Here is a 57,671-nt window from a genome sequence, read left to right as displayed (position 1 = left end):
ATGCCCCGATAATCAATACATCAACCAATGCTTCGGGCTCGTAAGTTCGGACTTCCTTACGTAAAGCACCGGCATAACGCCCTGCACTAACCGCTTTCCATTGCTGCCCGCGTTTTGCCATAAACTCAAGCACTTGTTCATAATGCAGCATTTCTTCACGTACCAGTTGTGCCAGTTTGACCTGCAAGTCGGTAAAAAAGCTGTAACGAAACATCAGATTCATGGCCGTGCCTGCGGCTTTTTTTTCACAGTTGGCATGATCCTGCATGAGTAATTCCAGATTATCCGCTGCCGCCTGCAACCATGTCTCTGGGGTTCGGCAACCTAAAAACGCATAAACCGGTTGCATCAATTCGGTTAAATCATCACGCATGGTTCTACTCAAAAATTTCTTTTATTATGCTAATTTCATTCATGCAAATTATCGGGCTGCCTGAATGACTGCTTTCATTTGCTGTACAGCTTGTGCCAAACCAATAAAGATACTATCGGCAATAATGGAGTGACCAATATTTAATTCATGGATTTGCTTTAATGCGGCAATTGAAGTGATATTATCCAGATTTAGACCATGTCCTGCATTCACGATCAACCGTCCCTCAGCATATTCTGCCGCATCAATAATACGCTGTAACTCGCGTTGTTGTGCTGCACCTTCTGCATCGGCAAAAGCCCCGGTATGAATCTCAATGGTCGGCGCACCACAAGCAATTGCCGCATCAATTTGGGCCGCATCAGGATCGATAAATAGTGACACATCAATCCCTGCCTTGAGCAAAGTCTGGGTGGCAGCTTTGACTTTTTCAAATTGACTGACCACATCCAGACCACCTTCCGTAGTCACTTCCTGACGACGCTCTGGCACAAAACAGACATAATCCGGTTTGACATCAAGTGCGATTCCGATCATTTCTTCAGTCACGGCCATTTCAAGATTCATGCGGGTTTGCAATAACGGACGCATACGGTAGACATCGGCATCCTGAATATGACGACGATCCTCACGCAAATGCAAGGTAATGCCATCAGCACCTGCCTGCTCACAGATTAATGCCGCATTCACCGGATCGGGATAACATGTACCACGCGCCTGTCTTAATGTTGCGACATGATCGATATTCACACCAAGTAATGCTGACATAATGATCCCTTATGAATATTGCTGCTGGCTCACCCAAAGCTGTCTGCTTTTTAAGGGTTTATTGCCCAGTAGTTCGGTTAAAATCGTTCGATATAGTTTAGCAAGTAATGCGACATTTTCCGAACGTATTTGTTGATCCTGTCCGAGCAATAATAATTCTTTGCCCGAAAAGCCGCGCGGCTGAATGTTGGGGATAAAACCTTCCTGCGGAATAAACAGATAAAATTGTGCCGGATCAATTTCATTACCTAGACTATCTGCAAAATAATCAATAGCGTAGCCCAATTCTTCTAGAAATATCTGCTCAAATTGTCGCAGGATAATTTTGAGCTGGAGATCTTTGGGATCATTTTTTGGGAGTTGTTTTAATTGTTCCAAAGTAAAAATATAGGCGTGATACGTTGCCGGCATAGCCTCTTCTAAAGGCAATAATCGCAATAAAACTTCATTTAAATAAAATCCTGCAAAGAGTGCCTTTTGTTGCAGATAAAACGGTTGTCCTTGTACATCAAGCTGGCTAAAGTTTTTAAGCTCAGCTTTTCCCGTCGCTTGAAGCGTCGATAGATGATAAAGCGAAGGTGGCGTCTGACGGATTACGCCATCAACCCGCCCAAATTCCTGACTAAAAAAATGTAAAATATAGCTACGTTCACGGTACTTACGCTGATGTAAAGCAAAACCAGTTAAGGATTGATTACGCATTAAATCCATTTAGTCGTCTTTATCTTTATGCTTGTCATCATCGCCATCGGGAATCACGGCATCGACCACCGCAGCGGTGCCTTTAACCACACCTTTAGTCGTTTTATAAGCCACTTTTACCGGCACAGTCACCACTTTGGTGATACAGCCCTGTAACAGCAATGCCACAACGCAAAGCAATACAACTGAACCTTTCATACGCATTCCTTAAATATCACTATAACCCAGACTTTTTAAGGCACGCTCATCATCAGACCAGCCACCTTTGACTTTCACCCAAAGGGTTAACATGATTTTTTGCTCAAACATTTTTTCCATGTCCATCCGTGCATCTATACCAATCTGTTTGAGCTTACGCCCTTTATCACCGATCACAATGGCTTTTTGCCCCTGACGATCAACAAAAATGGTTGCATCAATATAGGTACAGGCCGGTTTAAGTTTTCCTGTTTTTTCATTCAGTACTGGCTCTTCCACCTTAAAACTTTCAATTTGCACCGTTAAATCATAAGGTAATTCTTCACCGAGTTGGCGCATAATTTTTTCACGAATGATTTCACTGGCCAAAAAGCGTTCGGAACGGTCTGTGACCTGATCAAATGAATATAGTGGTGGAGCAAATGGCAGATATTTGGCAATAGTCTCGCTTAAGTGCTCCAGATTTGCGCCACGTAATGCAGAGACCGGCACAATCTCGGCAAAATTCATGAGTTTGGTGCGCTCTTCAATCAATGGTAATAATTTTTTCTTATCTTCTAAGGTATCAACCTTATTAATCACCAGCAAAACAGGCATCTCGGCATTTTTGAGCTTTTCTAGCACAAGATCATCGTTCTGCGTCCATTTTTGCGCATCAATCACGAATAACACCAGATTGACATCACGTAATGCAGAATGTGCTGCCTTATTCATCATTTTATTAATGGCACGCACTTCTTTTTTGTGCATTCCCGGTGTATCCACATACACCGCCTGCATATTTTCACGACTATCAATACCGATGATTTTATGTCGTGTAGTTTGTGGCTTACGTGAAGTGATGGAAAGTTTTTGTCCCAGTAAATGGTTCATCAAGGTCGATTTGCCGACATTGGGCCGGCCAACAATGGCCACAAAACCACTTCGGAAATCACTAGGAATTTCTCGCTGCTCGTTGCTAAAGAACTGCGCAATAACGTCTTGTTCGGATTGCGGTTGATCTTGATCTTGTGAACTCACAGGGAATGCTCCAAAAATTTTAAAATATCGGCTGCTGCCGCTTGTTCGGCAAAACGTCGGCTGGCGCCTTCACCTTTAAATACTGAGAAACCCTCAACCTGACAATGAATGGTAAAATGTTGATTGGGGGCATCCCCTTCAATATTAACGACTTCATAAATCGGTAAAGGCATTTTTTTTGATTGCAATAATTCCTGCAATAAAGATTTTGGATCTTTTAACTGATCGCCCGGATGAATTTCAATCAAATAAGGTTCATACCATTTTAGTACAATCGGCTCGAGTATATCCAGTCGATTACAGTCAAGATAGATTGCCGCAATAATGGCTTCAACCACATCGGCCAGTATAGACTCACGATGATGACCGCCTGATTTCAATTCACCTACACTTAAGATTAACGATTGTCCCAATTGTAAATCTTTTGCGATTTTTGCTAAGGACTCCTGCCGTACCAACGTCGCCCGCATTCGGGTCAGACGTCCTTCTTTCTCTTTTGGAAAATGGCAATACAGATACTTGGCAATGATCATTCCAAGCAAGGAATCCCCTAAAAACTCCAGACGCTCATAATTATCACGCTGACTTACCGAACGGTGAGTCAGCGCCTGTTGCAATAAATCTATTCGTTGAAATTGATAACCCAATTTCGTCATTAATCGTTGAACTTTCACCTGCTGTTATTTACCGTCCGTTGTCAAATTACTTTGATTAAAGTCTTGCTTAAAGGTCATGACCAATTCAATATTTGAAAAAAAAGGCGCACGCACTTCATAGGATTTATTGACTGCAAGCCCAGCACGATTGTTGCTTACCTGCACGATGTCATCGACTTTGAGATTACGAATATTATTCATCTCCAGTCGTTTTGATAAATCTTCCTTAAATTGACGCTGGGTTGCCTCTTTAGGCAAAGCAGTTAATGCTTCGCTGATTGCCGTATTCACAATGCGGTCATCCCAGAATGGAGGAAACAAGGCCACAGCAAGTTTTACTGCAAATGCTGCCAGTACAATCACAAAAAAGATTCCCAGATATGATGCACCACGTTGTCTATGTTTCATGCAACCTCCTCGTCAATCTCATTTCTTATGGAATACGCCCATTACGCTCAAAGCTTGGTAAGTTCAAGCCAGGTTTTTTATGCATCCAGATAAACATGGCCTTACCTGTTAAATTCTCTTCAGGCACAAATCCCCAGAATCGACTATCATCACTTTGATCACGGTTATCGCCCATGGCAAAATATTGTCCTTGCGGTACCGTCACTTCCCAGCTTTGTTGTAGAGAAAGTGGAATACCCGCCTCATAATTCTTTAAAAATTGCTGGGCGGTAGGATTTTGTTGCTCGGTTTTAATATACTGTGAAATGAAACGATGTTCACCCAGATTCACCACCCATTGTGTGGCCTGAACAGGAATGGTTTGTTCTTGTCCATTTTGATCTCTATATTTTACAGGCAATGGCACTTCATTACCAACCTGATGCGGTTGTATTTTTCCATTGACATAGAGTTCCCCATTTTGAAAAACAATATGATCACCGGGTAAACCAATAATCCGTTTAATAAAACTAATACTTGGATTTTTAGGGAAACGAAATACCGCCACATCACCATGCTGCGGCTCGCCACTATCAATAATTTTCGTATTGATTAATGGTAAACGCACACCAAAAGCATATTTATTCACCAGAATAAAATCACCCGTCTCCAACGTTGGATTCATGGATTCAGAGGGGATATTAAACGGCTCATAGAAGAATGAACGAACCACCAATACCACTGCAAGCACTGGCCAGAAATCATAAGCCCAGTTAATCACCGGACTAGTTTTATGTTCATTGAGTGCATTATGCGCACGCACAGCATCAACTTTTACCTGACTCAAGCGATCTCTAGCTTGAGTAATCTCGATAGGCTCCTCCGCCTGATTGACCGTTTCGGAGATCAGTAATTGTGGATATTTGGATTTTAATTGCTCAAAACCCTGTTGTGCCTGTTGCACTTTATGATCTGCTTGTAATGCGGCTTCTTTTTTTTGCTTTAAACCACTACGCTGTTTAAAAAGCAATTTATCCAGTAACCAGATCACAAAGAAGATCAGTGTTGCAGGCACCAGAATCCAGTTAAAATCAAAATCCATAATGCAGCACCTTATCTTTTATCTACTTGTAGCACAGCTAAAAACGCTTCTTGAGGAATTTCCACACTGCCCACCTGCTTCATACGCTTCTTACCTTCTTTTTGTTTGGACAGTAATTTTTTCTTACGACTTACATCACCGCCATAACATTTGGCAAGTACGTTTTTACGCATCGCTTTAACCGTTGAACGGGCAATGATCTGAGCACCAATAGCAGCCTGAATAGCCACATCAAACATTTGACGAGGAATCAGATCCTTCATTTTCTCAACCAGTGCAATTCCGCGGTGACGTGCATCATCACGATGACAAATCATCGCCAAGGCATCTACTTTTTCACCATTAATCAGCACATCTACTTTAACTAAACTGGAACTTTCAAAACGTACAAAATTGTAATCCAGTGATGCAAAACCTCTTGAACATGATTTCAGACGATCAAAGAAATCCATCACCACTTCGGCCATTGGAATTTCAAAACTGATCGACACCTGATTACCCAAAAACTTCATGTCTTGCTGCACACCACGGCGCTCAATACACAATGTCATGACATTACCCAAATACTCTTGTGGCACCAGAATATGACATTCGGCAATCGGCTCACGCAAATCTTCCATGGTACTGCCATCCGGCATTTTTGATGGACTATCAATATAGATGGTTTCACCTTTTTTGGTGACTGCTTCATAAATGACCGTCGGTGCCGAGGTAATCAGATCAAGATCATACTCACGTTCCAGACGTTCTTGTACAATCTCCATATGCAGCATACCAAGGAAACCGCAGCGGAAGCCGAAACCTAATGCATCAGAGCTTTCCGGTTCAAAGAACAATGCAGAATCGTTAATTTGCAATTTCTGCAAAGCTTCACGGAAAGGTTCAAAATCGCTGGAATCGATCGGGAACAAACCTGCATAAACCTGCGGCTTGACCTTTTTAAAGCCCGGTAAAGATTGTACTTGTGGCGTTGCAGACAATGTGATGGTGTCACCTACTGGCGCACCAAAAATATCCTTGATCCCGGCAATGACAAATCCAACCTCACCCGCTTCCAGTATGTCTGTTTCGGTATGTTTTGGATTAAACACACCCACAGAAGTCACCGGATGAGTCTGCCCGGTGGATTTAACCAGCATCTTGTCGCCTTTACGAATACGACCCTGCTTAATTCTGACCAAAGACACGACGCCCAGATAATTATCAAACCATGAATCGACAATCAATGCTTGTAAAGGTGCTTCACGATCACCTTGGGGTGCAGGAATCACATCAACCAAACGTTCCAATACACCTTCCACGCCTAGGCCTGTTTTGGCAGAACAGGTCGGTGCATTGGTGGCTTCAATCCCAATGATTTCTTCAATCTCGTGAATCACACGCTCAGGTTCAGCTTGTGGTAAATCAATTTTGTTTAAAATAGGTAAAACTTCAAGATTCTGTTCAATTGCAGTATAGCAATTCGCCACCGATTGCGCCTCAACGCCCTGTGCAGCATCAACAACCAGCAATGCCCCTTCACACGCAGCCAAAGAACGGGAAACTTCATAGGAAAAATCGACGTGTCCTGGCGTATCAATAAAATTCAACTGATATTCTTGACCATTGGGATGAGTATAGTACAAGGTGACGGACGCAGCTTTAATCGTGATACCACGCTCACGTTCTAATTCCATTGAATCCAGTACTTGCTCTTGCATTTCACGATCCTGCAAGCCACCACACATCTGAATAAAACGATCGGCAAGTGTTGATTTGCCATGATCAATGTGCGCAATAATGGAAAAGTTACGAATATTACTAATCGGCGTAGATTTTTTAGCTGCTGCCATGAACGACCTTAATAGACTAAATATGCTGACAACGTGTCAATTTATGGATAAAAATTTGTCAGCAGTATAATCAAAATCCCTTGCAATTGATACTCTCGTCAAGCAACTATTCTGACGCAAAATGTGTCGGATCAATTTCAGAATCTAAGGGTTGATAGGCTTGCACAAATGTAGGGGATAAACGTTTTAATTTTCCGGTTGAAATTTCAACACACACCCAAACGGTATATCCCTGAAAGACAATGGACTGATCTGTGGGACGATAAAAAAAATAGTGTCGAACCGAAGAAAATGGACCGAGCTCACCAAGCCAGGTTCGCAAAATCAATTGCTCACCCAGCAAACAGGCTTTACGGTATTTGACATGGTGTTCACTTGCCACCATGGCATGATTCATCTGCAAATAATCGTCCAGACTCAAGCCTAGTGCTGTGGTATGCGCCAATGCAACGTCCTGCATCCAACTCACATAGGTCACATTATTGACATGTCCTAATGCATCCAGATGTTCAGGTTGAACCATCAAGACCTGCTCAAACAATTGACTCATATTCCAACGTTCTCCTAGATTAGGGCAAGTCTTCCTTCATCAGACATAAATACCCCAATCTCCGCATCATTTACAGACTAATCAAATGCTTTTAATAAACCTTTGGTCGAGCTATCAAGCGTGTCATCCACCTCGTCACTGGCAATATAAGGCAATAACGCCTGTGCAATGGCTTTGCCCATTTCTACGCCCCACTGATCAAATGGGTTGATATCCCAAAGCACCGACTGTACAAATACCTTATGCTCATACAAGGCAATCAATGCCCCCAGATAGAACGGATCAAGTTGCGGAATAATGATGGTTGAACTGGGTTTGTTGCCATAATATTGACGATATGAAGGCATGGATTCACTGTTTTTTACCGCATGGCTACCAAAAGCCAATAGTCTGGACTGCGCCAGACAGTTCGAGATCGACAAAAGATGCTGTTTCTGTAAGGCCTCAAACGGTTTATCACGCTTACTTAACTGTTTATTACGATATCGGGTCTTGGCAATAATAAAATCTGTTGACACCGTTAGCGTGCCTTGATGTAGTAATTGATAAAAAGCATGCTGCGCATTGGGTCCCACCTCACCCCAGATAATTGGGCAGGTTGGGTAATCAACCTGTGAATCATCTCGTCTGATGGATTTACCATTCGACTCCATTTCTAGTTGTTGGAGATAAGAGGTAAAAAATTCCAGCCGTCCATCATAAGGTAAGATCGCATGGGTATGGATATCCAGATAATTATTATTCCAAATGCCAATCAATGCCAGAAGTACTGGTAAATTTTCATGCCAATCGGCCTGACGAAAATGTTGATCAATAAAGTATGCACCTTGCAAAAACTCTTTAAATCTCTCCATGCCAATCAAGATGGCGATCGGCAAACCAATCGCAGACCATAAAGAATAACGACCACCGACCCAGTCCCATAAATTAAGTTGTAAATCAGGGGCAATTCCCCAGTTTTGCATTTTTTCGGTACTGGTTGATACGCCAATAAAATGACAACGCATCACCGATTCATGATCACCCAGACTTTCTACCAGCCATTGTCTTGCAGTATCCGCATTGGACAATGTATCTACTGTAGTAAATGATTTTGACGAGATAATAAATAAAGTCGATGCTGGACGCAGATTTTCAACAATCTGACTTAACTGACTACCATCCATGGTTGAGGCAAAATGAACATTGATCTGATCAGTCGCTTTTTGATAAGGGGCAAGCGCACGACACACCATCAATGGTCCAAGATCTGATCCACCCACCCCAATATTCACAACATCAGTAATTTTTTCGCCTGTTGTCCCTCTAAACTGACCAGATTGAATTTTATGTACAATCTCTGCCATTTTATCAAGTTGCTCATGAACCAATTGATTGACATCAAAATTCGGATCATTTTCATCATTTGACCGAGGCGTTCGTAATGCCCAGTGCATCGCACTCCGCTGTTCGGTATGATTAATATGTTCTTTGGAAAATAATTTATCAATCCAGTGCCCAAGCTGTTTTTCGTGAGCAAGTGCAATTAACTGGTCTAAAACATTTTGATCCAATCGCTCTTTGCTATAGTCAAAAAGTAAGCCATTATTTTCGATATGAAGATGTTCAAAACGCTCAGGATCGGATTGGAATAAATCATTTAAATGAATATTCTTAAATTTTTTTGCAAGGGTTTGCAATTGTTGTTCTGCATCCAGCATAAGTCTACTCGTCATCTTGTTTAACGACCTATTCCTAAATAATGAAAACCTTGTTGTTTAACATATTGCGGATTATAAATATTGCGCCCATCAATCAGATTCAAACGCTTCATTTTTTGCCGCAATTCAATATAATCCGGACTCCAATATTGCTTCCATTCCGTGACTAGACACAAAGCATCAGCATTTTCCACAGCCTGATATTGATGATCGCACAATACCAGTAATGGCTGATCCGGATAATGTTGTCTTAAATTTTCCAGCGCTCTTGGATCATGCACCTGAGTAATAGCACCTTGGGCCCAACAGGCCTCAAGAATATTAAGAATGGGGGCTTGCGCCAGACTATTGGTATTCGGTTTAAATGCAGCGCCCCAAAAAGCAATCACCTTGTCTTTGAGTTGACAGTCAAACAAGGTCCATAACTTTCTAAAAATAATTTCTTTTTGATATTCATTAATATCCCAGATCTTATCCAGCAAACCATTGACACTTCCGGTTTCTTGTACCACTTCTTTTAGCGTCAGCACATCACGGGTAAGATTACCCCCTCCAAAACCACATCCCGGATATAGATATTGTTTACCGATACGCGTATCCGTAGACATGGCCACACGCACTTCTTCAATATCCACACCCAATGCTTCTGCCGCATTTGACAAATCATTCATAAAACTGACTTTGGTCGCCAGAAAACCAGATATGGAAAGCTTGGTGAATTCTGCTGCACGTACTGACATAAAATTATATTGCGTCAGCAAAGGAAAAATAGGTCTAAAAATTTCTTGTACCAGCAACTTAATCTGAATACCACTTTCGCAACCAATAATTAAATTTGGGGTGAGAAAACTACGTAACAGATTACCTTCTTGTAAAAAGTCTGGAATATAAACAACATTTGGATTTGCAATCAGCAGCTTTAACTCTTCGGTTTTACCCAAAGCCAAATGAGAATAGTTGATCACTAAATCAAATTGTTTAAACTGACGACTAAAATCCTGTTGCTCAAAACAACCATACTGTTCATACGCCAAAGCCAAAATACAGACTTTTACATCACTTAATCCGCATTGATCTACTGCAATTTGAGAGCTTTCCAACTGGCGATTAACTGCCATAGTTAAATCAACGTCATCAAAAATGATTTGACGCTGTTGTAATTTAAGCAATAACGCCTCATCTTGTGGTTGCCAAAAGATTTTATGGCCAACATCTGCAAGATGATATGCTATAACTGCTGCATTTACAGAGGCACCAATAATTTGAATATACATAGCTTATTCTTTATTTAATTGTATCAAGAAAATCCATCAATTGTGCTTTAAGATCATCACGTTTTAAAGTGTAATGAACAATTGCCTTGATGTAGCCAATTTTACTACCGCAATCATATGTTTCGCCCTTTAGGGTAAAGGCCTGAATTTTTTGTTCGCCTAACAGTTGTGCCATTGCATCAGTTAACTGAATTTCACCAGATCGGTCCGCTGGCGTTAAATGCAAATATTTAAAGATTTCTGGGGTAAATACATAACGTCCAACAACAGCTAATGTTGATGGCGCTTCATTAACTGGGGGCTTTTCAACCAACTCCAGAATATTATTGCTCTGCTGTCCATCAACCTCCTCCAAGCGCACAATACCATATTGATCCACGCGTTCAGGTGCAACATTTTCAACCATAATCTGGGAAGCCTGATGTTGCTCAAATTGCTCAATCATCTGTGCCAGATTATTTTTATCGGAGGAATCAACCAATACATCAGGTAGTAATACCACAAATGGATCATCGCCGATGACTTTTTCTGCACACAGTACTGCATGCCCTAGGCCTAGCGGTTGCGGCTGACGCACAGCCACCACAGTGACATGCTCCGGAATAATCTGTCTAATTTGTTGCAACAGATCATTTTTTTTCTTCTTCTCTAATAAGGCTTCAAGCTCTGCATTTCGATCAAAATAATTTTCTATCGCCTGCTTCGCCGGATGAGTCACCAAAATAATGGTATCAATGCCCGCCTCAACCGCCTCTTGAACCACATAATCAATTGCAGGGCGATCGACTACAGTAATCATTTCTTTAGGAATCGATTTACTGGCTGGTAAAAGTCGTGTACCAAAACCAGCAACAGGTAGAATAGCTTTTTTAACTTTCATAAATTATTCACATCAAAAATTTTTCATGGATTATAGCAAAACAAATATAGCAGTTTGTAATAAAATGCTGCTATTTTTAACTTTATAACACAAGATATTCTCGTATAATAGCCAGCAATTTATATATTGGTTTTATTTTAAGGAAAGCATGCGTGAAAATTAAATGTATCAAGGCTTATGATATTCGCGGTGAACTAGGCACTGAATTAAATGAAGAGATTGCCTATCGTGTTGGACGAGCTTATGGCGATTTATATCAACCCAAAACCATTGCCGTCGGATGTGACATCCGTCTTTCCAGTGAAAGCTTAAAACAAGCCACGATTAAAGGGCTAAATGATGCAGGCGTTGATGTGCTGGATTTAGGGATGACAGGTACGGAAGAAGTCTATTTCGCTGCATTTCATCTCGATGTCCAAGGTGGGATAGAAATCACTGCCAGCCATAATCCAATGAATTACAATGGCATGAAACTGGTACGGGAAAATGCCAGACCAATAAGCATAGAAACAGGCCTAAAAGACATACAGCGTATTGCAGAAAATGGTGACTTCAAAACACCAACCAAAACAGGAAAAACCACCTCATACAACATTGTGCCGGAATATGTTGACCACCTGATGAGCTATATTGATATTACACAGCTCCAGCCATTAAAACTACTGGTGAATGCAGGCAATGGTGCAGCAGGTCACGTGATTGATGAAATTGAAAAACGTTTTAAACAGAACAATGTACCTGTGACTTTTATCAAAATTAATCATGAAGCAGACGGTAATTTCCCCAATGGCATCCCTAATCCAATCCTGCTTGAGAACCAAGGTGTCACTCGTGATGCTGTGTTAGCACATCAGGCGGACCTTGGTATTGCATGGGATGGCGATTTTGACCGTTGTTTTTTATTTGATGAAACAGGTCAGTTTATTGAGGGTTATTATATTGTCGGACTGTTGGCAGCAGCATTTCTGACCAAATCGAGTCAGGAAAAAATTGTACACGATCCTCGTCTGGTCTGGAATACACTGGATGTGGTCAGCCAATATGATGGCAGTGTGGCAGTACAGTCAAAATCCGGACATGCTTTTATCAAAGACATTATGCGTCAGGAAAATGCCATTTATGGTGGCGAAATGAGTGCTCATCATTATTTCCGTGATTTTGGTTATTGCGATAGCGGTATGATCCCATGGTTATTGGTCATCGACTTACTTTCAAAGAAACAAACCTCATTGTCAACTTTGGTTAATGGTATGATTGCTAAGTATCCATGTAGTGGCGAAATTAACTTTAAAGTTGAGGATAGTCAGAAAACCATTCAACAGGTATTAAATCATTTTAAAGATCAAAGCCCTATACTAGATCATACCGATGGTATTTCGGCAGATTTTGGGGATTGGCGTTTTAACATTCGTAGCTCTAATACCGAACCCTTATTACGCTTAAATATCGAAATTAAACAGAATGAAGATCATCATAAATTGCAAAATGCCATTGATTTATTATCTGACTTAATTCAAGCCAAAACATATTAATATATTGATTAAAGTATATGATAGAAAAATAATGCCAAGTTAAATATTACAGCATATTGCTCTATTAATATTAATGTATTCCTATTCACCACTTTGATTAAAAGTGGTGAATAGAACACATATTATGACCAATAAAATAATATTATTATATGATTAATCCAAAGATTAAATCCCACCGGGCAATCACATTAAAATCTATATTCTTTTAGAGCTCCACGCTATTTAGACTATAGTTATCCTATTAAAAATCATTAATTATCAAGTCTCAGACCCAAAATTGTAGGTTGTCCTTGACGCACAATATAAACTGGCACAACCGCTTTTTTATCGATACTTTCTATTGCCTGTTTAAAATCAGCTAAACTCTTGATTTGCTTATCTGCAATTTGAGTAATGACATCATACTGTTGAATACCTGAACGTGCAGCTAGCCCCGCATAGGATAAATTTTGAACCACCACCCCCTGCAATTTATACCGTGCTTTTTCTTGCGCATTTAATTCACGCAATGCTATCCCAAGCTTTGAACTTGGATTATCTGCGCTTTCTTTTTTTGCAGGCGGAGTTTCATCCGGAGAAGATACCAGTGTAACCGCAAGCTCCTGCCGTCTTTGATTGCGTAAAATCGTCAAATTAATTTTTTGATTGATCTGGGTACGATTAATCAGATTAATCAGATCCGAGGTGCGTACCAGATTACGTCCATTATAACTGAGAATAATATCACCGGCTTTTAAACCAGCTTTTTGCGCTGGAGAGTTTGGTGCAACCTGAGTAATGAGTGCCCCTTCCGGCTTATCTAGTCGATATGCTTCTGCAAGATTACGATCCACATCCTGCAACATCACCCCCAAATATGGACGGGATACTTTGCCAGTGGTTCTGAGTTGATTTACCACATCCATTGCAACATCGATTGGAATGGAAAAAGACAATCCCATATAACCACCGGTACCACTAAAGATACGGGAATTCACGCCTACCACTTCGCCTTTCTCATTAAACAGAGGTCCGCCAGAATTACCCGGATTTAAAGCCACATCCGTCTGGATAAAGGGCACTGAGGTTTCATTAAACATGGTTCGCGATTTGGCACTGACAATCCCGGCCGAAGCAGAATAATCAAAGCCGAATGGAGAACCAATAGCCAATACTGGTTGCCCCACTTTTAACTGATCCACATCACCGGTTTTAAGTGCAGGAAAACGATCACCTTTGACTTTTAACAAGGCCACATCGGTGCGCTCATCACTGCCCACCACATCTGCATCGAGTTCACGGCGATCATTTAATGTAATGGTGACTTTGGATGCATCTTTGATCACATGATGATTGGTAAGGAGGTAACCGTCTGAACTAATAAAAAAAGCACTGCCATAGGCGTTTTGTTCCCGCGGAATTTGTTGCTGCGGAATAATAATTTGATTACCAAAAAAGCGTCTTAATAACTCAGGAACCTGCTCTTGCATCATTTCTTGTTGTGACAGGGATTTTGTTGCACTCACACTCACCACAGCAGGACTTACCTGCTCAACCAAATTGGAAAAATCAACCGGAATCGCTGCTTGAGCAGTCATTGTTGTTACTGCAAATGTCATTATGCCCAAGGCATGATTTAATTTTTTCATAAAACTTAGCCCGTTATTAAATAACAGCTTTTTTAGCATGTGTAGGTAAAAATTTCCGTAAAGAATTGTGACTTTTTCCACCGCTGTATATTTTTATTATCAATAATGAATATCATTTTAAGTGAGTACCAAAATTCATGATTTGTAGTATCTTAAAAAGATTTCCATCATCTCATTTAATATTCTTATGAATACGCCCAAACAATCGCCTCATTGTTTTGATGTCATCATCATTGGAAGCGGCGGCGCAGGACTTACTTTAGCCCTCTCTCTACCGGATCATTATCAAATCGCCATTTTGGCCAAATCCCATTTACAGGATGCCAGCACCTACTATGCACAAGGCGGCGTTGCCGCAGTACTGGATCAGTCAGACTCTATTGAACAACATATTGATGACACCATGATTGCAGGTGGACATTTATGTCATCTCGATGCAGTGACATTTACTGTGGAAGGCGGACAGGATGCAGTTGATTTTTTATTGAAGCAAGGTGTGCAATTTACCCTAGATGAACAGGATAATTTACACTTAACGCGTGAAGGTGGACATTCACAACGACGGATTATCCATGCTGCCGATGCTACGGGCAAAGCCATTTCAACCACACTGGTACAACGTGCCAAAGAAAAACAGAATATTCAGCTATTCGAGAATGTGATTGCGATTGATGTCATTACCACACAAAAAGCCCAACTGGCATCACAAGACAATCGGGCAATCGGCGTTTATGCGTTAAACGAAGAAAGCGGCGAAGTTGAAACCTTTCTAGCGCCCTTTTCTGCGCTTGCCTGTGGTGGCGCAATGAAAGCCTATCTTTATACCTCAAACCCGGATATTGCTACAGGTGATGGGATTGCTATGGCTTGGCGCGCTGGCTGTCGTGTGTCCAATATGGAGTTTAATCAGTTCCATCCGACCTGTCTTTATCATCCACAAGCCCGTTCATTTCTGATTACCGAAGCGATGCGCGGTGAAGGTGCGTATTTACGTTTGCCCGATGGCGAGCGTTTTATGCTGCGCTTTGATGAACGTGCTGAACTGGCTCCTCGCGACGTGGTGGCTCGGGCCATTGACTATGAAATCAAACGTCTTGGTCTACGTCATGTCTGGCTAGATATTACACATAAATCTCCGGAATTTGTTCGAGAACATTTCCCGACACTTTATGCCCGTCTACTTGAACTGGGAATTGACATTACCAAGGATATGATTCCTGTCGTTCCTGCGGCACATTATACCTGTGGGGGTGTAATCGTTGACCAGCATAGTCGTACTGATATTAACGGACTGTATGCCATTGGTGAAACATCATGTACCGGTTTACATGGCGCAAATCGCATGGCCAGTAACTCACTACTGGAATGTTTTGTCTATGGCATGAGTGCAGCCAAACATATTCAACAAGAATTTGAACAGGCTCCTCGTTTCAATACAGTCAAACACTGGGATGCCTCACAGGTCGAAAATTCTGATGAAGATGTGGTGATCCTCCAAAACTGGGATGAATTACGCACCTCCATGTGGAATTATGTCGGTATTGTCCGTAGTCGCAAACGTCTGGAACGGGCGCTCCACCGCATTGAAATGCTCAAACATGAAATTGAAGACTATTATCAGGGCTATAAAGTCAGTAAAAACCTGATTGAACTACGTAATCTGGTTCTGGTTTCTGAAATGATTGTACGCTGTGCTATGCAGCGTAAAGAATCACGCGGGTTACATTACACGTTGGATTATCCTGAACTTTCCAGTGAAATTCGCGATACCATTTTGACACCACCCGATTTTCTGGTGAGTCAACCATTGGTAAATACATAATATTTTTAAAACGCCAGAAATATTACCCTGATATTTCTGGTAAATCTATAATAAAACCACATAGTTCTTTATCAAAATTCATGCATGTCGAAATTACACTTTCTAAATCACTGTACAATGATTCAAATAATAAATAGTGTAAGCTTGGCGACTGATCGGGACATCATTTAAATTATGGATAATTTTTCTTCTCCTACTGTTTCCAAACAGGCAAAGATTTATATCTGTGCAGGTATTGCCGCATTGATTGTGGTACATGCCATTGGTCGCTTTGCTTTTACACCCTTGCTACCATATTTTATTCAAGATGGCATGTTTAGTATCGAACAAGGCGCCAATTTAGCCACCTTGAATTATGCAGGCTATTTAATCGGTGCACTATCTGCGGTTAAGTTTAGCCAAGCCCATCAACTAAAACCACTCCTATTGATCTCTTTAATCCTTAATTGCTTCTGCACATTATTACAATGCTGGATCAGCAATTTTGATGCTTTACTCATCTTGCGACTGCTCAATGGCATCACCAACGGCATTGTCTTTGTTCTTGCTCCTTCGTTGATTCTGGAATGGCTAGTCACACATCAAAAGACACATCTCAGTGGGCTGGTTTATCTTGGCGTTTCTATTGGTTTAATTCTGGATAGTATATTAATTGACTGGACAGCCAATCTTTTTACCGGTGCAATGCGCTGGTTACCTGTGGCCTTTTTTAGTATTCCACTGACACTCTATAGTGTATTTTATCTTAATCAGATTGTAATCCAGCCCCCTCATTCGTCAGGCGTATCCTCTTCACAAAAATTATTTGATCACAATACCACGCCTTTATTTATTGCCTATGCTGGCGCAGGTTTGGGTTATATCTTACCTATGACATTTTTACCCACACTGGCACATGATGTTGCAAGTCAGCATGCGTTCTGGGTCAAAAATGTCTGGCTAGTGACTGCTCTTGCCTGCTTGATTTTTTTACCGTTTTGGAACTGGCTAGGCGCAAAATTTACTGACTGTTTTGCTTTACTAGGTTCTTATTTAATGCAAATTATTGGTGTTGCCGGGGTGTTAATATTTCCCAATATTTTTGGCATACTAATCTGTGCGATCTTCATGGGCGCAAGTTTTATGGGTACTGTGGTCAGTTCACAACGTATTGCCAAGTTTTTCCAACCGCAACAAGGGGCAAAACTATATGCACTCTTGATTAGCCTGTATGCTGGCACCCAATTACTAGGTCCGTGGCTGGCAAAACTATATATTCAAAATGGTGGAACATTATTGCATAGCTTTAGCTTTGGCTTGATCGCATTAATTTGGGGATTTATCTGGACCTTTAAGGTGCCAAAATATGCATAAAAAATCAGCCATAATAATTATGACTGATTCCAAAATTGTACCCTTAGATCAAAAATATTTAACCCAAAAACTTACGTGCATTTCTAAACATTCTTAACCATGCGCCATCTTCTTGCCAATCCTCCGGTTTCCACGAGTGTTGCAAAGCACGGAAGTTACGTTCCGGATGCGGCATCATAATGGTGGCACGACCATCTTTGGAGGTCACACCCGTAATCGCTTCAGGTGAGCCATTTGGATTAAGCGGGTATTGCTGAGTTGGATTACCCTGACTATCCACATAACGCAAAATCACCTGATTGCCTGCATTTAAAGCAGACAGTTTGGCATCTGTTGCCACTACGCGACCTTCGCCATGCGCCACTGCAATCGGTAAAATCGAACCTTGCATGTCTTCAAGTAATACCGAGACCGATTTTTCTACACGAACATTGACACTACGTGCTTCAAAAACTTCTGAGGTATTACGGTGGAAACGTGGCCAGTCTTCTGCACCCGGAATGAGTGGTGCAAGTTGTGACAGCATTTGACAACCGTTACAGATCCCTAAACTAAAGGTTTCATCACGATGGAAGAATTTTTCAAACTGGTCACGCAATTTGCTATTGAACAACACAGATTTTGCCCAGCCACCGCCTGCACCCAATACATCACCGTAGGAGAAACCGCCACATGCCACTAAACCTTCAAATTCATCAAGGCTAATACGACCAGCCAGCAAGTCACTCATATGAATATCAATGGTATTAAAACCAACTTTATCAAAGGCTGCCGCCATTTCTACATGACCATTAACCCCCTGTTCACGCAGAATGGCCATATTTGGACGACGTAAATTGATATAAGGTGCTTCAATTTCTTCATTTAAATCAAACGTTGCTTGAGCAATTAACCCTTGATGGTTTTGATCGGTAATTAAAGAAAATTCCTGATCCGCTGTTTCGTTATTATCACGCAAACGCTGAATCTGGTGTGACACTTCTGTCCAAGCTTGTTGTAACTCGGCACGATCAAGTGTTAAATCATTAACCTTAAGTTGGTCACTGTGATTCACTTGACCAATCAAACTAATAGCATCTTTTAAGCTCGATTGTGCAATTTCTGCCTGCAAGCTTTGCCAATCCTCTGTCTTGATTTGTAATATTGCACCAATTTCTTCGGCAAACAGACTTGCAATACTTTGTGGTTGTAATACCACACCCAGACGTGATGCAAATATCATTTCTGCCACAGTCGCCAGTAAACCACCATCACCAATGTCATGATAAGCCTGAATCAGACCACGATTATTCCAGTCCTGAATCAAGGCAAAGAAATCTTTTAAATCTTCAAAAGAATCCACATCTGGCGCAGTTGTACCAATGGCTTTATAGACCTGCGTCAAAATGGATGCGCCTAAACGGAATTGACCTTTGGATAAATCAATACGTACCAGTACAGAGCCTTCAATAGCTTTTAATTCCGGCGTTAAGGTTTTACGTACATCATTAACAGGTGCAAAGGCAGTAATCACCAGCGACATCGGTGAGGTGACTGATTTGTCTTCACCCTCATCATTCCACGTGGTCCGCATAGACAATGAATCTTTACCAACAGGAATGGCAATATCAAGAGCTGGACAGATTTCCATACCGATGGTTTTTACCGCTTCAAACAGGGCCTGGTCTTCACCTTTTTGCCCTGCTGCTGCCATCCAGTTGGCAGATAATTTGATGTCGCCCAATTGTTCAATATTGGCACAAGCAATATTACTGATGGCTTCTGCCACAGCCAAACGTGCCGAAGCAGCAGGATTTAACAATGCCACAGGTGGACGCTCACCCATCGCCATCGCCTCACCAGTAAAGCCTTGCAAACTGGTCGTGGTCACCGCAGCATCTGCGACAGGCACTTGCCAGCGTCCAACCATTTGATCACGAGCCACCATACCAGTAATAGAACGGTCACCGATGGTAATTAAAAATGATTTTGAAGCCACGGTCGGATTTTTTAACACACGGAAAATCGCATCTTTTAGATCGATTTTGGTAACATCAAACGCATTGCCCTGACGCTCAGTGCTGTCATAAGCACGTTGCATACGCGGTGTACCACCAAGCAATACCTGCATCGGCATATCTACCGCATTGTTTTCGAATAATGGATCTTCTACGGTTAAATGACGTGCTTCAGTTGCTTCGCCCAACACAGCAAACGGACAACGTTCACGTTTACAAATGGATTCAAATAATGGCAATGATTTTGGATGGATTGCCAACACATAACGTTCTTGCGCTTCATTCGACCAGATTTCCATCGGTGACATGCCTGGTTCAAGCGATGGAATTTTACGTAAGTTCAGTACTGCACCAAGTTCGTGATCATTGACCAGTTCCGGCATCGCATTAGAAATCCCGCCCGCACCGACATCATGCACAGAAACAATAGGGTTGGCATCTTCCATACGCCAGCAAGTATCAATCACTTCCTGACAACGACGTTCCATTTCCGGATTCTCCCGTTGTACTGAGGCAAAATCCAGATTTTCACCCATGGTACCGCTATCTACCGATGAAGCTGCACCGCCACCCAGACCAATCAACATGGCTGGACCACCCAGTACAATCAATAAATCACCCGGTTGAATGGCGTCTTTTTCCACATGATCTGGACGGATATTACCGTAACCACCGGCGATCATAATCGGTTTATGAAAACCTTTAACGTCGCCATTGACCTTTTGTTCAAAAGTACGGAAATAACCATTGAGATTCGGACGACCAAATTCATTATTAAAGGCTGCACCACCAAGCGGTCCATCAATCATAATCTGTAACGGTGATGCCATACGTGAAGGTTTGCCATATTGATCTTCCCACGGTTGTTCAAAACCCGGAATATTCAAATTGGAAACGGTAAAACCAGTTAAACCTGCTTTAGGTTTACCACCACGACCGGTTGCGCCTTCATCCCGAATTTCACCACCAGACCCTGTCGCCGCACCAGCAAATGGTGAAATGGCGGTTGGATGGTTATGGGTTTCCACTTTCATCAGGATATGGGCGGCCTGACTTTTATATTTATAGACATAATGTCCGTTTTCATCGGCTTTTGGATAAAAACGCATGGTGTCGTAGCCTACAATCACCGAAGCATTGTCTTTATAAGCCGACAATACATCTGCCGGTGATTCCTTATAGGTATTTTTAATCATCTGGAACAAGGATAATGGTTGTTTTTCACCATCAATGGTCCACTCTGCATTAAAAATTTTATGTCGGCAATGTTCCGAGTTGGCCTGTGCAAACATCATCAATTCGATGTCATGCGGATTGCGCCCCAGTTTGGTAAAGGCATCAGTTAAGTAATCAATCTCTTCATCCGACAAAGCAAAACCAAATTCACTGTTGGCTTGAACCAATGCCTGTTTGCCCTGTCCCAGAATATCAATACTATTTAGAGGCTTAGGTTCAGTTTCAGTAAACAATGCCTTGGCATCATCAATTTGCGCAAAGACTGTTTCAGTCATACGGTCATGTAATGCCAGTTTGACTTCATTGGAGATACCCTTCACACCTTTGAGCGTATATAAAATACCTCGCTCCAGACGATGTACAGGCGTATTACAATTCTGGAAAATATCAGTGGCTTTTGAAGACCAAGGTGAAATTGTGCCCACACGCGGGGTCACTAAAATTTGTACTTCATCACTTGCTGCCTGACGCAGCTCAAAAGATGAACCATCATTTAACAGTTGCAATGCAGATTGCTGCTGCCCTTCGTTAAGTGCTTGATCAAACAAATAAACCCATTGGCTATCTATAGATTGAACAGAACTAATTGACGCTAGACGTGATAATAGTTGAGTTTTCTTAAATGCAGAATGTGCTGACGCACCGGCCACGATAAACATGTTGATTTTGGCTCCACGGGCAGGTCTTTTGAACCTAAGCGCAATGTGACTAGGATAAGAGCGCATATTCTACTGTGAAATACTACTTTGAGCTAGGTTTTCACAACAATTTCGTGCGCTCATAAACATTCATGTCCATTTCTGGCGCAAATACCATCCAATCCATGCCCCGAATAGACAAAATACAGCAAAGACCCATCCTGATAAGGCACCCGCCATAATGCCTGATAACAACATTCCAACCGTACATCCGAGTGAAATCATTGCCCCCCAGCCCATTAAAACACCACCACAAAAAATTCGTAATATGCCTTTTAAGGTGTTACCTTGCCAGCGAAGTTGTCCAGCACTTAATGCAGAAATTAGACTTCCCAAAATTAAACTCAATACGAATACACCATTATTGGATAATAATGTTTGTTTAATCACGGTAATACATCCAGTCAGCCGATCCAATCCCTCTAAGCGAGACACACCGCCAACAACTTGATCAAGAAAAGTTCTGGAGATACTGCCAATCTCGGCTGTTACACCGAGTGCACCGACCCGAAAATAGGCAATGGTTGCAATCAAGCCAATAAAAATACCACCGACCCATGTCGGCCAGCGTTGTTGAAAAATCGCTTGCCAAAGACTAGGTTCATCGTCTTGATGTGGCGTGTCATGATCATTTTGAGTATGGATACGACGTTTATTTTCGAGATATAAGAAAAATACCAATAAACCACCAATCACAATCACCTGAATTAAAACCGAACCGGCATACCCGACAAGATTGGGCAACCATAAGGGCTGTGCTTTTTGCATAAAAGATAAATAGAGCGAATTCCAAGAGAGAAAACCCAAAGCGAACCCGATGGCGACACCAATCAAGGCAATCGGTGCGGTTAATAAGCCTTCCCCTAAGCGATACAACTGCGCACTGATACATGAACCGGATAATGCCATACCAAAACCAAAACTTAAGGCACTTAAAGGTAAAATCCAGCTCACCACCCCAATATGCGCATCTGGTGGTAATTGTCTGCCATCAAGGACAGGTAAAAATGCACCAAAGACAGCATGATAGCCTAATGTTCCTATCAATAAGGCAAGCAAAATACCCAATATGCCACGACTGTCCTTATGGGCAAAGTAATCGGTAAAAATACAGTAAAAACAGAATCTTGATCTTTGTAAAACAAGACCAAACAAAGCACCGATAATGGCAATAAAACCAAAATGATATTCAACGTACTGCTGTGATAACCAATAACTCCATATCAAAAAAAATGTTAAAATTAACAATGCCAAACTAATATTTATTTTATTTTTTGGCGCATTATATGCCTGTGTTTGTTCTTGCCCCATACACCGTCCTAATCAATCTATCACGATAAAAGAAATTTAGATTTGCACGAACGAATCAGCACAAATCCAAAATTCAAAAAAGTTTAATTATTTTTATATTGCGCCCCAGACTGTGCCTGCGTTATTTGTTATTGGTAAACCCACAGTGTTGCCATATTCTGTCCACGAACCGTCATAATTTTTAACGTTATAGCCAAGGATTTTACTCAAGGCAAACCACGTATGACTGGAACGCTCACCAATGCGGCAATAGGTAATAATGGGTTTTGAACCATCAATCCCGACTTTGGCATAGATTTTTCGCAACTCTTCTTTAGATTTAAATGTACCATCAGCCGCCACTGCCTCACCCCATGGTACATTCACTGCATTTGGAATGTGTCCTGCACGAATAGACAGTTCTTGCACACCTGCTGGTGCAAACACCTTGCCATTAAACTCATCAGCAGAACGGATATCCACCAAAGCAGCAGATTTTTTATTACTGGCCTGAATGACATCGACTAAACGAGCACGCAATTGATTATTGGTTTTATTGTTAATGGTGATATTACCCACTTTGTACGTAGACGCCCGTGCAGACAACGGTAATTTATCCGCTTCCCACTTAGTTCGTCCGCCATCCAGTAACTTGACATTTTTCACGCCATATAAATCAAAAACCCATGCGCCCCATGCCGCAAACCAGTTATTGTTATCACCATATAACACGACGGTTGTATCTTTATTGATACCAGCCTTACGCAAAGTATTCTGAAAATTGGAAGCTGTGGCAACATCTCGGCGTACAGTATCGACTAGATCGGTATGCCAGCGGAAATTTACCGCACCAGGAATATGTCCACGCTCAAACTGCCCCGGATTCACACTCACCTCAACAATCCGCACGTTTGGATTATTCAGGTTTTGTTGCAGCCATTTTGTATCCACCAAGAAGTCTGATGCATGCAACACACCAATAGGTAAAATAAATAAGGCTGACAATTTAAATAAAATACGCCCACTTTTTTCTAGCACTTTCGACGAGATCTTAGATTGCGTCATTATTGTTCTCCAATGAATAATCATTTCTTCTGTTGGGGTACAATACTCCAGCTTTATAATTTTGAAAAATTAGAAGATTTTATATGTTTTGCTTATTTTTTGATAAGTCCGATTTAAACGTAAAATCTCAGAAAGATTTTTCTTATATTTATTCGGTTTTTCTATTCCAAAGTGTGCTGAACTGATTAAACAAATTGTCTAAAAATATTTTTGCACCCACTTCTATGTGATTTACTCACATAAAGGCCAAGAATCTCTATCCTAATACAATTCATTTTTTACTATTTTCCAAAAGTCAGAAACCTCCATACCAAAGCTTCAAGCTACTCAAAATGATTACAACAATTGCTGCAAGCTTTGAATTAAAAAAACTATATTTGATCTAAGATCAGTCGTTAAGATTAGAATATTTATTAATCATTTCAAAAAGTTAAGAACTTTTAATTATTAAAGAAAAAAACTCAATTGCGATGGAAAATATATCAATATTCTAATTTAGACATTTTGTGTAGCTTTGACCTAACAAAATAGATATTAGATTAGGAGAAGCCAAAAATGCTGAATCAAAAGAAGTCTATTAGTAGACGTTCATTTCTTGGGCTATCTGCGGGTAACTTTCTTGAATGGCTTGATTTTACGTTATATGGCTATTTTGCACTTGCGATTGCGCATAATTTTTTTCCAGCAGAAAATGAAATACTCTCCACACTCGCGGCCATAACTACTTTTGCTGTAGGCTTTTTGGTCAGACCGATTGGTGCTTATTTGATTGGAAATTATGCTGACAGAAAAGGACGAAAGTCAGCAATGGTTTTGACTGTGATGCTAATGGGCTTAGGCACTTTACTTATTGCGTGTGCACCGTCGTATCAACAAGCTGGTTATATTGGAACAACGATGGTGGTACTGGGTCGGTTAGTCGCTGGTCTTGCGGCTTCTGGAGAGTTTGGCGCAGCAGTATCATTGGTAATGGAAAGTTGTCCAAAAAATCGCAGGGGATTTTATAGCGCGTTGTTTAATACTTCGACTTATCTCGCACTCGCAACGGGTTCAGGGATTGCATTACTTATTTATGGCATTTTAGGTCAACAAGCAACCTTGGACTGGGGATGGAGAATTGGCTTTTTTATTGGTCTGATTATTATTCCAGTCGGTTTATATCTTCGTCGACATATGGAGGAAAGTAATGAGTTAATCAATGCACCAGTACAACAAACCGTTCAAAATAAGTTGAGTCTTGGTCAGTTTACCCAAAGTGTAATACTTGTTGCTTCCCTATCAGGTTTTGGATCTGCAATCGTTTATCTTGTCATTATTTTTATGCCCTCATTTGCAAAACAAGCGATGAATATTGATCCATTGGTTGGTTCTGCTAGCTCTATGATGTCCGCACTGATTATTATTTTGGGCGCTTTTATTGGTGGCATGTGGTCAGACAAATCTGGTCGAATTATCAAGATTTTATTAACTGGAACATTAATCACAACTTTTATAGGCATACCACTCTATGAATATTTGTTGATTTCACCTTCACCATCGCGTTTATTTTTATTTCAAATCGTGTGTTCTCTAGGATTAGGTTTAAATATAGGTGCCTATTTCCCTTTTATTACAGATCAGTTCCCTACCAGGCAACGTGCTTTGGGTATTGGTTTGGGATATAACATTGGCGTGACACTTTTTGGAGCAGTTTCACCGATTGTAACAACCTATGCACTTAGCAAAGGAATTTTGCAGGCACCAGCCGTCTATTTATTGTCTGCTGCAATGATTTCCATAAGTGTTCTGCTAATTTATAAAAGAAAAGAGACTCTAGCGATAAAATCACAACTCTCTAGCTGATTTTAAACTCAAGATATCCTTAATCTATCAGCTAAATTCAACTCTCCATAGTGGAAAAATTAAATTATTATTTAGTTATATTAAAGCCTACTTTTAAAAGTAGGCTTTTTATTTAAACATTCATAAAATAAAAATCATATCTCATACTATTTTAATTAATTAATAGAAAAATACTCAACTGCGATGGAAAAAATATCAATATTATAAATTATGAATTTTGTGTATGTTAAATGACAGGCGTTGAATATCAATATCATGGAGTACCAAGTAATGCTGAAATATGTGTGGATGTCTGGTGTTTTTATTTTACCAATCGAGTGTTTTGCTGATATTCAGCTTGGGGATTTAAACTCACCATTTAAAGTTTATGGGGTTTTAGATTATGGTCTAAATTATTCACATTCTGGTGCAGTTAGTTCACATGATTTTCAAAGTGGTATGGATTATGCGAGTCGATTGGGTTTAAAACTTAATCTTAAATTGAATGATGATGTTGCTATTGTAGGTAATGCAGAATCTTGGATTGATTTACGCAAAATGGAACTTGTACGAGATGAAACATTTGCTCGTGGTGAACTTATTGGTATTAGTTCAAAAAAATATGGCACATTGTTATATGGACGCCAGATGTTAAATATCTCGGGTGCATTGGAAGAACTGTTCGCCACATCATTTGCACCCTCTACACTCACCTATCAGGCATATGATTTGGGAACAGGTGCGCCAACATTTGATTTTAGATCTAGTCGTGCGATTACGTATACCACCCCAAATTTCAAAAATACCACACTGACCTTTCTTTATACGCCAAACCAAATGGTCGGGGAAGCTCCCAAAGTTCTAGATGCCAAGAATTATGCAGCAATGGCTGTTTATGATGATGGTATCAACCGCATAAGTGCATCTTATAATGAACTGGTCAGCAACTATTCTGTCAATTATAACGGTATTGTTTATGATGAGATTAAAACACGTGATTATCGAACATTTGTGCAAAGAAAAATAAATAAAAATTTGACTATTATCGGTACTGCCAACCATCTTAAACCGAATAGTCCAGATGCTGTTTCAGCTCAGATCTATGGCACGATGATTGATTTTCAACAACCAAAATATAATCTTAAAGCAGCCATATATCATCGGCAGGTTGATAAACATGATCTATCGGCAATGATTTATGCATTTGGTGCCAACTATCATTTTAACAAGCATTTAGATGCTTATATCCGAGCTGAATATATTAATAATAGCAGCAAGGCCAGATATACCATGAATAATATTTTACTTGAAAGTCCAGGCGATGATCCCTCTACCTATGGTATCGGACTTAAATTCATGTTCTAGCAATAAACAATCAAATTAATTTTTAATCTATTAAGTCAATTTAAACAGGAGAATCCAGATGAATATAGAACCTATTTTCTACGCACCGACAGAACTTGAAATTGAACAACGTCTAAACCGTGTACAAGCTCGTATGGCAGAGCAAGGATTGGATTATTATGTTGCATTCTGCCCGGATAATATTTTTTATCTAACAAATTTTGCAAATGCAGTACATGAACGGCCTTTCATTTTAGTGATACCGAGCAAAGGCATTGCTAAATTTGTTGTTCCTCAATTAGAAATTCCCCATGTAAAAACACGCATGGTAGGTGATATTGAACTTGTATCATATTTCGAGTTTCCCGCACCGAAAGGACAGGCTTGGAATGACCGATTTCAAGAGTTATTTTCCGTAAATAAGCGAATTGGTGTTGAGTCTATTTGTCCATTGCAAATATACGATGAAATTCCAGGTGAATGTATTCGTAGCGATATTATTGATGATATACGCATGATTAAGTCGGATTATGAAATTGGTCGTTTGGCATATTCTTGTGATTTAGCGACCAAAGCACATAACTGGTTCTTAAAATCTGCCTATCCGGGTATGCCTTTGATAGAAATGGTGAATAGTGTAACCGGCTTTGTCTTTAAACAACTGTTGCAAGATAATAAAGAAATCAATCCACTTTCAACCCGGATTTCAGCCGTTTTCCAACCACCAAGTGTATCCCATGATCCCCATAATTTCACCAATATCAATATGGTGATAGAAAAAGGTGGACCACATATATCTATTATAAACGCAGTAATGAATGGTTATGGCGCAGAAGTTGAAAGAACATTTTTTATCGGAGAAATACCAGAAAATGCAAAAAAACCTTTTGAAATCATGTTAGAAGGTCGTCGTATCGCTTTTGAAATAGCCAAACCTGGTATCTTAATGAGTGAAGTTGATCAAAAAGTAAATGATTATTTTAAAAAAATGGGAATGGGAGATAAGCTATTACATCGAACTGGACATGGCATGGGGGTTACAGGACATGAAGCTCCGTTCTTTGCTGAAGGATATGATCGACCAATTGAAAAAGGGATGTGTTTTACCATTGAGCCAGGTCTTTATATTGAAGGTATAGGTGGATTTCGTCATTCTGATACCATATTAATTGGTGAAGAAGGTCCGATTATGTTGACAGATGGTCCGATTAGTATTGAGGAGCTTACTTTACCAATCTAACTTTATCCAAATAAAGAGGGATTAAATGAAGGTTTACATTCAAGTTAATATAGACCTTCATTTTAACTCTACAATAATTATATTAAATATCATTATTTTGATTCATAACAAATAAAATCACGTAACTTTCTGACATTTGAGTTGATAGGAATTCTACTATTCCAAATTATGATTTGTGGTTTAATTGGAAAACTAAGCTCATGATTAATTATTTTAACTTTTCCTTGTTTTTGCAGTAGCTCTGCTAGATTACTCGAAGCGACTGATAAACAATTATATTTCTCCATAATATAACCAATTAGATTAATTGGATTGTCAACCTCAATAATATTATTGGGTTGTTTTAAACCTAGGGCAACTAAATTTGCATCAAAACATTGGCGTACAGGACAAGTAGAAGACGTTAAACACCATGGGTATTCTAAAAGACTCTTTAGATCCTGATTTTCTGGCGGAATGTCAAAACTATTGCTGGCAATTAAAACCAGTTGATGTTCATGTAATAGATTGGCCCGTAAATCGTTATCCAGATCATCTAATTCAGCACGACAAATGGCTAAGTCAATTTCGCCTGCCCGTAAACAAGACAATAAATAGGATTTATCACCAGCTTTAATACTGATCTCTGTTTCCGGTGAAATTTGTTTAAAGCGAACAATTGCATTTGCAAGAGTATTTATGATAGATGGGGCATGAAGGCCTATAGAAATTCGACTTGCCTTGACCCCTCTTAACAATGCTATTTTGTCATGTCCCTCGCGAAGTTGTGCTTCTATTTTTAAATATGAATCAATCAAAATTAGGCATTCGGGCAAAGGAACAAGTTGACCGATCTCTCGTCTAAAAAGTTGTTCTCCATAATTTGCTTCAACTTCTGCTAAAGCTTTAGAAACCGCAGATGTTGTCATATGCATGATTTGTGCGACTTTAGTCAGTGATTTATGCTGTTCTAAAAGAGAAAGAATCTTTAAATTCTTAAACTTAATACGAGAGCTAAAAAAAGAATCTAAATCATCCATGATATATTAATTTCTAGTAGCCTAAATCTGGAATAATAGTTAACCATTTTTTAGCTGGTATGTCAGCTTATATTTTAAAAGAAAATTCTACTTTTTCATCCTATTCTTTATCCTGACTTTTACTCATATCTTTTAAATCGTTGTAGATTATAAAAAAACAGAGCTTTAATCATATATTTTTTAATTCCCCTTGCATTGACTTTTACTTGCAAGAATAATCAATCATATTGTAAATTAATGATTGAGGCGGGTTAGACAATTATAGTGGGCAGATTCGCCATAATGCACCATAGCACATTATTCATTAAGTCAAAATTCCCTGTCATATCTACAAGTTAAAATTACTTTGAATATGTTAAGAGGATTTCTGTAAAAAAGGATTAATGATTATTAAGCTGTTTTCTATCTCAAAGCCAGGTTGCCGCCAAGTCTAAATTTTGTTTTTTTGTGAGTTTAAATTTACGTCTTAATACATTAATCGCCTCATTTACGATCTGAACATTTATCACTGGGAAATTTGATAAAATTTCTATCGCTTTCTCAAGTTTAATCAAATCACAATATTGGTATCAACGAAACACTTTTCGGTCATAAAGTTCATCTCGTGTATAAGGTGTAACAGTATATAAAGGTCCATTGCTCTTAATTTTTCAATCGCCCTCTACTGCTGTTTTTACTTCATCAGGATTCTAAGTGTAATCTAATGTTCTTGAATTGCGCTAAAATTTGTTGTTTCTACTTATATAGACGTTTGAGATTGGGGAAAATGTCATTATTTTGTGTATTTTTTGTAAAAAATAGTATAAATATATGATTTATTTAAATTAAAAATAGATTAAAATTCATCTATAAATAGTGATACGATTAAAAGAGATAAGTTTTTATTGAGGATACAGATATGACAACCACAATTACATTAAGTCTTGAAGATACTTTGATTAAACAAGCAGAGGCTTATGCGGCTCAATCGAATAAATCTGTATCGCAATTGGTTGCCGATTACTTTGCGTCATTAAATTATCAATCGCAAGTCAAACTTAATGAGATTAGAGATACCTTGCCACCACTGACTCAACAACTTACAGGCTCACTTAAAGGTGTTAACATTGAAGATGAAAAAGTAGAGTATCTCAACCATCTTGAGCAAAAATATTTATAAAATATGAAAATTTTATTTGATACAAATATTCTGGTTGATGCTCTTACAGAAAGGGAACCTTTTGCAGCCAATGCAAGTTTATTATTAGCCCATGTTGAAAAACATCATATTCAAGGATATTTAGCTGCAACAACAATTACCACTTTATCCTATTTATTATCTAAATATGGTTCTAAACCTCTTGCTTGGCAACAACTTGATATTATTTTACAGTTATTTGAAATTTCAGAAATTAATAAGTTTATTATTCAACAAGCACATTCATTACAAGCCATTGATTTTGAAGATGCCGTCTTATATTGTGCTGCTGCACATTCTGGCTGTCATGCAATCGTTACCCGAAATATTAAAGATTTTAAAACCTCCCCGATACCTGTCTATACACCTGATGAGTTATTAGTCATTTTAGCAATTAAATGACAATCAAAAATCCTGTTTCTATAGACTAAGACGTATGAGAATGAAAAAAGTACCAAAAAATTGTGTTAACTTTTGTAAGTTAAATTCAGATTATTGAAATATATAAAAATTTATTATTATTTATTCATTAGGTTTCTATTTTTTTTAACATCTGATTTTTAAGGTAGATCACTGAGACCTAATTTAACTTCACTTGAAATTACATAACATACGGTATCTATTTCTAACAGTATTTGTCGGTTATCAAACCTTAAAACCTTTAGTCCCAATTCATTTAATCTCCGATCTGCTTATTCCTGTATTAACGTACCATCTATTCCTGTTCATACCATATCAGCCTTTCCTACTGAATTTACACAATCACTGGAATCTAATGATATTGCATAAATCACATCATTGTACTAAAATAAGTACATATATTTGTACTTATGTAAGGTGTATAAATGAAAGTTGTCACTTATTCTGATTTAAGAAAGAATCTAGCAAATGTATTAGATGGTGTTATTGATGATCATTCACCTGTACTTATTACTAGACAAAATAACCAAACGGCTGTACTAATTAGCCTAGATGATTTCAATGCCTATGAAGAAACGGCTCATCTACTTAAAAGCCCTGCGAATGCGAAAAGATTACGTGATTCAATTGCTCAGATCGAAACAGGTAGAACATTTAACCATGAGCTGATTGAAGAATGATTTTAAGTTGGACTGATGAGGCTTGGGAAGATTACTTATACTGGCAATCTACAGACAAACAAACACTTAAAAGAATCAATACACTTATCAAAGACATCAAACGATCACCATTTGATGGTATTGGTAAACCTGAACCCCTTAAGCATGACTTATCAGGATATTGGTCAAGGCGAATTGATAAGGAAAATCGCATCGTTTACAAGGTTACACCTGATTCAATTATTGTAGCTATGTGTCGTTATCATTATGATTAAACAAAAAATAAAGGCTCATGTAAATACAAGTAAAAACCTACGATAAAATTATTCAAAGGTCTTTGACAATAAAATTGCACACCTAAAATTTGTTTTCGTCTGAGTCTTTGCCATAGTTTCTGTTCTGCATCGGTCATATTTTTGCATAAATCACGAGCTGGTTGTTTCACTATAGAATTACAAGATTTAGGCATGATATGGCTTTTATATTTTTGATTGGTTCATTGTATAACAAAAAATTTGATTTATAGAAATTCCCTCCAACTCCCCTTTATAAAGGGGAGGGCGTTGCGAATTACATAATGCATTGAATTCGTGGGAAAGTCTCCCTTTTTCAAAGGGAGACTTAGAGGGATTTATATTAAGGAATTTACTTTTAAAACTGATACTTTGCTGTCAATATGATACTTCTGGGTTCGCCGTAATATGTTGTGTCGAAGTTACCCAAACCAGTCAGATATTTCTTATCGAGTACGTTGTTGGCATTCAGGGTAAAACTAAGATGCTCATTTTGTTGATAACGTGTCATCAGATCAACCAGCATGTAGTTGCGTTGTTCGATAAGTGTATAATCATCGATTGTCGGATTGTAAATGTTACCATAGAAAACGCTCTGCCATTTTATACCGCCACCAATCGTAACTCGGCTTAGATCACCCGATAGTCGATAGCTGGTAAACAAGCGAACTACATGCTCTGGCTGGGTGGTAGCAAGTGGGTAGCCATAGATACGCTGCTGATCTGCATCACGATTACGAGCGTACGTGTAGCCCGCCGAAATGCTCCAGTCTTTTTTAAGCTCGCCAGCAAGTTCCAACTCTACACCTTTGGTAGTCGCTCCTTCAATAGCACGGTAAATACCTTCATTCGTAACAGGATTAGTACCTACATTTTCGGCAACGTTGTCCTGTTCTATACGAAACAAGGCGAGAGCTGCATTTAACTTGCCATCCAAATAGGCAGCTTTGAGACCAGCTTCGTAACCATTGCCTTCAACTGGTGCCAATGTTGAACCATTGATATCTTTGTTGGTCTGCGGCTGGTAGATCGAAGTGTAGCTGGCATAGACCGAATAGGTATCATCAAGATCATATACTATTCCAGCATAAGGTGTAACGACACCATGCTCTTTGTAGCTGGTATGGACGTCACCCAGACTAGAGGTATCAAAATAGTCTTCATCATTGTTGAATTTGAAGTTACTGACTCTGGTGCCAAGGATCAATGCAAGATTATCGCTTGGACGCAGGCGTGTAGCCAAATAAATACCATTTTGGCTCTGCGTCGTCTTGTAGTTTCCGTTTATCGGGAAGTCCTGCTCCGGCAACTTGCCGTTCCAGTCGAAAATACTGCCAGATACCATACTGAAGGCACTACCGTCAAAGGTATCGCCCGTCAGACGAGAGTGAGAAACCATGACACCTGCTACCAGTTCATGTTCACGGCCAAATAAACTAAATGGGCCCGAGATATTAATGTCAGCAGTATTCTGCACACGATGCCCCTCCCAACGTCCCCAGTACATGAACATGCCTTCACCAGTGACTGGATCTGGATTGCCACCACTGGCCGAAGCCAAGCGTGTATCATGATCGGTAACTAGGTAGTCGAGGCTGACTTTGAGCTTCCAGTCATGAGCCAGGGTCTGCTCCAAGGCGGCGAAGTAGGTCGTAGATTCGAAGTCGCGGCGGCTCCAATCGGCTCCTGGGTTATGCGAACGTGAGAAGTTAGTACGTGTGCCATCGGTGAAGTATACTGGATTTCCAGTCCATGATACGCCACGTGGAGTTGTACCGTATCTGTCAATACCAAATGTCAATAGCGTATCTGACATCACGTCTGCTTCGATTATTCCGTAAAGCGTGTCATTGTTTTGCTTATAATGATCTAGGTAAGACTTTCGATCCTGATAGGCACCGACAAAGCGACCACGCACGGTACCAGCATCATTCAGCGGTCCCGAAATATCTGCCTCGGTTCGATAATTGTCCCAAGAGCCTGCACTGCCAGCGACCGAGGCACTGAAATCGTGGGTCGGCTTTTTACGTATGATGTTGACGGTTGCCGACGGATCGCCAGAGCCTGTCATCAGCCCCGTTGCACCCTTGATCACTTCAATTCGTTCGTAGGTGGCTGCATCGCCATGGGGGGAGCCTTCGTAGATATTGTCAACGATAGTGTTGACGCCATCGTACTGGTAGTTGGTGATGTCGAAACCACGTGTGAAATACAGCATGCGGTTGCTGTCAAAGGCCTGTACCGATACGCCTGGGGTATTACGTAGGGCGTCACCGATGCTTATGGCTGCTTGGTCGTCCATCTGCTGTCGAGTAATCACCGACACACTCTGTGGCGTTTCTCTAAGACTTAAATTTAATTTTGTCGCAGTCGAGGTATTTTTCACGGTATAAGAATTTTCATTTTCTGCTGTAACGTTAATCACAGGCAACTGCACCGCATTTGCATCACGATTTGCCGAACCTTGTACTTTTACGTCAATCGGCTTGAGCTGCCCCATATCCCGAGCTTGATTTTGATGCTGCTCTATTGTCCATGCACCATCAGCCCGTTTAGCAAGTTTTAAACCTGTACCATTTAACAATTCGGCAATACCCTGTTCAAAAGCATATTGCCCTTTTAGCCCTGCACTTTTCTTGCCTGCAACCAGCGCTGGATCATAGGAAATCTGTACACCGGATAAACCGGCAAATTGTGCCAACACTTGATCCAGACTGCCGGCAGCAATATTCACTTGAGTTGAGAGGGTATGTTGGTTAACAGAAGTTTCTGCCCATACCAGTGTAGATGTCCCCACTGTCAATGCTCCAAGCATGGCGGCTTGAATGGCAAGGCTTAAAGTACTTTTAAATTTAATCATCAATGTATGTGATCGTTGCATCAGGTTTTCCCCACAATGAATGCTAAACATATAAAATAAATCGATCTACTTACTTATCACCTGAGAATGAGAATCAGCTCAATCTTTTTTTAAATATTTTTAAATTTAACTTAATCTTTTGAAAAATATAAATTTTAAATATTTAGTTAAGTTGTATTTACAAAACACAACATATTACTGATAATAATTATTATTTGCTCATTGGTATTTATCAATGCATTCCGATCCACTTTTGACAAAGCAACAAGTCAATCAACAGATAGATGGTTTATATAGAGCACATCAGGCTTGGCTCTATGGGTGGTTATGTAAAAAACTTGGAAATCAAAGTGATGCTGCCGATCTTACACAAGATACTTTTGTCAAAGTCATGTATCGCTATGCAGATTATTATTATCATGAACCACGGGCACTGTTAACCACTATCGCAAAAAGCCTGTTGTTTAATCTCTATCGCCGTAGAAAAGTTGAACAAGCCTATTTAAGTGTTTTAGCTGAAGACAGTGTTGAACAAACTTTTGATGTCGAAGACCATATTCTCTTGATCGAAACCTTGTGCGAATTATGCGAGATCATCGAAACCATGCCGCAACGTCAGAAGCAGGTTTTTATCTTGTCGCAATTAGAAGGCTTAAGTTATGCCGAAATTTCCGAGAAGCTGGATATTTCAATTGCCACCATCAAACGTGATTTAACCAAGGCCATGGCAATTTGCTTTATGGCAATGGAATAAATAGATAAAACCTATGTTTTTATTTTGATCATCTCTATATCGTCTTGCCTCAATCACGTCATTATTTAAAGCGATCATCCATGGATAAACCATACACCACACAAGAAAAACAAGAGGCTTATGAACAAGCGGCAGAGTGGTTTATGTTAATACAGGAACAATCCTTAAATACCCAACAACAAGCAGAGTTTGAGGCTTGGCTGGTGGCAAAGCCACTGCATCAGGAAGTATGGCAAAACGTGGCAATGTTTGAAGAAAAATTCAATCGTATGCCCAAACAGGTGATTGCAAAAACAGTACAAGAACTTAAGCCAAAGAAAAAGCATATCGGCAAATTAAGTCTAGCTTTTATTTCCCTGCTAACCGCTGTTTATGCACTTCAAGGCATCAGACAACAGGATTATTTTCCGGAATTACTTAGTTTTGATCCTGTGGATATTTACAAAACCAAGATCGGTGAGCAGCAACAGGTTGCATTGCATGATGGCAGTCAGATCTGGCTGAATAGTCAGACTAAAATCCGGGTAAAATACAACGACCAACAACGCAAAATTGAGCTTGCCAACGGTGAAATTTATATCGAAACTCATAAAGATCGGTTACAACGGCCATTTAGTGTGCATACCCAACATGGTGATTTAGTCGCGTTAGGGACAAAATTTAATGTCGATTATACACTGGACAAAACCGAATTAAGCGTTCAGGAAGGTGCTGTTCGTATTGAAGTCAGAAATAGTAAACAACAACAAATTATTTCCGCACAGCACGCTGCCATGTTCGATACCGACAACATTTATCCGCAAACCTTCCATGCCGGTGATCTATTATGGCGGCAACATTTACTGGTTGTTCATAGTATGCCACTGCCACAATTTATTAAGGAATTATCAAAATACGATAAAACCCGTATTGTACTTGATCCATCAATACACGATGTATTGGTTTCAGGTTCATATTCAACACGGGATATCAATAAAACGCTGGGTGTGATTGCCCATACCTATCAACTCAATATTAGCGAAACGACCGATCAGATCCGTATTAGCGCTGATGTTTCCAAATAAAGCTGTTTGTAGAGAATTGATCTCTTTTGCTTCATATCACTTAAAATCTTATTTAGATGGGTTTGCTCTGGATGCTTTTTGCGCCACACATCGCTCAAAGCATGATAAATCCAGTTTTGGTTGAGAAATATCGTTTCGCAAGGACAGCCCCACATTCAAACAAAAGAAGAAAGTTTCCATTTAAAATACCTGTTCAGCCTCGATTTCCAGACTTTTTTGTTCAATGACCTGTGTTAATTGTTTTAACATCTCCGCAATCTTATCTATATTCATAAATTCAAAACGGTTGCTTGATGCCACAATGGTTAAGGCTAGCGGTGCTTCTTTATGTGAATATCTTAAAGGAACGGACAGACTGGATACATTCGGACTTAACTCACCATTGGACACATAATAACCCTGTTTTTTGACCTGACGCATGAGCTGGATAAACTCCTGCTCGTCCTTGGCAAAACCACTGTGTTGTAAGTCTTCGGCTAAAAAATGATAATAGTCAATCTGCTGTTTTTTCGATAAATACGCCAAAATAATCTTGGCCGATGAACCCGCCGTTAATGGTCTGGGACAGCCCCGTCCATACATCAAATGTTCATTATGGATAAAGGATTCATGATGAACATCAATACAATGCTGTCCATCCAGTGCTGTAAGCAAGCACAACATTTCTGTGCGTTGTACTACTTCCTGCATCATGGGAATACACATTTTAATCAAGGGATCTGTGGTCCGGGAAATATAATCCAGTACAGCAACTTTTGAACCGAGTACATAATCCCCAACATTACCGGTGGCTTTTTTGAGTAGTCCGGCATCTACCAGTTCTTTTAAATAACGATAGCCCATCGGTTTGGATACACCCAATTCCAGACAGATCATATCGACATTAATGACGGATTGCCGAATCGAAAATAAATCAAGAATCGTTAAAATTTTTGAAAAACTGGATGTACTCATTTTTTATCTTCCCTGTTAAAGGGGCCTGCTTAAACGCTTAACTTTGTTAAAGAATAGCATAGCAATGAGAGAAATTATTATCACTATCTAAAATCCATCAAATTTTTATGTGTTTTTATCATATAAAGATATTTATATTGACAAATATATCAATACAGCACAAAATATTCAGCATATTATCTCAAACATTAAATTTATAGGGGCTTATTTTCCTTTCCAAGGACAAATAACCACAAAAACAACATTATGCTTCTGACCAGACAATTGCTGAGTTTTCGTCCCAGCAAAGCAGATCTTATTTTTGCCTGCAAAACATTTATTGCAGCCATGTTGTCGCTCTATATTGCATTTTCGCTGGATTTAGCCTACCCAATGTGGGCGATTGGCACAGTACTTATTATTGCCAGTCCCTATTCCGGCATGGTCTCCTCAAAATGTTTATATCGTTTGCTAGGAACAGCCATCGGCGCTGGATTGGCTTTATTTTTTACGCCATTTCTGATTAATACACCTTGGCTATTTACCGCTGCCCTCGCCTTATGGACCGGTTTTTGTCTGTATATCTCCATGCTAGATCGTACACCACGCAGCTATTTGTTTATGTTGGCGGGTTATACCTCGGTCATGGTGGTATGTAATGCAATCAATAGTATCGAAACCACCAGTATTTGGGACATCGCTCTGGGACGTGTGCTGGAAATTTCAATTGCGGTGATCTGTAGTGCTGTGGTCTCTGCCACAATCTTTCCTGTGCATTTGGGCACAGTACTTCAGCAACGCGTAGAAAAAGCCCTGAATGACAGCCGAAATGTATTCGATCAAATTTTTCAGCAGCCGCACGCATCTAATTATACCGAGCTACTTTCAGCCATTAATCGTGACAGCAATGATATTCATGGACTGGCCGTACATTTGTCCTATGAAAAAGGTGATTTAAAAGGCATGACCAAGCCTTTACAAGAAATGTTGCATCAATTTTCTCTTGTGTTGTTAAATCTGGTTGCAATCTCTCAATGCTTAAATCAATTGGATCAACTTGAGCCTGCTTTGCGACAAGCTTTATTACCGTTGCATGATCAAACCGTCGGTTTTTTGCAGCAAACACCAGATTTAAATCTACATCGAACCGACTTGTTGCCACATAATTTTGATACACAATTTAGCCAAATTATAAATCAAGCCTCGTCAACATCTACCAAAGTGGTATTGGAAAGCTTGAAAATGGATATGCGTCACTTTATCCAGAATGTATATACGGTAAAGTGTATCTGGTATTTGATTCAGCACGGTGAAAAAAAACTGCCGGAATTTATTACCCCACTAACCACAAAATACCCCAGCCTGCATCGTGACACGGGCATAGCAGAACGTGGCGCACTGGCAGCAATGCTGGCAATTTTCACCTCATTTGGCTTATGGATTTATTCAGGCTGGCAAGCAGGCTATATGATGGCGCAACTTGCCGCAGTATCTGTCTGTATTCTGACTGCCATGGATAACCCAGTTCCGGCGCTAAAATTGTTTGTTCGTGCCAGTATCTATGCGTCCATCATGGTATTGATTTATGTCTTTGTGATTTTCCCTGAAGTCAAAACATTCTGGCAATTGGCTGTGGTTCTGGCACCTGCCATCATCTATTCAGTCTGCCTGTATCCACATCCGCCATTAAGTGGTTTTGGCATACCCTTTACCATTAATCTGATTATGGCGCTCAATCTGCAAAACCATTATCAAATGAGTGCCATTCCCCTGATTGATGCCTCTCTGGCAGGGATTGCAGGTCCTATTATTGCGATCTTGGCACTGTATCTTATTCGCTCAATTTCCCCTGATACCAGTGCCAAACGCTTATTATCTGCCCATTTTCAGGCCATGCGTGAAGCGATTTATTTACCTTTTGGTACAGCCTTTAAAATTCATTTGCGCGGTATGTTAGATCGGATTGGTATCCTCAATAGCAAAATTGTCGAGTCCACAGACCTGAAAAAAGCCATGAATGATGCGCTGATTGAAACCAGTACCAGTATTGATCTGGCATGGCTGGATGAGCTGGCAAAACATCAGAATATGCCATTGGCGGTGACGCAACAGATTAGACAATTACAGTCATTATTTGATCAGGAATTTCAACAGCAGGAAAAAAATATTGAGGTTCAAATTGATGAATCTCAATCGATTTTGGATTGTCTAACCAGCTTGCAAGATTTATCCAGCCAGATTAATGACCCAATGCTACAACAACGTTTATGGATCAGTTTAAACAATATCCGCTACAGTTTTTATCATTTTACTCCCGCAATTCCGACACCAAATTCAATGGCAATGGGTAATGGAATATGAGTGAAATTAATCTTTATGGTGTGTATGTCCCTGTTCTTTTATTACAGGCTGCTGTTGCCTATCTGGTTTTTTCTTTCTCCAATCGTTGGGTAGACCGATTAAACCATCAGGGCTGGATTTTATATCCCAATATTTTTTATTTGTGCTGGTATTTCGTGTGCTTATGCGCAATACATTATCTTTATCTGTTGTGTTTTGCTGCGTGATCGTCTGCAAAATAGGTTAAATTAGGCTTGGAAATGAGAGAGAAAACAACTTTAGACCTGAAAAAAATGTTACGTCCCATCATTTTGGGTATTGTTATGCTCATTGCATTATTCACCATTATTCATTTATGGCGTTATTACAATAATAAACCTTGGACACGTGATGGTCGGATCCGTGCAGATGTGATTAACGTTGCCTCAGATATTTCCGGATTGGTCACCGAAGTTTTGGTACAGGACAACCAGACAGTAAAACAAGGTCAAGTGCTGTTTAAAATTGATATTGCCCGTCAACAACTCGCTGTGCAGCAAGCTCAGTCAGACCTTGCCAAAGCCAAAGCCGCACTGGCACAAGCCGAAGCCAATGTCGCAGTTGCCAATGCCAATATCGTCAAAACTCAAGCCAACATTCAACTTGCTGACAAAAATGCCAACCGTTATGCCAGTTTAATGAACGGTGCAATTTCCAAACAGGAACAGGATCAGATTTTTGCCACCCGCGATCAATCCCATGCCGAATATACTCAAATGCAAGCGGCACTCAAACAGACTCAAGCCACTGTAAAACAGCAACAAGCATTGGTGGTGGTTGCCGAAAATAATTTAGATTTGGCCAAACTAAATATGAACCGATCTGAAGTCGTCGCACCTGCCGATGGTACGTTATCCAACTTCTCGCTACGGGTCGGCAATTATGTACAGACCGGACAAGCCATTGCTGCCTTGGTTGACCGTCAGCAAATGTATGTAGTGGGTTATTTTGAAGAAACCAAACTGAATAAAATTCATATTGGAGATGCCGCCAGCGTTCAATTGATGGGTGATAGCGAACAGCTCAAAGGCCATGTACAAGGCATTGCTTCCGGCATTGAAGATCGTGAACGCACAACCAGTTCCGGTTTACTGGCCAATGTGAATCCGACGTTTACTTGGGTACGTCTGGCGCAGCGAGTTCCGGTCAAAATTGTTCTGGATCAGGTGCCTGGTAATTCCCTCGCCTTCCTTGCTGGTCGGACAGCAACCGTTAAAATTCTAGAAAAATAATAAGATTCAAACGCTTTCTAAGTTTCCCTCTGCGCCGAATCAGATGTGCAACGTCTGGCTAGGCGTTTTTTTTGCGTCGAACTATGTCGTGATAGAGATGAAAAAATATAAAATCCATGGCATGATCTCTTTCTATAAAGAAATAAATAGAGTATAGAATATATGCCGAATCAAATGGATTGGGTCAATTTACTGGCAGCATCTCGTTTGGGAAGTAAAAAAAGCTCCAGAGAACAAGCACGTAGCCCCTTTCACAAAGACTATGACCGAATTATTTTTTCACAAAGTTTCAGGCAACTCAATCGTAAAACGCAGGTCCACCCTTTAACCCAGCATGACGGGATCCATACTCGGTTGACACATTCACTTGAAGTTTCCTGTATTGGTCGCTCACTGGGCATGCTGGCAGCAGAAAAAATAGAAAAATACTTACCAGCATGGATTAGCCCTGCCGATGTCGGGGCGATTATTCAAGCCGCCTGTCTGGCGCATGATATTGGTAATCCACCTTTTGGTCATGCCGGTGAATATGCCATTCGCGACTGGTTCGATCAGACCTATCATGCCAAACCCTACTTGTTTAGCGAAGAACAATGGGCCGATTTACGTCAGTTTGAAGGCAATGCACAGGGTTTACGGGTATTAACCCGTCTGGATTACCATCCCAATGATGGTGGCATGCGTTTAACCTATGCAACCTTGGGCGCCTACCTAAAATATCCATGGTTAAGTCAAATTATTGATGATACCCAACATCAGCCTAATTATCTGAGGCCAAAATTTGGATGTTACCGTAGTGAAAAAGCCTTATTGCAACTGATTGCCGATCAACTGGGCCTAATTCAACTGGGAGACTATCATTATTGTCGCCATCCGTTGACTTATCTACTCGAAGCAGCCGATGACATCTGTTATGCCTTAATCGATCTTGAAGATGGCATTGTGCTGAATATGCTGTCCTATGAAGAAGTTGAGCCGATTTTTATCGACCTGATTGCCGACTATGGCTTGCCAGAAGAACTTGCACAAAACACCTCATGGCAACAAAAAATTGCCGCGTTGCGGGGACGTGCCATGAAACGGCTGGTCGATGAAGTAACCAGTGCCTTTGCTCATCATCATGATGAACTGCTATCCGGCAACTTGCCGCATGGACTATTACATTATTGCAGTGCCGATATTTCACAAGGTATTCACCGCGCCAAAAATCTGGCACGAGAGAAAATCTTCAATCATCGCAGTAAGGCAGATTTAGAGCTGTTGGCACATGCCAGTTTGCAGCATTTACTCAATGCCTTTATTCCACTTACCGATCCGAACCGTCGGGTAAGTTTTAAGGAGCAGCGCTTGATGGTGATCTTAACCAGTTTGGGCATTACCCTATCTGACGACTATTATCAAAACGTGTTGCAGGTTCTGGATATGATCAGTAAGTTTTCCGACCATCAAGCCTATGCGATTTCACAGGAATTACAGGGCAACAAAATTGGTTTGTTATAACTGATGATATTTTAGTCAACATCAAAATTTGCCAAGGACCTATGATTCTATATGCCTCAAACCCATAAAACGCTTGAACAGCAATTAACCACGATCGTTCATCATTCTGGTTGGTTTATGCAAGCATTATCAGCTGCACAAGACATGAATTTTTCATCATGGTGTATTGGGGCAGGCGCAGTGCGTAATTTGGTCTGGGATCATTTGCATGGTTATTCACATACATCGTATTTACACGATATTGATTTGGCTTATTTCGATCCAGATGAAAATATTGGTATGGAAAATAAACATCAAACTATATTATCGCAAAAATCGCCGGATTTTCCTTGGGAAGTGACCAATCAAGCCTATGTCCATTGTTGGTATAAACAGTATTTTGGTTATACTGTACCTGCTTTGACCTCGCTAGAATCAGCAATTGCAACATGGCCAGAATATGCAACCTCGGTAGGTATTACATTGACGCCCAAAAAACACATTCAAATTATTGCACCTTATGGTCTCGATGATCTATTTGCAATGTATGTTCGACGAAATCCAAAACGTGTCGATATTGCCACTTATCGCCAACGAATTTTATCCAAACGTTATCAGGAACGCTGGCCTCAAGTGACAATATTCCCAGAATAATCTATATTTGCAAACCACAGCTCTACGCTCAATCCTATGAGAAATTGAAATCTCCATTCATCTTAAAGTAAAAATATTATGATCGGTTCACTGACAGGCGAAGTTATTTATTTAGAAGCCCCTACTGTAATTTTAAATGTAGGTGGGGTTGGCTATGAAGTGGATACGCCACTTTCAACCTTTTGCCAACTTAAAAAAGGCCAAAGTGCCACGTTATGGACGCATTTTGTGGTACGTGAAGATGCCCAGCAACTCTATGGTTTTTTAGAACCGCAGGATAAAATCATTTTCCGCACCCTGCTCAAAGTCAATGGTATTGGTGCCAGAATGGCCTTAGGTATTTTATCCAGTCTAAGTGTAGAAATGCTGATCCACACCATTGAACACGAGGATGTCAATACGCTGATCAAAGTTCCTGGAATTGGCAAGAAAACTGCCGAACGCTTGATCATCGAATTAAGAGATCGTTTTAAAGCACTGAGTAAAACGTCCAGCGCAACAACGTCACCTGATCTGGAGCGTTTACAGTTTTTACCCGACACTCCTGTGGCTGAGGCTGAAGCAGCATTGGTGTCTTTGGGCTATAAACCGATTGAAGCACAAAAAGCAGTGGCTGCTGTGAAAAATAGCGATCTTAAAAACAGTCAGGACAGTGCAGAATTAATTCGTGCTGCATTAAAATCGATGATGAAATAAACAGGATACGATAAATCACCATGCAAGATCGACTGATTAGTGGCACAGAAAAACCCGAAGACCAATTTGATCGTGCCATTCGCCCCACTTCACTTGCCGATTATGTTGGGCAACCTGTCGTGCGTGAACAAATGGAAATTTTTATTGGTGCAGCGCGTGGTCGTGGTGAAGCCCTAGATCATACCCTGATTTTTGGCCCACCGGGTTTGGGTAAAACCACACTTGCCAATATTATTGCTCGGGAAATGGGCAGTAACCTAAAATCAACCTCTGGTCCCGTACTGGAACGTGCTGGCGATCTGGCAGCCATGCTGACCAACCTTGAAGAAGGCGATGTGTTATTTATCGATGAAATTCATCGTCTTTCGCCAGTGATTGAAGAAATTCTCTATCCTGCGATGGAAGATTATCAACTGGATATCATGATCGGTGAAGGTCCGGCAGCCCGTTCCATCAAACTGGATTTACCACCGTTTACCTTGGTTGCAGCAACCACCCGTGCCGGCTTACTGACCTCACCTTTACGTGATCGTTTTGGTATTGTGCAACGGCTGGAATTTTATTCAGTTGAAGATTTAACCAGTATTGTTGGTCGTTCTGCCCGTCTCATGGATGTGCCAATTACCGAAAATGGTGCCATGGAAATTGCCCAACGTTCTCGTGGTACACCACGTATCACCAATCGCTTATTACGTCGGGTACGTGATTATGCACAGGTAAAAGGCACAGGTGAAGTGACACAGGATATGGCACAGCTCGCCTTAAACATGCTCAATGTCGATAAAGATGGTTTGGACACACTTGATCGTCGCTATTTATCCATGTTATTGGAACGCTTTGATGGGGGGCCAGCAGGCGTAGAATCTTTGGCAGCGGCTATGGCAGAAGACAGTGGAACGCTAGAAGATGTGATCGAACCTTACCTAATTCAGCAAGGATATGTGATGCGTACCGCGCGAGGGCGTATTGCTACTAATATGGCCTATCTGCAATTTGGTATGGAACCGCCTGAACGATAATTATCGCGCAAATATATTGTTTGCTTAACGTCAGTTAGGGATAAAAGTACTTGTTTTGTATAGATAAAATTAATTTCAATGAAAGAATTACGACGGAGTCTTACATTATAGGCTCATATATTTGGTTTAACCTTCGGTTCGACCTACTTTTCTTTCGGGAAAAGTAGGCAAAACCATTTGCCCGCTGCAAACTCGGTCAAATACCACTAAAAAACAAATTAATTGAAAAACATTATCTTACAGATAATTTGCTGACCTCGAACAAGCAGCGGACGCTGCTACAAAATCAATTTCTTCTACTCATCTTATCCCGAATTCACGTTTGCTAAAAAAACTCGGCGGCATATACATATACATCAATCAACTTATCTATCTATCGTTTAGATGTGGACAATATTTGCTGAAACTGAATCGTTTGCCCTACCGCAAGTTGAACGGTTTCACCAATCTGCCCACATTCCAGACACACAAATTTTTGCCAAGCGTCCTCGGCGACATCGCCTAGTCGTTGTGTTTTTTCAATCCATGGATTCCATAACACCACGCTTGGGCAACTTGGACTATCAATTGAAATCACCCTGTTCTGATCAGAAATCTGATAATGACCACCAGCTTTGGGATAAATACGATCGGTTTCCTGCTGAATAGTTGTACTTGCGTGTTCCTGTAACAATGCTGGATCATCACGCAACTGATCAATAAAAGGCGTCTGGCTTAAACCATCGATAACAATCGCATGAATATCTGCAATGGCAAAATAGCTATGCCATGCAAAATTAAACGAAAAAGCCTGCTGATCAAGATTACTTAGCTGCATAACTAAGGTCAATTCTTCTCCACAGGTTAAACACATCTGTAGCTGAAATGCATAATCCCAATATCGTCTGGTCTGTTCATTTGCCGTAAGTTCCAGAATAATCTGATGACCCAGTGCTTCATCAAAAGTCAGGGAAACCAGTTTCCAGTTCAGATTACGAGCGAATCCATGTGCTGGGTAATCTGCATATTCTGCATGCTGCCCAAACCAGGGGAAGCACAGCGGAATACCACCTCGAATCGCTTTACCGGGCACAAAACTATTTTGTTCAGATAGCCATAACAGTGCTGAATCCACATTTTTATGGGTCTTATACTGTAAAACTTGTCCACCTTGTAAACAAATCTGTGCATGACAAAATGCATTCTGAATTTCAATAATCTCCAGATCTGTTTCCTCCCCTTTTGCATTCAACAGTTTTTTAAATTGAACATTGGTATTGTGATTCATCATTTTATTCATCAAACCTGTATATAAAAATTTCTCTAAAATTACATCTATATATGTGACATTCTAAATTAAAAAAAGCAGATCTTCTTGGACTTGATACGCTATCTTCTTTGCTGACAACATACATCACGCTTTGAACACTTGTGCCATTTGAGACAGCATGCAATATGCTAAACTGCGATGTCATATATCTCCTGTTTTGAAGCATATATTTATGCTTTATTTCGTTGTGCTTATTTAGCGATCATCATCTTAAGACCTCATGGCTATAACTTGAGTAAGAATGGACAAAATCATGGCAAATCAATTTACATTCCCTATCCGTGTTTATATTGAAGATACCGATGCAGGGGGGATCGTCTATCATGCCAATCACATTAAATATATGGAACGCACCCGTACCGAATGGCTTCGGGCATCAGGCTTTGAACATTATTGGCATCAGACTGACTATAATTTTGTGGTACACGAAATTTCGGTAAAATACCATAGACCAATTTTAATGGATGATTTAGTTACTGTTACAGCGCGTGTAGTTTCTTGCAAATCTGCATCTTTTTCCTTGATACAGGAAATATATCGTGGTGAAATACTGCTGGCTTCTGGTGAAGTTACGATTGCATGCCTGTCCACCGATATGCGACCGAAAAAATTACCAGAAAAACTAAGAGCGATGATTCTTGAAGCCATCCAAGAAAACTAAAACAATGCGGTCAATTTCACTATGCCAACAGCAACAACCGAACAGTCTTTAAACGTCATTGATCTCATCTTACATGCTGGTGTCGTGGTACAGCTTGTGATGTTACTTTTACTATTAGCCTCCATCTTGAGCTGGTATTTAATTGCCAAGCTGAGTATTGGTTTTAAACAGGCCAGTAAAAAAGATCAGCAATTTGATAAAATTTTCTGGTCTGGCGCAGAGCTGCCTACATTATTTAAAAATGCGCAAACCAAACATAACCGTGACGGTCTGGAAAATATCTTCCATGACGGCTATAGTGAATTTGCAAAATTAAAAAAACGACATGCCAATCTGCAACAAAGTCTTGAAGGGACAGAGCGTATATTGCGTGTAAGCTTGTCCCGTGAACAGTCAGGTCTTGAAGCTGGACTAAGCACACTGGCAAGTATTGGTTCTGTTGCACCCTATGTCGGTTTATTCGGTACAGTCTGGGGCATCATGACGGCATTTATCGGTCTATCAACCGCCGAGCAAGTCACCCTTGCCACGGTTGCGCCCGGTATTGCCGAAGCATTGATTGCCACAGCCATTGGTTTATTTGCTGCGATTCCTGCGGTTCTTGCTTTCAATCATTTCACTGCAAAAAGTGAAACCTTGTATGAAGAACGTGCCCTGTTTGCCGAGGAAATGACCGCACGTCTGCAACGCCAAGCTTTAGCACCTGATCTTGAAGACTAACGGGAAGACTCATTATGGCACGTCGCAATAGCAGTTTTACCCGCATCAAGAAACCGCTGAAAAGTGATATGAATGTCGTTCCGTATATTGATGTCATGCTGGTATTGCTGGTGATTTTTATGGTTACTGCACCGATGATTACCAGTAGCGTCAATGTCGATTTACCCAAAGTCCACAGTCAGGATCAAGGCAGCGATGCCAGTGCTGCAATCTATGTGGTTTCGATTGACAAGGAAGGACAATTTTCCTTACAAGATCAAGAAAATACGGCCACCAACCTATCACTAGATGAAATTCAGGAAAAACTTGTGGACGCCTTTGCACAGAATCCTGAGATTAAAGTCATGATTCAAGGTGATCAAGCTATATCCTATGGTCAAGTTATGCAACTCATGTCAAACTTGCAACAAGCTGGCTTAAAACAAGTTGGCCTAGTGACACAACCTTTAAAATAAGTACATCATTTATGCGCCATCAACAACCGAAGTTCCAACAAAAACCGCTTGCGATTGCATTTACCCTTGGTATTCATGCAGTGGTACTGGTTGGTCTGGCTTTTTTTGCTGATGCGCCTTTACCTAAACCCGAACCCCTTAAAACTGTACTGATCACACCGGAACAACTTAAAGCCTTACAACAAAACACACCGCTTCAAGAGCAAACCGAGGCACCCACAGAAAAACAAAGTACTGTTACCGAAGCACCCGAAATTGCTCAAACACCAGATGAAATTAATCCTGTTGCAGAAAACACAGCACCTGTTCAGCCAGATGATCAAGCCATCAAACAACAAGCAGCTGCCCAAAAACTAGAGCAACAACGCTTGGCACAACAACAAGCAGATGCAAAAGCTGATGCCGCTGCAAAGGCTAAAGCTGATGCCGCTGCGAAAACTAAACAAGATACTGCCGCCAAAGCCAAACAAGACGCCGCTGCAAAGGCTAAAGCAGATGCCGCTGCCAAAGCTAAACAAGATGCTGCTGCCAAAGCTAAAGCAGATGCCGCCGCTAAAGCTAAAGCAGATGCCGCTGCCAAAGCCAAACAAGATGCTGCCACTAAAGCCAAACAAGACGCTGCTGCAAAAGCTAAAGCAGACGCTGCTGCAAAAGCTAAAGCAGATGCCGCTGCCAAAGCTAAACAAGACGCCTCAGCGAAAGCCAAAGCAGATGCTGCCGCCAAAGCCAAACAAGATGCTGCTGCAAAAGCTAAAGCAGATGCCGCCGCTAAAGCCAAACAAGAAGCGGATGCGAAGGCTAAAGCAGATGCTGCTGCAAAAGCTAAACAAGATGCCGCTGCAAAGGCTAAAGCAGACGCTGCTGCAAAAGCTAAACAAGATGCCGCTGCAAAGGCTAAAGCAGATGCTGCCGCCAAAGCCAAACAAGACGCTGCTGCAAAAGCCAAACAAGACTCCGCTGCAAAGGCTAAAGCAGATGCCGCTGCAAAAGCTAAAGCAGATGCTGCCGCCAAAACTAAAGCAGATGCCGCAGCTAAAGCCAAACAAGAAGCGGATGCGAAGGCTAAAGCAGATGCCGCTGCGAAAGCTGAACGTGAAGCCAAAGAAGCTGCGGCCAATAAAAGTGCCGAAGCGAAAAAAATTGCATCAAGTGCGAAAAAAGATTTTGAAAATAAAATTTATCGTGCTTGGGATGTGCCTGCGGGTACAACAGGAACCAAAGCAACTGCCAGAGTCACTTTGACAGAGAATGGTTCTGTTGCCTCTGTTATCGTCACCTCCAGTGATGCAAATGTCAAAGCTTCAGTTGAAGCAGCCATTCGCTCCGCAGCACCCTATCCACTGCCTCAAGAGGCCGAAGCACGACGTCAAGCGCGCACATTTACCTCAACATTTACTGCAAAATAAACTGGTCTATTGAATGGCTTAGACCACTATGCAACGTATTTATCAGCCATCAATTGTCTCTAAATACATACAGACTATATTTTTATTAAATTTCAGTATTGTTTTAAATTTGATTTCTGCCATGATAACAAAGCGTGTACTCAGATTTAGATGTAATAAAGTTTTTACATAGTTGACATAGAATTTATGCAAAAGCTTTGTTAAAACACATGGATATTTCTTAAACTATTTTTAGAATCGCCAAAATGACTGCTTTAAAATTGAAACATTTAGGTTTAGCTGTCCTTATCGCATGTAGCCCTGTCTGCATAAACAGCAGCTTTGCGCAACTTCATCTGGAAATTGCCAAAGCACCTGACCAAGCACCTCAAATTGCCGTTGTCCCCTTTGCCAACGATCAAACCATTTTTCCAATTGTATCGAGTGATTTAAACCGTTCAGGACGTTTTACCAGTACCTCAAATAATTTACCTGATCAGCCGACTGCACCAAATCAAATGAATGTTGGCATCTGGAAAAATGCCGGCATTCCCTATGTGGTGATGGGTCAGGTCAAGCAACTTGATGCCACCACCTATCAGGTTCAATATCAGCTTTTTGATACCGACAAACAGCAATGGTTGTTGAACGAAATGCTGACTGTACCGAGTGGTCGCTTGCGTCAGGCCGCACATTTGATCAGTGACACCATTTATCAAGCCTTAACCGGTATTCCCGGCGACTTTAGTGGTCGTATCGCATATGTACTGCGTAATCCTGCCACACCAGATCAGCGTTATACCTTACAGATTGCCGATACCGATGGCGAACAACCACGTAGCATTTTGTCCTCACCCGATCCGATCCTGTCACCGACATGGACACCAGATGGTAAAAAAATCGCTTATGTTTCTTTTGAAACCAAGCGTCCTGCAATTTATTTACAGGATTTATCCACCGGACAACGACAACTTCTCACCAGTTTTAAAGGTTTAAATGGGGCACCAAGTTTTTCTCCGGATGGACAAAACATGTTGTTTACTGCCTCTATGGATGGCAACCCGGAAATCTACCAAATGAATCTGGTTAGCAAACAAGTTTCACGTTTGACCCGAGATTCTGCAATCGACACCGAAGCCCGTTATGCACCGGATGGTAAATCATTTATTTTTACCTCTGACCGTGGCGGTTCGGCACAAATTTATCGCTATACCTTTACTGATGGTTCGGTCAAACGCGTCACCTTTAAAGGCGGTTTTAACGCACGGGGAACCATTAGTGCAAATGGCAGTAAAATTGCATTAGTTCATCGTCCAAGCGGTAGCAATTATAAAATTGCCTTAATGGATCTTAATTCAGGGGTATTTAATATATTGACACCGACTTCACTGGATGAATCACCAAGTTTTTCACCCAATGGACAAATGGTGGTCTATGCAACACGTGAAGGTAATCGCGGTTTATTATCGATTATGTCCACCGATGGTCGTTTCCGTATGAATCTACCAAGTGAACAAGGCGAAGTTCGTGAACCGTCTTGGGCACCTAAATAGGGTCTACTGACACTTCGTTTATGTTTGCGACATAAGAGAGATATCTCGTAAGGTTTTCAAACGATACAAGGCATGAATAAATTAACCCACATCCGCAAGGAGAAAGCTATGCAAATGAATTATAAATTATTACTTTTACCTTTCATCGTTGGTAGTCTGGCAATGACAGGTTGTGCAAACCGTAAACCCGCGACGACAGATACCACAAGTACTGTTCCAACTGGAACCACCAGTGGCACAGGGGTAACCACCTCTACACTTGATCCTTATGCAAATATTGATCAACGTGGTGGCTCCTCTCTTGGGGTGACTGATGCCAATCGTCCATTTTTGGCAAAACGAGTGGTTCATTTTGATTATGACAGTAGCGACCTTTCACAAAATGACTATCAAACACTACAAGCACATGCACAATATCTGAATGCAAATGCCAACTCTAAAGTTGCCCTGATTGGTCATACGGATGAGCGTGGTACACGTGAATACAATATGGCACTTGGCGAACGCCGTGCAAAATCTGTTGCAGCATTTCTGGTATCAAATGGTGTCCGCGACACGCAACTTGAAACGGTAAGTTATGGTAAGGAACAACCCGTCAATGATGGTCATGATGAAGCAGCTTGGCGTGAAAACCGTCGTGTTGTGATCAACTATGAAGCTGTTCCACCCCTACTTTCTGTACCTAACAATCGCTAATCTGTAAAAGTGTGCTTGTTTAACATTCAATCGTACAGAATGCTTTACAAACCTTTACCAACATAAAACACAGATTGAAAAAGTAGCTGAATACAGCTACTTTTCATTTTGGACCACAAGATTTTCGTCTTGATCAGAGGCATGGGGTAACATCGATTCGATCATATCGTGTTTATTAAACTTCTTATACTCAGGTTTTGACTCATAGCCTTGCCATGCCTGCTTCACCGAGTCCTGTTGAATATCCGTTACTGTGGTGCTTTCGGCATCAGTGGGAACTTGATCAAATTTTACGGTCGTCATAGCATTCTCCCTGAATTTATCACGTATCTTCAAATTAACATGTTTAGACAAAAGTGCAAACGATTCATACATATTTCATCATTTAAATTGTGTCGAAAAGTTGTCAATAAATGCGACAAATATGCTGTGCTGTATTAGGTTTCTAGCCACTTTGTGCAATACTATACCCTTTAGAATTTTCGGAGTTTTTTAATGTCAAATGTTTCCCTTTCACAATTCCTCGAACAACAATCCACACATTTGACCGAAAACCTACCCCAAGTCATAACAACCATTGCTGCTACCTGTCAGGCAATTGATGCAGCCCTACAAAAAGGTGAGCTTGCCGGTATTCTGGGCAGTGCAGAACATGAAAATGTACAAGGTGAAACACAAAAAAAATTGGATGTTATTTCTAATGATATGTTGGTAAACGCTCTGCAAAAAGATCCTGCGGTAGCAGCCTTGGCTTCAGAGGAACTGGATGACTTAACACCCGCAAATGCTTCGGGCCAATATTTAGTCTTGTTTGATCCATTAGATGGCTCAAGTAATATCGACATCAATATGTGTGTCGGCACCATTTTCTCCATTTTGACAACAGATGCCAATCCCGTTAGCACCGAAGATTTTTTCCAAAATGGCCGCAAACAAGTGGCTGCGGGATATGTGCTGTATGGCCCATCTACCATGTTGGTCCTCACAACAGGCCAGGGGGTTAACATGTTTACCTTTGATCCTGATCGTAAAGAATTTGTATTGACCAAAGAAAATGTTCAAATTCCACAACAAACTCAGGAGTTTGCCATTAACGCTTCGAATCAGCGTCACTGGGAACAACCTGTACAGCAATATATCTCGGAATTACAAGCCGGAAAAACTGGTGTGCGTGGCAAGGATTTCAATATGCGCTGGGTGGCCTGTATGGTCGGTGATGTGCATCGTATCCTGACTCGCGGCGGCGTTTTCCTTTACCCTTATGATTTAAAAGAGCCTAAAAAAGCCGGACGTTTACGTTTGATGTACGAGGCCAATCCAATGAGTTTTCTGGTCGAACAGGCAGGCGGTAAATCTTCAACCGGTCGTCAGGACATCATGGATGTACAGCCAAATAATTTACATCAACGTATTCCTGTTATTTTAGGTTCCAAAGAAGAAGTTGAACGTGTTGTAAGTTATCATCAAATTTAATTTTTATTGATTCGGGCTAAATTTAGCCCGACATTACTTGAGCCAATATATGCCACAATTTATCCAATCGAAAGACAATCCAAAACTGAAACACTTACGTGGATTAATTGAACAAGCCAGCTTGCGTAAAAAACAGCAGCAAACTGTACTGGAAGGCTCTCATATCCTTGAAAGCTATCTTCATACAGGCCAACAACCAGGTTGTATGTTCACCACAGAACAAGGTTTTGAACATCCGGACAATCAGGATGCACTGGCACTCTCTACCTGCCCTGTGTTTATCATTACCGAACAATTATACAAAAGTGTTAGTCCTCTGGTTCAGACCACACCACTGCTGGCAATTATTGATTTGCCACAGATTGAACAACGTTGGTTCGGCACACAGGACACATTGATTTTGGACAAGATTCAGGATCCCGGTAATGTTGGCACCTTACTTCGCTCTGCGGCAGCGTCTGGAGTAAAACAGGTCTTAACCATAGCAGGAACCGCAAGTTTGTGGTCGCCCCGAGTATTACGTGCTGCAATGGGAGCACACTTCTCCTTGGCCTTGTTCGAATCAATTGAATATGAACATATTCTTACTGAGTTTAAAATCCCCATTTATGCCACCAGTTCACATCGCCCGGTAAGTATCTATAATCTCGATTTGACATCACCCTGTGTCTGGATTCTGGGCAATGAAGGTCAAGGCGTTGAAGAAACTTTATTACAACAGGCAACTGCTGTTACCATTCCGCAACCAGGCGGACAAGAATCGTTAAATGTCGCAGTTGCTGGATCAATTTGCCTGTTTGAAATGACCAGACAACGCTTATAAGTAGTGCAACGTAACATTAAGATGGGTTTATGTTGGAAATAAACAATTTCGGTTAAAATAACATTAAACTACATAAATTATTCATTTTATTGTCAACCAATTTTTCCTTCAGAACGTTATATAGCGTGTAGAGGAAAAATGGGTTGTCATATGACAGGACTTTCCATTTCAATGGATTTAATGCCCAAGACCAAAAATACTGCACAACATACCGATGTGCCAATGAGTCTTGAAAAACGCTTACAACTCTTTATGCAAGAGGTAAGTGGTCGTGCGCTAGTGATGATGGAAAACTCATGTCAGGGTCAGCAAGATATTGCAATGGATCTGGTTCAGGAAGCGTTTATTGCTTTACATGAAAACTATCCAGAAAAACCCATGGATGAGTGGTATCCCCTATTTTATACGATTTTAAACAACAAGTTACTGGACTGGCGTAGAAAAGAAGCACGTCGTTCACAACGATTTGGATGGTTGCGTCTAAATCCTTTATCTGATGAAGATGAAGAAATAGACATACCTGATCACAATCAGGTAGAACCAAGTGATTTGATTGATCAGGAGCTAACAACTGATGAAATTCTGAATGCAGTACAGGCTTTACCTGTGCGCCAGCAACAGGCATTCATGTTAAGAGCATGGGAAGGATTCGACACAGCGACAACAGCAAAAATCATGGATTGTAGTGAAGGAAGTGTAAAAACCCATTATCACCGAGCCATACAAAGTTTAAAAATGACATTAGCACATTTGAATTCAAATGATTGAGGGTCATCCGATGAGAAAAGATGATTTAAACGATAAAATTATAGATGCTTTGAATCAAAAAGCAGATAATTTCCCCAAACGGCATGCTGTTATCAGTGGTGTGTTTGCGCGTATTGAAGAAAAACGCCACCAAAAATATAATCGTTGGGGCGTCGGTCTGGCTTTTGCTGCGGCAATTACCGGCCTATCCATCGTACCGAGTACATTAATGCCCAATTATGATGATCAGCCAAAAATGGTGGTTAATACACCAAAACTTACCCCACAACTTGCCGATGACTTGGAAATGCTACTGGTTTTAGGTGAGGATATCCCTCATGGCAGTTAAGCTTCACCGGACTGTTTTAATTATGTCTTTACTTAGTTTTACTGCGATTAGTTATGCAGGATTAGATCGCTTCTGGAAAGCGTCTAAGGAAGATGATATCGAACAACAGTTTAATGAGTGTGATCATCTAACCAAAGAACAGCAGCAACAACTCATTAGCACTTATCAATCTATTCGTGAGGAAGAGCAGCAGTTAAACTTAAAACAACGCATGGATTGGTTCTGCCAACTTAGTAATGATGAGCAACAGCGTATGCGTATTGCATGGCAAAATATGAGTACACAGGAACGCAATGCGCTTAAGAAAAAATTACAAACCACAACGGATTTAGAAAAACGCGCGCAAATTCGGCGTGATATTCTATCCAAATATACAATCAATTAATTTTTGATATCAACAGCAGAGAAGGCTAAATTTAGCCTTTTCTGCCATAAGCAATTATTTCTTTCTGTAGTTTCGTACTGCCGCCATACCCATTAAAGCCAACACACTCAACCAACCCAAACTACCACCGCCACTGTTATTACTTTTGCCACTTTCTGTACTTATTAATTTTACCGTTGCAGTATTTGATAATTTTGCATCCGCATCAAAAAACTCGTAAGTAATCGAATAGTTAAACACATTAAAGCTGCTTTTCGGTTTAATGGAAATTTTACCACCATAACACAGAGCTCCCGACTCATCAGGACAAGCTCTCGTATGCTCGGCAACAATGGTTAAGTTATTATCAATACTCCCGAATTTTATTGGCGCACTCACCCCATCCGGATAAACATAAAATGCCTTCTTCCCGGCTGGATAATTGATCTGATCAGATGACCCGTCGCCATTATCATGGTCATTGGCTAAGACATCAAGATCGACCTGCTGATTCGTTCCATATTGCATGGTATATGCATCATTGATGGCAATTGGTGCAATATTAACAAAAGAAGCCTGAGCCAAACCAACAGATTGAATTGATGTATCAGACTTTAGCTGAATGGTATATTTACAATAACTATAGTCACCTGCGGCTGATTGCTTATCATCAGTCCGATACATCACTAATTGCTGAAGTGTACTGTCCCACTCACATCTAAGCTCAGGATCATTCTCACTCGGCAGATTATTCACATTTCCGGATAAAAATACATCCTGCCCTGTCCCTAATGCTTCAGTTTTCACCATATAAAGGTCTGCACTAAATTGCTGAATCACCCGAGAACCATCATTATTCTGAATTTCCTGCGGTACACTATTGGCAAATACATCAAAATAAACCTGACGATATTTTTGCGCTGCTTTGTAATCTATAATCTTTTGAGCATATAGATCTCGCTGAATCTTATAAAATGTTAGGAATTCTACGGGAGTATTTGAATTATCAATTAACGCTTGATAATCATCTCTCTGTTTAGCCAATGTTGTGATCAAACCGACTTGAGATGAATTAGTATTAGAGAGATCGGACGCAGAAAGCCGGACTAATTCCGTCGCGCCAATATCACAGGAATTATTATTCGTTTCCAATAATTGCAGACTATCTACCAATCGTGTAACACCACGCTGATCGACACTGGTACATTCTGCATTACTACCACTTACATTGATCAATGGATTGGTAGCATACCCCTGTAAAAAATACATCGGCATAAATGCAGTCACATCGGTTGCTGCCTGTAATCCCGTCATCACAGATGCTTGAGCAACACCACTTAAATCAATGGTCTTTGTATTCTCATCTTTCAAGGTATCATGCGGCATATCGCAATAACCAGCACTATTTGATGATTTCACTAAAGCATTATACGACAAGCGCAAATTGGCAGTCGCTGTCTCTGCCAGTTCACCGAGTAAATAGCGACAGGAATAGCCTTGATTATAGGCAAGCAAATTATATTTAAGTGTCTTTGCAGCAATACTGTCATAGAGAAAGGTACTATAGGCAGTATTATTCACAATGGTATTGCTAATTAAACTCAAACTACTGCTATTACTTAAAATTGAACTGGAATTGTTATTGGGCAGACTATCGCCAGTAAATTTAATAATACTACCACCAGCATCTGCATTACTCGATGCTGTATTTTCAGCAATGGTATTGGCATTTAATGCAAGCTTAGGTTCACCACAAAACTCAAGAATACTTTTACTGCTTGTATCGCCATTTTTAATCACAGAAGAATTGGTCAACGTAATTGTACGCTCTGTAAAAACCAGATTATCAAGACAGCTCATGCCCAGCACTGCACCCGTAGGTGCCTGATTATCGGAAAATGTACTATCGGTAATGCCTACTGCACTATTTATTCCAGACAGATAAATCGCACCGCCATTTTCAGTTGCCGAAGAATTGTCGATCACCACCCGATTTAAATACAATGCGCCGCCAGTTTGGATTGCCCCTC

General features: G+C 40.5%; 53 protein-coding genes and 1 pseudogene (2 of these 54 cut by a window edge). 30 read left to right on the top strand and 24 right to left on the bottom strand.

The window, feature by feature from the left end:
• From miaE to galU, 13 genes are all read right to left on the bottom strand, one after another.
• Window positions 1-373, bottom strand: the 5' portion of a protein-coding gene (gene miaE, locus CRO21_RS02960; protein WP_097077832.1) for a tRNA-(ms[2]io[6]A)-hydroxylase. The gene continues 293 nt to the left of window position 1, outside the view; 373 of the gene's 666 nt are visible here — the first part of the coding sequence; it begins with the start codon at window positions 371-373; the stop codon falls past the left edge of the window.
• A gap of 48 nt (window positions 374-421) precedes the next feature.
• Window positions 422-1,141: a pyridoxine 5'-phosphate synthase gene (gene pdxJ / locus CRO21_RS02955; protein WP_097077831.1), complete on the bottom strand. Its 720-nt coding sequence runs from the start codon at window positions 1,139-1,141 to the stop codon at window positions 422-424.
• A gap of 9 nt (window positions 1,142-1,150) precedes the next feature.
• The gene (gene recO / locus CRO21_RS02950) at window positions 1,151-1,843 is read right to left on the bottom strand and encodes a DNA repair protein RecO (RefSeq protein WP_097078121.1); all 693 of its coding nucleotides are present in this window, start codon (window positions 1,841-1,843) and stop codon (window positions 1,151-1,153) included.
• A 9-nt stretch (window positions 1,844-1,852) separates the two neighbouring features.
• Window positions 1,853-2,041: an NF038104 family lipoprotein gene (locus CRO21_RS02945; protein ID WP_140404392.1), complete on the bottom strand. Its 189-nt coding sequence runs from the start codon at window positions 2,039-2,041 to the stop codon at window positions 1,853-1,855.
• A gap of 9 nt (window positions 2,042-2,050) precedes the next feature.
• Complete coding sequence (era, locus tag CRO21_RS02940; RefSeq protein WP_097077830.1) at window positions 2,051-3,061, bottom strand: GTPase Era; 1,011 nt, start codon at window positions 3,059-3,061, stop codon at window positions 2,051-2,053.
• Window positions 3,058-3,717 carry a ribonuclease III gene (gene rnc, locus CRO21_RS02935; RefSeq protein ID WP_097077829.1) on the bottom strand — a complete coding sequence of 220 codons (660 nt, stop codon included), beginning with the start codon at window positions 3,715-3,717 and terminating at the stop codon, window positions 3,058-3,060. The genes era and rnc overlap by 4 nt, the downstream gene beginning before the upstream one ends.
• A gap of 24 nt (window positions 3,718-3,741) precedes the next feature.
• Window positions 3,742-4,125, bottom strand: a complete 384-nt coding sequence (locus CRO21_RS02930; RefSeq protein WP_097077828.1) for a DUF4845 domain-containing protein — start codon at window positions 4,123-4,125, stop codon at window positions 3,742-3,744.
• Between the two features lie 25 nt (window positions 4,126-4,150).
• Window positions 4,151-4,927, bottom strand: coding sequence for a signal peptidase I (gene lepB / locus CRO21_RS02925; RefSeq protein WP_409449480.1), 777 nt, complete (start codon window positions 4,925-4,927; stop codon window positions 4,151-4,153).
• A 290-nt stretch (window positions 4,928-5,217) separates the two neighbouring features.
• Window positions 5,218-7,038 carry a translation elongation factor 4 gene (gene lepA, locus CRO21_RS02920; protein ID WP_097077826.1) on the bottom strand — a complete coding sequence of 607 codons (1,821 nt, stop codon included), beginning with the start codon at window positions 7,036-7,038 and terminating at the stop codon, window positions 5,218-5,220.
• 106 nt (window positions 7,039-7,144) lie between these two features.
• Window positions 7,145-7,588, bottom strand: coding sequence for an acyl-CoA thioesterase (locus tag CRO21_RS02915; protein WP_097077825.1), 444 nt, complete (start codon window positions 7,586-7,588; stop codon window positions 7,145-7,147).
• A gap of 77 nt (window positions 7,589-7,665) precedes the next feature.
• Window positions 7,666-9,303: a glucose-6-phosphate isomerase gene (gene pgi, locus CRO21_RS02910; protein ID WP_097077824.1), complete on the bottom strand. Its 1,638-nt coding sequence runs from the start codon at window positions 9,301-9,303 to the stop codon at window positions 7,666-7,668.
• A 5-nt stretch (window positions 9,304-9,308) separates the two neighbouring features.
• On the bottom strand, window positions 9,309-10,562 hold the full coding sequence (locus CRO21_RS02905; RefSeq protein ID WP_097077823.1) for a nucleotide sugar dehydrogenase: 1,254 nt from the start codon (window positions 10,560-10,562) through the stop codon (window positions 9,309-9,311).
• 10 nt (window positions 10,563-10,572) lie between these two features.
• Window positions 10,573-11,442 (bottom strand): UTP--glucose-1-phosphate uridylyltransferase GalU, encoded by an 870-nt coding sequence (galU, locus tag CRO21_RS02900; RefSeq protein WP_097077822.1) that lies wholly within the window; start codon window positions 11,440-11,442, stop codon window positions 10,573-10,575.
• A gap of 152 nt (window positions 11,443-11,594) precedes the next feature.
• On the opposite strand from galU, the gene CRO21_RS02895 reads away from it, so the two are divergent.
• The gene (locus CRO21_RS02895) at window positions 11,595-12,974 is read left to right on the top strand and encodes a phosphohexomutase domain-containing protein (protein ID WP_097077821.1); all 1,380 of its coding nucleotides are present in this window, start codon (window positions 11,595-11,597) and stop codon (window positions 12,972-12,974) included.
• Between the two features lie 251 nt (window positions 12,975-13,225).
• Here CRO21_RS02895 and CRO21_RS02890 read toward each other — a convergent pair whose 3' ends face one another.
• Window positions 13,226-14,572 carry a Do family serine endopeptidase gene (locus CRO21_RS02890; RefSeq protein ID WP_228150356.1) on the bottom strand — a complete coding sequence of 449 codons (1,347 nt, stop codon included), beginning with the start codon at window positions 14,570-14,572 and terminating at the stop codon, window positions 13,226-13,228.
• 217 nt (window positions 14,573-14,789) lie between these two features.
• Here CRO21_RS02890 and nadB point away from each other — a divergent pair, with 217 nt between their 5' ends.
• Window positions 14,790-16,424 carry an L-aspartate oxidase gene (gene nadB, locus CRO21_RS02885; RefSeq protein ID WP_097077819.1) on the top strand — a complete coding sequence of 545 codons (1,635 nt, stop codon included), beginning with the start codon at window positions 14,790-14,792 and terminating at the stop codon, window positions 16,422-16,424.
• A gap of 174 nt (window positions 16,425-16,598) precedes the next feature.
• Window positions 16,599-17,777 carry a YbfB/YjiJ family MFS transporter gene (locus CRO21_RS02880; RefSeq protein WP_097077818.1) on the top strand — a complete coding sequence of 393 codons (1,179 nt, stop codon included), beginning with the start codon at window positions 16,599-16,601 and terminating at the stop codon, window positions 17,775-17,777.
• 58 nt (window positions 17,778-17,835) lie between these two features.
• Here the strand turns inward: CRO21_RS02880 and purL are convergent, their stop codons facing one another.
• The 3 genes from purL to CRO21_RS02865 all read right to left on the bottom strand — a co-directional run bounded on the left by purL (window position 17,836) and on the right by CRO21_RS02865 (window position 24,063).
• Entirely contained in the window at window positions 17,836-21,669 is a 3,834-nt protein-coding gene (gene purL / locus CRO21_RS02875) for a phosphoribosylformylglycinamidine synthase (protein ID WP_097077817.1), read from the bottom strand.
• Between the two features lie 129 nt (window positions 21,670-21,798).
• Entirely contained in the window at window positions 21,799-23,019 is a 1,221-nt protein-coding gene (locus CRO21_RS02870) for a YeeE/YedE family protein (protein ID WP_097077816.1), read from the bottom strand.
• 93 nt (window positions 23,020-23,112) lie between these two features.
• Complete coding sequence (locus CRO21_RS02865; protein WP_097077815.1) at window positions 23,113-24,063, bottom strand: sulfurtransferase; 951 nt, start codon at window positions 24,061-24,063, stop codon at window positions 23,113-23,115.
• A 555-nt stretch (window positions 24,064-24,618) separates the two neighbouring features.
• Here CRO21_RS02865 and CRO21_RS02860 point away from each other — a divergent pair.
• The 3 genes from CRO21_RS02860 to CRO21_RS02850 all read left to right on the top strand — a co-directional run bounded on the left by CRO21_RS02860 (window position 24,619) and on the right by CRO21_RS02850 (window position 28,468).
• Window positions 24,619-25,905 carry an MFS transporter gene (locus CRO21_RS02860; protein WP_097077814.1) on the top strand — a complete coding sequence of 429 codons (1,287 nt, stop codon included), beginning with the start codon at window positions 24,619-24,621 and terminating at the stop codon, window positions 25,903-25,905.
• 270 nt (window positions 25,906-26,175) lie between these two features.
• Window positions 26,176-27,249, top strand: a complete 1,074-nt coding sequence (locus CRO21_RS02855) for a porin (protein WP_097077813.1) — start codon at window positions 26,176-26,178, stop codon at window positions 27,247-27,249.
• 58 nt (window positions 27,250-27,307) lie between these two features.
• Window positions 27,308-28,468, top strand: a complete 1,161-nt coding sequence (locus CRO21_RS02850; protein ID WP_097077812.1) for a M24 family metallopeptidase — start codon at window positions 27,308-27,310, stop codon at window positions 28,466-28,468.
• Between the two features lie 92 nt (window positions 28,469-28,560).
• Here the strand turns inward: CRO21_RS02850 and CRO21_RS02845 are convergent, their stop codons facing one another.
• Window positions 28,561-29,487, bottom strand: coding sequence for a LysR family transcriptional regulator (locus CRO21_RS02845; protein ID WP_097077811.1), 927 nt, complete (start codon window positions 29,485-29,487; stop codon window positions 28,561-28,563).
• Between the two features lie 898 nt (window positions 29,488-30,385).
• Between CRO21_RS02845 and CRO21_RS02840 the strand changes: the two genes are divergently transcribed.
• The 4 genes from CRO21_RS02840 (at window position 30,386) to CRO21_RS02825 (ending at window position 32,018) form a co-directional block, all read left to right on the top strand.
• Window positions 30,386-30,646, top strand: coding sequence for a DUF6364 family protein (locus tag CRO21_RS02840; protein ID WP_097077810.1), 261 nt, complete (start codon window positions 30,386-30,388; stop codon window positions 30,644-30,646).
• 3 nt (window positions 30,647-30,649) lie between these two features.
• The gene (locus tag CRO21_RS02835; protein ID WP_097077809.1) at window positions 30,650-31,066 is read left to right on the top strand and encodes a type II toxin-antitoxin system VapC family toxin; all 417 of its coding nucleotides are present in this window, start codon (window positions 30,650-30,652) and stop codon (window positions 31,064-31,066) included.
• 443 nt (window positions 31,067-31,509) lie between these two features.
• Window positions 31,510-31,764 (top strand): type II toxin-antitoxin system Phd/YefM family antitoxin, encoded by a 255-nt coding sequence (locus CRO21_RS02830; RefSeq protein ID WP_097077808.1) that lies wholly within the window; start codon window positions 31,510-31,512, stop codon window positions 31,762-31,764.
• Window positions 31,761-32,018, top strand: a complete 258-nt coding sequence (locus CRO21_RS02825; RefSeq protein ID WP_097077807.1) for a Txe/YoeB family addiction module toxin — start codon at window positions 31,761-31,763, stop codon at window positions 32,016-32,018. The genes CRO21_RS02830 and CRO21_RS02825 overlap by 4 nt, the downstream gene beginning before the upstream one ends.
• A 29-nt stretch (window positions 32,019-32,047) precedes the next feature.
• Here the strand turns inward: CRO21_RS02825 and CRO21_RS02820 are convergent.
• Window positions 32,048-32,212, bottom strand: a pseudogene (locus CRO21_RS02820) (DUF559 domain-containing protein); the annotation flags it as partial.
• A 182-nt stretch (window positions 32,213-32,394) separates the two neighbouring features.
• Entirely contained in the window at window positions 32,395-34,917 is a 2,523-nt protein-coding gene (locus CRO21_RS02815) for a TonB-dependent siderophore receptor (RefSeq protein ID WP_228150343.1), read from the bottom strand.
• 214 nt (window positions 34,918-35,131) lie between these two features.
• Here CRO21_RS02815 and CRO21_RS02810 point away from each other — a divergent pair, with 214 nt between their 5' ends.
• Both CRO21_RS02810 and CRO21_RS02805 read left to right on the top strand, forming a co-directional pair.
• The gene (locus CRO21_RS02810; protein WP_097077805.1) at window positions 35,132-35,650 is read left to right on the top strand and encodes a sigma-70 family RNA polymerase sigma factor; all 519 of its coding nucleotides are present in this window, start codon (window positions 35,132-35,134) and stop codon (window positions 35,648-35,650) included.
• 80 nt (window positions 35,651-35,730) lie between these two features.
• Entirely contained in the window at window positions 35,731-36,714 is a 984-nt protein-coding gene (locus tag CRO21_RS02805) for a FecR family protein (RefSeq protein WP_097077804.1), read from the top strand.
• Between the two features lie 180 nt (window positions 36,715-36,894).
• On the opposite strand, the gene CRO21_RS02800 is transcribed toward CRO21_RS02805, so the two are convergent.
• Window positions 36,895-37,668: an IclR family transcriptional regulator gene (locus CRO21_RS02800; RefSeq protein WP_097077803.1), complete on the bottom strand. Its 774-nt coding sequence runs from the start codon at window positions 37,666-37,668 to the stop codon at window positions 36,895-36,897.
• Window positions 37,669-37,914: 246 nt separating this feature from the next.
• Between CRO21_RS02800 and CRO21_RS02795 the strand changes: the two genes are divergently transcribed.
• The 7 genes from CRO21_RS02795 to ruvB all read left to right on the top strand — a co-directional run bounded on the left by CRO21_RS02795 (window position 37,915) and on the right by ruvB (window position 45,106).
• On the top strand, window positions 37,915-40,008 hold the full coding sequence (locus CRO21_RS02795) for an FUSC family protein (RefSeq protein ID WP_097077802.1): 2,094 nt from the start codon (window positions 37,915-37,917) through the stop codon (window positions 40,006-40,008).
• Window positions 40,005-40,214, top strand: a complete 210-nt coding sequence (locus CRO21_RS02790) for a DUF1656 domain-containing protein (protein ID WP_097077801.1) — start codon at window positions 40,005-40,007, stop codon at window positions 40,212-40,214. Before CRO21_RS02795 ends, CRO21_RS02790 begins: the two co-directional genes overlap by 4 nt.
• A 33-nt stretch (window positions 40,215-40,247) precedes the next feature.
• Window positions 40,248-41,258 (top strand): HlyD family secretion protein, encoded by a 1,011-nt coding sequence (locus tag CRO21_RS02785; RefSeq protein ID WP_097077800.1) that lies wholly within the window; start codon window positions 40,248-40,250, stop codon window positions 41,256-41,258.
• A gap of 162 nt (window positions 41,259-41,420) precedes the next feature.
• Window positions 41,421-42,758, top strand: a complete 1,338-nt coding sequence (locus tag CRO21_RS02780; RefSeq protein ID WP_228150342.1) for a deoxyguanosinetriphosphate triphosphohydrolase — start codon at window positions 41,421-41,423, stop codon at window positions 42,756-42,758.
• Between the two features lie 51 nt (window positions 42,759-42,809).
• Entirely contained in the window at window positions 42,810-43,391 is a 582-nt protein-coding gene (locus CRO21_RS02775) for a nucleotidyltransferase family protein (RefSeq protein WP_171293967.1), read from the top strand.
• Between the two features lie 78 nt (window positions 43,392-43,469).
• Window positions 43,470-44,087, top strand: coding sequence for a Holliday junction branch migration protein RuvA (gene ruvA, locus CRO21_RS02770; RefSeq protein WP_097077799.1), 618 nt, complete (start codon window positions 43,470-43,472; stop codon window positions 44,085-44,087).
• Between the two features lie 20 nt (window positions 44,088-44,107).
• Window positions 44,108-45,106, top strand: coding sequence for a Holliday junction branch migration DNA helicase RuvB (gene ruvB, locus CRO21_RS02765; protein ID WP_097077798.1), 999 nt, complete (start codon window positions 44,108-44,110; stop codon window positions 45,104-45,106).
• 373 nt (window positions 45,107-45,479) lie between these two features.
• Here ruvB and CRO21_RS02760 read toward each other — a convergent pair whose 3' ends face one another.
• Window positions 45,480-46,373, bottom strand: a complete 894-nt coding sequence (locus CRO21_RS02760) for a D-hexose-6-phosphate mutarotase (RefSeq protein ID WP_097077797.1) — start codon at window positions 46,371-46,373, stop codon at window positions 45,480-45,482.
• A gap of 295 nt (window positions 46,374-46,668) precedes the next feature.
• On the opposite strand from CRO21_RS02760, the gene ybgC reads away from it, so the two are divergent.
• From ybgC to pal, 6 genes are all read left to right on the top strand, one after another.
• Window positions 46,669-47,076 carry a tol-pal system-associated acyl-CoA thioesterase gene (gene ybgC / locus CRO21_RS02755; RefSeq protein ID WP_087619865.1) on the top strand — a complete coding sequence of 136 codons (408 nt, stop codon included), beginning with the start codon at window positions 46,669-46,671 and terminating at the stop codon, window positions 47,074-47,076.
• Window positions 47,077-47,097: 21 nt separating this feature from the next.
• The gene (tolQ, locus tag CRO21_RS02750; protein ID WP_097077796.1) at window positions 47,098-47,796 is read left to right on the top strand and encodes a protein TolQ; all 699 of its coding nucleotides are present in this window, start codon (window positions 47,098-47,100) and stop codon (window positions 47,794-47,796) included.
• Window positions 47,797-47,810: 14 nt separating this feature from the next.
• Window positions 47,811-48,251, top strand: a complete 441-nt coding sequence (gene tolR / locus CRO21_RS02745) for a protein TolR (protein WP_378234909.1) — start codon at window positions 47,811-47,813, stop codon at window positions 48,249-48,251.
• 11 nt (window positions 48,252-48,262) lie between these two features.
• Window positions 48,263-49,657, top strand: coding sequence for a cell envelope integrity protein TolA (gene tolA / locus CRO21_RS02740; RefSeq protein ID WP_097077794.1), 1,395 nt, complete (start codon window positions 48,263-48,265; stop codon window positions 49,655-49,657).
• 245 nt (window positions 49,658-49,902) lie between these two features.
• A complete protein-coding gene (tolB, locus tag CRO21_RS02735; protein WP_097077793.1) occupies window positions 49,903-51,189 on the top strand; it encodes a Tol-Pal system beta propeller repeat protein TolB in 1,287 nt (428 codons plus the stop codon).
• Window positions 51,190-51,303: 114 nt separating this feature from the next.
• Window positions 51,304-51,885 (top strand): peptidoglycan-associated lipoprotein Pal, encoded by a 582-nt coding sequence (gene pal, locus CRO21_RS02730; RefSeq protein WP_097078117.1) that lies wholly within the window; start codon window positions 51,304-51,306, stop codon window positions 51,883-51,885.
• 96 nt (window positions 51,886-51,981) lie between these two features.
• Here pal and CRO21_RS02725 read toward each other — a convergent pair whose 3' ends face one another.
• Window positions 51,982-52,188 carry an NF038105 family protein gene (locus tag CRO21_RS02725; RefSeq protein ID WP_097078116.1) on the bottom strand — a complete coding sequence of 69 codons (207 nt, stop codon included), beginning with the start codon at window positions 52,186-52,188 and terminating at the stop codon, window positions 51,982-51,984.
• 192 nt (window positions 52,189-52,380) lie between these two features.
• Between CRO21_RS02725 and CRO21_RS02720 the strand changes: the two genes are divergently transcribed.
• The 5 genes from CRO21_RS02720 (at window position 52,381) to CRO21_RS02700 (ending at window position 55,662) form a co-directional block, all read left to right on the top strand.
• Window positions 52,381-53,358 (top strand): class 1 fructose-bisphosphatase, encoded by a 978-nt coding sequence (locus CRO21_RS02720; RefSeq protein WP_097077792.1) that lies wholly within the window; start codon window positions 52,381-52,383, stop codon window positions 53,356-53,358.
• Window positions 53,359-53,407: 49 nt separating this feature from the next.
• Window positions 53,408-54,181: a TrmH family RNA methyltransferase gene (locus CRO21_RS02715; protein ID WP_097077791.1), complete on the top strand. Its 774-nt coding sequence runs from the start codon at window positions 53,408-53,410 to the stop codon at window positions 54,179-54,181.
• Window positions 54,182-54,331: 150 nt separating this feature from the next.
• Window positions 54,332-54,949: an RNA polymerase sigma factor gene (locus CRO21_RS02710; RefSeq protein WP_097077790.1), complete on the top strand. Its 618-nt coding sequence runs from the start codon at window positions 54,332-54,334 to the stop codon at window positions 54,947-54,949.
• Between the two features lie 10 nt (window positions 54,950-54,959).
• A complete protein-coding gene (locus CRO21_RS02705; protein WP_141398105.1) occupies window positions 54,960-55,277 on the top strand; it encodes a hypothetical protein in 318 nt (105 codons plus the stop codon).
• Window positions 55,267-55,662 carry a restriction endonuclease gene (locus CRO21_RS02700; protein ID WP_097077788.1) on the top strand — a complete coding sequence of 132 codons (396 nt, stop codon included), beginning with the start codon at window positions 55,267-55,269 and terminating at the stop codon, window positions 55,660-55,662. Before CRO21_RS02705 ends, CRO21_RS02700 begins: the two co-directional genes overlap by 11 nt.
• A gap of 54 nt (window positions 55,663-55,716) precedes the next feature.
• On the opposite strand, the gene CRO21_RS02695 is transcribed toward CRO21_RS02700, so the two are convergent.
• Window positions 55,717-57,671: the 3' portion of a CSLREA domain-containing protein gene (locus tag CRO21_RS02695; protein WP_097077787.1), read on the bottom strand. It continues 472 nt past the right edge of the window; only the last 1,955 of its 2,427 coding nucleotides appear in the window; the start codon falls outside the window, past its right edge; its stop codon occupies window positions 55,717-55,719.

Source organism: Acinetobacter puyangensis, assembly GCF_900096995.1.
In the GTDB taxonomy this organism is placed as follows: domain Bacteria; phylum Pseudomonadota; class Gammaproteobacteria; order Pseudomonadales; family Moraxellaceae; genus Acinetobacter; species Acinetobacter puyangensis.
Note: the sequence above shows the minus strand (reverse complement) of the source record. Positions and strands in the feature narration are given on the sequence as shown.

What these genes read in the sequence shown, in the direction of transcription:
- CRO21_RS02700 (WP_097077788.1), top strand. Translation starts at nt 55,267, where the DNA reads ATGGCAGTTAAGCTTCACCGGACTGTTTTAATTATGTCTTTACTTAGT.
- CRO21_RS02725 (WP_097078116.1), bottom strand. Translation starts at nt 52,188, where the DNA reads ATGACGACCGTAAAATTTGATCAAGTTCCCACTGATGCCGAAAGCACC.
- CRO21_RS02805 (WP_097077804.1), top strand. Translation starts at nt 35,731, where the DNA reads ATGGATAAACCATACACCACACAAGAAAAACAAGAGGCTTATGAACAA.
- CRO21_RS02930 (WP_097077828.1), bottom strand. Translation starts at nt 4,125, where the DNA reads ATGAAACATAGACAACGTGGTGCATCATATCTGGGAATCTTTTTTGTG.
- tolR (WP_378234909.1), top strand. Translation starts at nt 47,811, where the DNA reads ATGGCACGTCGCAATAGCAGTTTTACCCGCATCAAGAAACCGCTGAAA.
- recO (WP_097078121.1), bottom strand. Translation starts at nt 1,843, where the DNA reads ATGCGTAATCAATCCTTAACTGGTTTTGCTTTACATCAGCGTAAGTAC.
- tolB (WP_097077793.1), top strand. Translation starts at nt 49,903, where the DNA reads ATGACTGCTTTAAAATTGAAACATTTAGGTTTAGCTGTCCTTATCGCA.
- CRO21_RS02715 (WP_097077791.1), top strand. Translation starts at nt 53,408, where the DNA reads ATGCCACAATTTATCCAATCGAAAGACAATCCAAAACTGAAACACTTA.
- nadB (WP_097077819.1), top strand. Translation starts at nt 14,790, where the DNA reads ATGAATACGCCCAAACAATCGCCTCATTGTTTTGATGTCATCATCATT.
- CRO21_RS02855 (WP_097077813.1), top strand. Translation starts at nt 26,176, where the DNA reads ATGCTGAAATATGTGTGGATGTCTGGTGTTTTTATTTTACCAATCGAG.
- CRO21_RS02880 (WP_097077818.1), top strand. Translation starts at nt 16,599, where the DNA reads ATGGATAATTTTTCTTCTCCTACTGTTTCCAAACAGGCAAAGATTTAT.
- rnc (WP_097077829.1), bottom strand. Translation starts at nt 3,717, where the DNA reads ATGACGAAATTGGGTTATCAATTTCAACGAATAGATTTATTGCAACAG.
- purL (WP_097077817.1), bottom strand. Translation starts at nt 21,669, where the DNA reads ATGTTTATCGTGGCCGGTGCGTCAGCACATTCTGCATTTAAGAAAACT.
- CRO21_RS02890 (WP_228150356.1), bottom strand. Translation starts at nt 14,572, where the DNA reads ATGACATTTGCAGTAACAACAATGACTGCTCAAGCAGCGATTCCGGTT.
- pal (WP_097078117.1), top strand. Translation starts at nt 51,304, where the DNA reads ATGAATTATAAATTATTACTTTTACCTTTCATCGTTGGTAGTCTGGCA.
- CRO21_RS02810 (WP_097077805.1), top strand. Translation starts at nt 35,132, where the DNA reads ATGCATTCCGATCCACTTTTGACAAAGCAACAAGTCAATCAACAGATA.
- CRO21_RS02780 (WP_228150342.1), top strand. Translation starts at nt 41,421, where the DNA reads ATGCCGAATCAAATGGATTGGGTCAATTTACTGGCAGCATCTCGTTTG.
- CRO21_RS02845 (WP_097077811.1), bottom strand. Translation starts at nt 29,487, where the DNA reads ATGGATGATTTAGATTCTTTTTTTAGCTCTCGTATTAAGTTTAAGAAT.
- tolA (WP_097077794.1), top strand. Translation starts at nt 48,263, where the DNA reads ATGCGCCATCAACAACCGAAGTTCCAACAAAAACCGCTTGCGATTGCA.
- CRO21_RS02850 (WP_097077812.1), top strand. Translation starts at nt 27,308, where the DNA reads ATGAATATAGAACCTATTTTCTACGCACCGACAGAACTTGAAATTGAA.
- CRO21_RS02860 (WP_097077814.1), top strand. Translation starts at nt 24,619, where the DNA reads ATGCTGAATCAAAAGAAGTCTATTAGTAGACGTTCATTTCTTGGGCTA.
- CRO21_RS02785 (WP_097077800.1), top strand. Translation starts at nt 40,248, where the DNA reads ATGAGAGAGAAAACAACTTTAGACCTGAAAAAAATGTTACGTCCCATC.
- CRO21_RS02795 (WP_097077802.1), top strand. Translation starts at nt 37,915, where the DNA reads ATGCTTCTGACCAGACAATTGCTGAGTTTTCGTCCCAGCAAAGCAGAT.
- CRO21_RS02800 (WP_097077803.1), bottom strand. Translation starts at nt 37,668, where the DNA reads ATGAGTACATCCAGTTTTTCAAAAATTTTAACGATTCTTGATTTATTT.
- CRO21_RS02760 (WP_097077797.1), bottom strand. Translation starts at nt 46,373, where the DNA reads ATGAATCACAATACCAATGTTCAATTTAAAAAACTGTTGAATGCAAAA.
- pgi (WP_097077824.1), bottom strand. Translation starts at nt 9,303, where the DNA reads ATGACGAGTAGACTTATGCTGGATGCAGAACAACAATTGCAAACCCTT.
- CRO21_RS02905 (WP_097077823.1), bottom strand. Translation starts at nt 10,562, where the DNA reads ATGTATATTCAAATTATTGGTGCCTCTGTAAATGCAGCAGTTATAGCA.
- CRO21_RS02870 (WP_097077816.1), bottom strand. Translation starts at nt 23,019, where the DNA reads ATGGGGCAAGAACAAACACAGGCATATAATGCGCCAAAAAATAAAATA.
- CRO21_RS02790 (WP_097077801.1), top strand. Translation starts at nt 40,005, where the DNA reads ATGAGTGAAATTAATCTTTATGGTGTGTATGTCCCTGTTCTTTTATTA.
- CRO21_RS02720 (WP_097077792.1), top strand. Translation starts at nt 52,381, where the DNA reads ATGTCAAATGTTTCCCTTTCACAATTCCTCGAACAACAATCCACACAT.
- tolQ (WP_097077796.1), top strand. Translation starts at nt 47,098, where the DNA reads ATGCCAACAGCAACAACCGAACAGTCTTTAAACGTCATTGATCTCATC.
- CRO21_RS02915 (WP_097077825.1), bottom strand. Translation starts at nt 7,588, where the DNA reads ATGAGTCAATTGTTTGAGCAGGTCTTGATGGTTCAACCTGAACATCTG.
- galU (WP_097077822.1), bottom strand. Translation starts at nt 11,442, where the DNA reads ATGAAAGTTAAAAAAGCTATTCTACCTGTTGCTGGTTTTGGTACACGA.
- CRO21_RS02945 (WP_140404392.1), bottom strand. Translation starts at nt 2,041, where the DNA reads ATGAAAGGTTCAGTTGTATTGCTTTGCGTTGTGGCATTGCTGTTACAG.
- CRO21_RS02865 (WP_097077815.1), bottom strand. Translation starts at nt 24,063, where the DNA reads ATGACGCAATCTAAGATCTCGTCGAAAGTGCTAGAAAAAAGTGGGCGT.
- CRO21_RS02775 (WP_171293967.1), top strand. Translation starts at nt 42,810, where the DNA reads ATGCCTCAAACCCATAAAACGCTTGAACAGCAATTAACCACGATCGTT.
- CRO21_RS02815 (WP_228150343.1), bottom strand. Translation starts at nt 34,917, where the DNA reads ATGCAACGATCACATACATTGATGATTAAATTTAAAAGTACTTTAAGC.
- ybgC (WP_087619865.1), top strand. Translation starts at nt 46,669, where the DNA reads ATGGCAAATCAATTTACATTCCCTATCCGTGTTTATATTGAAGATACC.
- ruvB (WP_097077798.1), top strand. Translation starts at nt 44,108, where the DNA reads ATGCAAGATCGACTGATTAGTGGCACAGAAAAACCCGAAGACCAATTT.
- CRO21_RS02705 (WP_141398105.1), top strand. Translation starts at nt 54,960, where the DNA reads ATGAGAAAAGATGATTTAAACGATAAAATTATAGATGCTTTGAATCAA.
- CRO21_RS02835 (WP_097077809.1), top strand. Translation starts at nt 30,650, where the DNA reads ATGAAAATTTTATTTGATACAAATATTCTGGTTGATGCTCTTACAGAA.
- CRO21_RS02840 (WP_097077810.1), top strand. Translation starts at nt 30,386, where the DNA reads ATGACAACCACAATTACATTAAGTCTTGAAGATACTTTGATTAAACAA.
- lepA (WP_097077826.1), bottom strand. Translation starts at nt 7,038, where the DNA reads ATGGCAGCAGCTAAAAAATCTACGCCGATTAGTAATATTCGTAACTTT.
- CRO21_RS02710 (WP_097077790.1), top strand. Translation starts at nt 54,332, where the DNA reads ATGACAGGACTTTCCATTTCAATGGATTTAATGCCCAAGACCAAAAAT.
- ruvA (WP_097077799.1), top strand. Translation starts at nt 43,470, where the DNA reads ATGATCGGTTCACTGACAGGCGAAGTTATTTATTTAGAAGCCCCTACT.
- CRO21_RS02825 (WP_097077807.1), top strand. Translation starts at nt 31,761, where the DNA reads ATGATTTTAAGTTGGACTGATGAGGCTTGGGAAGATTACTTATACTGG.
- CRO21_RS02830 (WP_097077808.1), top strand. Translation starts at nt 31,510, where the DNA reads ATGAAAGTTGTCACTTATTCTGATTTAAGAAAGAATCTAGCAAATGTA.
- pdxJ (WP_097077831.1), bottom strand. Translation starts at nt 1,141, where the DNA reads ATGTCAGCATTACTTGGTGTGAATATCGATCATGTCGCAACATTAAGA.